Below are 56811 nucleotides of genomic sequence, written 5' to 3'. Positions count from 1 at the left end.
CTCTTCGTGGGTCACCAGAATAATGGTTTGCCCTGCGGCATGCAGCTCGGTAAACAGCGCCATGATCTCAAGCGAAGTCTTGCTGTCCAGCGCCCCTGTGGGCTCATCGGCCAACAAAATGGCCGGGCGATTGACCAGGGAGCGAGCTATCGCCACCCGCTGACGCTGACCGCCCGAGAGTTGGTTGGGTCTGTGATCCAGTCGCTCTCCGAGCCCGACACGCCTCAGTAATTCTATCGCGTGGGTTTCATCACCCTGCCCTTCTGGACTGTATCTCAGCGGCAGCATCACATTTTGCAGCGCCGTGAGTCTCGGCAATAGGTGAAAACTCTGGAACACGAAACCTATCTGGCGGTTACGCACCGCAGACAAGGCATCATCATCCAGTTGTCCCACCTCTTCGCCATTGAGCAGGTAACTGCCGCTGCTGGGTTTATCCAGGCAGCCTATGATATTCATCAGCGTCGACTTGCCTGAACCCGATGGCCCCATGATGGCCACAAATTCATTGGCTTGAATGTCGAAACTGACTTCATCAAGCGCACGCACACAGGCGTCGCCCATCTGATAGGTTTTACAAAGTTGTTGAAGCTTTATCATTGCTCTTGGTGGGTATTGCGACCGGCGCTCAACCACTCCTTGTTATTGTCTGCAGCTTTGAACCTTGGATAAAGGCGCAAGTTCCCTATTTAATGCAAAATTCCAACGCCGGGCCGCAAGCTAATTGTAAGCTGACATTTCAGCGCCCGAGAACCAATGCTGTGATGCCTCAAACAGCTTGAGGCCGATGCAACGCCTCTTGGTGTAATTCGGGCCGGGCTCATGAATTCTTGCCTTGGAATCGGGCTTAGGGCCTGACTTATGGCCTGACTTATGGCATAGCCCCTATCCAGGCAAACAGGGCCGCGAGGCCGTAAAGCAGCGGCGGCAAGAAGCTCTTGCCCCTTTTTTGCCCGCCAAGCAGTCTGTCATAGAGATGCCAGACCATCAAGAGCAGTAGGTTGAGAACAATAAAGAGTATTAAACCAAACACATAAGTTGCCGGCATCAGTTCAAATGCGCAGGCTATCAAGGTCAGAGCAGCCGTAAGCAAGAAGGGCGCAAAACTGAGATCCGCAAAGCAGTCTTGCTGTTCACGTCCGCTGGCGCGGCTATGGTTTTCCTGTACCCAAGCTGCCCCTTGCCGGTGTTCACGGGCTTTAGAGCGGATCCTGGGCCAGGACTCAATCGCAAGCGCGAGCAAGATGATAAAAGCGGCCAATAACAGACTCAAAAGCATAGTGCCTCCCCCTTGGACAAAGAGACAGGCTGCGGCCGCATTTTATTGCATCACATATTGGCCATTATCCAGTAGTCGAGGCGCTTTTGCGGCTCGGCCAAGATGGTTTTGCAGCTGTCTTTGTATTGGCTCATCAAACCAGCCAAACTCTTGCTGTTACCCATGGTTTCCAGCATTTCAGCACGGGCCGCAGCCACGCCTTTCTCGGCATCCTGCGCCGAACTGTACTGGGCAGCCAAAGCCTCAGCGTCCTTGGCGGATTGTTTCAGCCTGTCTCCAACGGCGGCCATCTGCGGTGCATTCATTGCCCCTATGGCTTCAGAACTTATTTGATAATAGGCGGCGCATTGCTGCAACTCGGCGCTAAAGGCCTCTTCGGCGGGGCCGGCGAACACATTGGCACTGGAAAACAAGCCGATAGCGACAAAGACAGACAAAGCAGTTTTATGGGACATCTTGGTGATCCTCTTGATATCAATGAAGGCAAGCTACTTTAGTGCCTGATGAATTTCAAGGTTTTAGGGTCAGACTGTAGTGGAAAAATTCATTGTCCCGGACAAAACCAATGGACTCATAGAGCGCCTGCGCCCTAACGTTATTACGCTGGGTTTCGAGGATCAATTCATCAATGCCCTGTGCTTTGGCGTAATTCAGCGCGGCATCGAGCAGCGCACGACCTATGCCGACACACCTGGCATGTTGAGTGACATAGATATCATTGAGGATCAGCAGCGGCGCCGCCTGCAGCGAAGAAAAGCCGGGATAGAGCTGCACAAAACCCAAGGCCTGGTTTTGCTCATCCGGCAGATAAAAGATCACGGATTCATCCCGCTTAAGCCTTTGGCTGATAAAGCTTAACGCCAGTTCGGGCTGGCTGGGATATCCATAAAACCGGCGATACTCATCAAACAGCGGTGAGATAATCTCGGCGTCCTGTGACTGTGCCCGAATAACTTGCTTTAGCATGAATGATTTCCCTTCGATTCAATAATGTCCTAAATGGTGCTCACTCACTGTGCGAGTTCGGCATGGTACTGATCACTGTAAAATGCCAGCCTGTCCTTGAGGCCTTGTTTCACTTCAGGCCATTCGCTGTCAATGATGGAGTAAACCACTGTATCCCTGACACTGCCGTCCTTGAGCAGCCTGTGATTTCGCAAGATACCATCTTGCTTGGCTCCCAGACGGGTGATGGCTTCCCGTGAAGCCTGGTTGTGAAAATGGGTTCTGAACTCCACCGCCATCACATCCAGGGTCTCGAAGGCGTACTCCAGCAGCAGCAGTTTGGTTTCGGTATTGATGGCGCTGCGCTGCACACTCTTGGCATACCAGGTATATCCAATCTCCAGCCGGCGGTTGGCCTGATCCCAGTTGCAAATGCGGGTACAACCGACAATTGCACCGCTATCGCGGCTACGTACTGCAAAGGCCAAGGCCTCACCGCGCTGCTCACTTTCCAAAGCCTGCTGGATATACTCTTTCATCTCATCCGGATGCGGCACGCTGGTGTACCACAAGCGCCACAACTCACCATCGGCGACTGCCAACGACAGCGCCGGCAGATGATCCTGACTCAAAGGTTCGAGGATCACATGTTCTCCGGTCAAGCATGCTTCCAGTCCCATGATTTGCCTCCCTAATAATGCAAGATGATGATTTAACGCTTGTTTAAATACCAGACTAACATGAATAAATCATTAAACCAGAGAAATGTTAACAAACAGTTTCTTTCAAAACGATTGTAAAAAAACAAAGCCAGTGATAACAGCAGGTCAGTTCAAAGGGGACAGCAATAAATTGAAATGCGAAGGGGGAAATAGCTAACAGCGGAGAAAGCGCATGACCCAAATGAAGCGCGAAATTAGCATAGTGATGCCCAAGCCTCCCTTGACTATGTCACACACGGAGAGACTTGGGCATAAACGGGCAACCTTGTTAACGCAGGATCATCTGCGCCCGCTCCGGGCCGACAGAGATCATTTTCACCGGCACGCCCATCAACTCTTCAACCCGCTGTACGTACTTTTGTGCTGCCAGTGGCAGGCTCTCAAAGGTGCGGCAAGCCGTGATGTCTTCACTCCAACCTTCCATCTGCTCGTAAACCGGCGCCAAGGCAGAAGTTTGTGGCCAAATCGGGTTTTCGCTGTGTTCGCCCTGATAATCGATGCAGATTTTCAGATCCTGCATCCCACTCAAACAATCCAGTTTAGTGAGCGCCACTTCTGTGGCCGCCTGCAGCTCGACACCATTACGGGTGGCCACGGCATCAAAATAGCCCATATCACGAGGGCGCCCGGTTACCGCGCCATACTCATTGGCGGCTTCGCGGAAGTTATCCTGCTCTTCCATGGCGGTTATCAAGGTGCCGGTTCCCACTGATGAGCTGAAGGACTTGGCTACGGCAATCACTCGCTCGGGGCGTAGTGCCGGTAAACCACTGCCAAGACCAGCATAAGCGGCGGTCACATTGGAAGATGTGGTCCAAGGGTATTCACCGTAAACCAGGTCACGACCCGCGCCCAACTGGGCTTCAAACAGCAGGTTTTCATCTTTTGCCTGCAGCGCTTTCAGTGGCTCGCTCACGTTGCAGATGGCATCACGCCAAGGAGCGGACACTTCCAACAACCAGGCAGTCATCTCTTCTGCGGTTTGCGAAAATTCAAAGGAGGGATACAGCGCCTTGAGCTGCGGCAGTTTCCAGTCCAGCATAAACTGGATACGTTCACGCAGTACTTCAGGCTGCTTCAACCAACCCACCAGAATGCCTTTTTTCATTACCCGGTCACCGTAAGCCGGGGCAATGCCCTGGCGGGTAGAACCGTAAGCGCCGTCACCAAGACGCTCCTCTTCCAGAGTATCTTCAATGGCGTGGATTGGCAGGCACAGAGTCGCCCGATCGGAAATGCACAGATTGACATTGACGCCGGCGGCTTTCACCTCGGCAATCTCTTCGGAAAGTGGCGCCGGGCTTATCACCATGCCGGGGCCCAATACTGCCAAGCAACTTGGATTGAATACGCCGCTAGGCAGTTGATGCAGTTTGAATGTCCCAAAGTCATTCACAACTGTGTGGCCGGCATTGTTGCCGCCCTGAAAACGTATGCTCGCCGCCGCGCTATCTGCCAGATAGTCCACGATACGGCCTTTACCTTCATCACCCCAGTTTGCACCAACTACAACGATAGACGACATTTCCAGTTCTCCTAAACAAAAACCTGTCTATCCTATGACCACGGCGCAAATAAGAAAAATTAATAATCATTATTGGCTTGATAAGAAATCCATATCGGGATATTTTGCATCGGAATCGAAGATAGCGGGCAATTGTCGTGACCAAGGCCATGACTAAGACCAAGGCCAAGCCGCCAAGCATAAAGCGCCTGCCCTAACGCTTAAAAAGTACCGCTTAAAAAACTCGGCAAAGAGGCTGTTATGCTCGAACTCCACTGGCTTAAAACCTTTGTCACCCTGGCCCGCCTGGAACACTTCGGCAAGGCAGCCAATGAGCTGCATATGACTCAACCCAATGTCAGCTTGCATATCAAGCAGTTGGAGCAAACCACCCGGGTAAAGCTGATTGAGCGTAATCCATTTCGGCTGACCCAAGCCGGTGAGCGCTTGTTAAGGAGTGCACACAACACCCTGATGGAGCTGCAAAGCTGCCAGGCCGATCTCAACGCCATCAATGATCTGTGCCAGGGCACCATGACCATAGCCGCCAGCGATATCATTTCCAGATGGCTGCTGATAGGCCCTTTTCAGTCGTTCAAAACCGAATTCCCCGGCATTGACCTGACACTGCTGAACACCACCTCCTCGCAAGCGGCAGACCTGGTAAAAAGCGCCAAGGCCGATCTTGGCTTTGTGATGGCACAAAAAGAGAGTCAACCGCTGCATTTTACCGAGCTAAAACAAGTGAAATGGTACGCCTTGGGCAATGATCTCAAGGCCTGGCAAAGAGGAAAAGTCTCCAGCCCGCAGGAAGCACCGACCTTAATACTACTGGGACACGACACCCGCACCCGGGATCTGATTGACCCGGCACTACCTGAGCTCAAACTGTCGGAATACCGCATCATGGAAGTGGGCAGCGTGGATGCCCAAATAGATTGGGCCGAAGCCGGTTTCGGTATCGCTATAGTGCCGGACTTCGCCCTGCATCCCAAACTCAACCTGCAGTCCTGCATGACGCCACTACCCAGCTTCCCTTCCGCCAGCCTGGGTTACATAGTGCGCCAGAACCAGGTGCTATCCAAAGCCATCAAGAAACTGCTCCATTGGGTAGATGAAGAGATTCTGCGCTCACCGAGTGTTAGCTGAAGCTACTGCATAAGCCTGCTGCCCCTGAACTAAGCTTGTGCTCAAAAATACCGCCCAGAGGCAACATGCCAGTAGTGTTATTTATGGCAGTTCATAACTACCGGCAACCCGGAACCAACCGGCTATGCTGGCACGATCTTTATGGGTTGGCAGTACTTCATGGGGGAAACGCTCGCTCAGGAAGATCACCAGAGTGCCCATTCTCGGCGGGATCTGCTCAAGCAGAACATCGTTTTCTTCATAGAGCATCAGCTCGCCACCATCACCCTGTTGCCAGTCGGGATTCAGGAAGAAGACCGTGGTCAAGATCCGGTTGCGACTACCCCGCAGCGCGTCCAGGTGTTTACGGTAAAAAGTACCAGGGCGGTAAAAGGCGTAATGGCTTTCATAATCGAATAGCCCCATAAACAGGCGCCGGTTAAGCCCATGACGCAAGCAGGCCATGTATTCCAAATAGTCGGCATCCGGCTGTTGTTGTTCATTCAACCAGCGGATCCTGTCTGAACGTATCTCCTGTTCGCGCACGCGCTCATTACCACGGCCGATTTCAGCCCAGCGAAAGCTCTCTACCGGCGAGTGGTTAACCTTATCCAGCAATGCGTTACTCAATGTCTCCGGCAGCACATCCTCAAGCACTATGTATCCCTTGTCCGTAAGTGCATCGGCAATCCTGTCCAATAGTTCATCGTTTAACAGCGAAACCAAATGGGTATCCTCTCTGAAATGCAGCGGCTGTTGTTGCCTATTTATTGACAAAGCCACAACCTAAAAAGCCCCCACTTGAATAAAGCAGGGGCCGATTCTGATAGCAGCGGATACTAGAGCATTCGATTTGGGCTGACAATCAAAATAAAACTTTCAATTCATATAGTTACAACACTAAACATCTATTCTCAAAGAGGCTATTCAAGCTAAACAGAGTGCAAATTCAAGCGCTTGAGTTGTAGCTTGACTCCATTGATGGGAAAAATCAGCTCGCGCCTGTTGGCAAGTTAATTATCTTCTATACTCTCAAACAGGATTATGACTGTAAAACAGTGAATTATGGGATCAGAACGTCAACCAACGCGTCAGTTCTATGTTCGTGCCGCCATCATTGCCGCCGAACTGGAAAAGACTCAGGGCCACTGCAAAGAGATTAATATCATCGCCAGCAATGCCCAGGCGGCATCGATTCGTGCCGGCAGCATGGCGCTGGGCTTTAAGGCGCTGACCCACTCTATCGACGAACTGGCGCATTTCACCACCCACTCAGCCGCAAGAATCAATCATCTGGCACAGACCATCAGCCGCCTGACCAGCGAGCAGACCCGAGTCCGCAAGGCGATGCTGCAATTTGCCTGCGCCAGGGAGAAAGCCCGCAAAGCCCGTTATGGCGACAGTATCACGCCGGCGCTGGAGAAGAACAGCCAACACTTTACGGCCCTTGAGCAGCAGTGCAAACGCCTGAGCCTGGATATTGAATTGCAACTGGAAGAGCTCTGCCAGCAGCTGAAAACCGCTAAAGTGCTGGCCTCGCTGTGCCGCATCGAAGCCTGCCGGATAAAGCCCGCCGACCAGGCCACTTTCAACCATGTTGCCAACCGGGTCGATGCTGCTGCCGGGGCGATCCGCACTCAGGTAGATAAGGCGATTCAATTACTTGAACAATAAGGGAGTACAGGGATGAAGAGCCAACTCTTGTTGGAAACCCATAGCCACAAATGGATCTATTTTGGCCGGGATCCGGACAAACCCGACGGCATCATAGACACCAATCAATATATGTTGGTCACTGCCGAGCAGGCTCTGCTGATGGACCCGGGGGGCATAGAGCTATTTGCCCCCATGCTGGCCAATGTGGTTTGTCACATCCCCATAGAGCAGCTCACCCATCTATTCGCCTCCCATCAGGATCCCGATATCATCTCCTCCCTGGGGTTGTGGGATCAGACTCTGGAGCGGGCCCAGCTGCACGCGCCCTGGATTTGGGAAGGTTTCATCCGCCATTTCGGAATGGAGCATATTCAATACCAGGCCATTAAAGATCAAGGCGACAAGCTGACGCTCGATGGCGTAGAGGTGCAGTTTATCCCGGCGCATTATCTGCACGCTTCTGGCAATTTTCATGTCTACGACCCTATCGGCAAAGTGCTGATGTCGGGCGATATAGGTGCGGCACTGGAAGACGCGGATGCCGGGCTGTTTGTCGATGACTTTGGCCGTCACACCGAGAAGATGCGCTTTTTCCATCAAAGATGGATGCCCTCCAACCGCGCCAAGCAGGACTGGATAGCCAGAATAAGAGAGCTGGAGCTGGACTATTTATGTCCGCAGCACGGGCGGATATTCAGGGGCGAACAGATACCTGAGTTTCTCGACTGGTTCGAGCGCCTGGAGGTGGGGGTTGCGGTAGGCAACTGAGTACAATAGCTTGATGCCATGAGCTTAGCCCATGGCAAGCTTTCCGCCATTGAGTGTCCGGCAGCTATCAGAGATAGCGGGCAAAGGCGCTGCCCTCTTTGGTGGCTTTGAGCGGCGCTTCAACCACAGGGGTGCCCAGATAGAGAAAGCCCACTATCTGATCGTTACCATCGAGCCCCAGTGCCGTGTTGACCGTAGAGTCAAAGGCAAAGGCGCCAGTGCGCCATATTCCGCCAAGCCCCAGGGCAAATGCGGCCTGCTGCATCGCCATCACGGCGCAGCCGGCTGCCAATTGCTGCTCCAGCTCAGGCACCTTGGGATGATCTTTGGTCTTGGCAACCACAGTGATTACCATAGGCGCTCTGAGCGGCAAACCGGCAGCCTTGTTGATAAAGCCCTCGTCGGCACCATCTGCTGTGGCGGCTGCAACAAAAATATCTGCCAGGCGATTGAGCCCTTCACCGGTAGCAATAATAAACTCCCAGGGCGCCAGGCCACCGTGATCCGGTACTCTGGCCGCGGCATCCAGGATAATTTTCAGTTGCGCTTCATTCGGCGCCGGAGCCTGCAGTCGTGGACATGATTGTCGGGTAAGAAGAAGAGTAAGTGCGTCCAATGCGCGATCCTCAGCTGAGATATCAATGACTTCACAGGATACCAAATCCGCCCCGGATCGCCAGAGGCAATAAGCCGGGACGAGTTGTTTTAAGCAACAATCAGCCGAGATTAACGGTTTTGGGCAGCCATTTACGGCCAATAAAATAGTCCACACTGGTGTAACGACCGCCGCCCATAAACAGCAATACCAACAGCATAATGAAATAGGTGATCGCAAACTCAATGCCGTTGTTGAGGATCACCAGGTTACCCGAACTGGTAAGCCAGTCGTAATTGCCGTGCTCCTGCAGTATCCCCTTGGCCCGCTCAAGCTTCTCAACCGAAGCCATCACCCTGTCGTTTGCGAGCCAGGATGAGGGATCGGCAATCGCCAGCCAGCCATTGGACCAGTGCACACTGAAGGCCGCCACCAACATGGTAATACTCATGGGGATAGCCACCAGCCGTGTGGCCAACCCGAGCAGAAGCAACAAGCCACCAAAAAATTCGGTCCCGGCCGCCAGCGCCACCATCACTTCAGGCATGGGCAAGCCCAGCCCCCAATCCGGATTACCGAACCAAGCCGCTGTGTCGCTGAAGTGGCTGAGTTTATTGTAACCGGCCTGCACCAGCACCGGCGCCAGATAGAGCCGCAATGCCAACGGTGCCAGGCCATCGAAGTGTCGCAGTGATTTGAAAAATGCCGCATAGGTTTGAATGATGGCTTGCATGAAAACCTCCTTATTCGGGGGAGTATTCCTGTCATGCTGCAGTTGACCCGGCAATAAGCGATTTTATTTCAGTCTTTACTTTAGAAAGGTGCCAACAAGCCCCATGCCTGCTCTGCGTCCGCTTAAGGGCCTGGATGCAAGGCATGTTTTTCCGGGCAAATGGCCCAATGCCCCTTCTACAGACCAAAGACCCGCTTTACGACCCCATAAGCTCAGGGCTATGCCTGACTCAGTTCATCCAGATCGTCAATCAAGTTGCCCAGCTTACGCTTGAAGTGTTTTTGCTGGCGCTCACTCAGGCTCTGGTGCAGTTGCAACAACAGCATGCCGAAGTTTTCCGTGTTCTGCGCCAATTTCTGCTTGTGCACATCTGACTTGAGCTCATCGGGCGATGTCATCAGCAGCCGCAAGCGCTGCGCCAACAAGTCAGAATCACTGCGTTGCAGCAAGGCTTGTTTGAACTGCCGGAGCCACTCGTGACGATACTCGAGCCACATATCCAGGGTCGCCAGTCGGCGGCTATTGTGTTCATGGATCAGGGCCTTTTGCTGCTCACTCAAACGCCCCAGCCAATCGGCAAACAGCTCCTCCAGCCGTTCATCCGCATCTTCAATCAGTTGTTCCTGGTTTTTGTCCTTGTATTCATCCACCAGCTCCTGCTCATCGGCCTCCAGTTTGGCTATCACCTGGGCGACCTGCTTGTCACTCAAAGAAGCGATAAGGGGCAAAAGATCGTCAAACACCTGGGCAAACAGCCGAAACCAGTGATCTCTTGCCATATCCACATGATGGCGCCAACTCTGTGGCGTTAAAGTGCCATCGGCAAGCTCGGTTTGCAGCGTTTTTAACTGGGCACTGTATCTGGGTAACTCCTGGCTGCGATGCCAGGCGAGAAAAGGGTCGAGAATGGCGTCAAACGCCTGCTCCTGTTGCCGGTCGAGAGTGACATAATCTTCCAGCTGCCACTCTATGGCCCAATCGAGGAAATAATAGCTGACCTTGGTGGAGCAGGCACTGAGCGCAATAAGCAGCGCCAGGGCAATAACAATGCGTTTCATCCATTAAATACTTTAAGTTGGCTAAGGCCAGGCGACAGCTTCCCTGCCTGACTCATTGATGCTTTACAAGATGCCAGAAGTCATCAAACCAGTCGAGATAAGACTGCTGCTGATTGTCCCAGGCCATCTGCAAGGCCCAGCAGCAGGCAAACAGCCAGTAGACATCGACGGCTGCAGCCACGGCCAGGTGAGCATCGCCGGTTAAATGCGGATGCTGCTCAAGATAGTGATAGATGAGCCACTGTTGCCCCTCGGCGCTCAGTTGATGGGATGACAGCACCCCGGCCAACTCAAACAGCGGGTGGGAAGCGCAGGCATATTCAAAATCGACGCACTTGAGTCCATCCTCGGCCAGCAACAGGTTATGAGGATTGAGATCCCTGTGACAATACTGAGGCCTCAGCAGACAGGCCTCCAGCCGAGTGCTGCACTGCTCGAATAACCCTTGGGCCGAGTGAAGTTGCATGAGCCGCTGTTGCCAGCTTGAAGGCTGCCCCCGGCTCAGAGCCATATCATCGAGCCGCTCCAGATAGATGCGCCACTGCTCGGCAACACTGATTTCGAGCTTGGGGGCCGGCAAGCCCCTCAGCCCCAGCAGCAACTCCAGCAGTAAGGCCTGAGGTGATTTGCCTTGCTTGGCTCCCAATACAGCGCCTGAGCCACCTTCATGTTTAGACTCGTGTCTAGGCTCATGTTTAGAATCATGTCTAGGCTCATGTTTGTGCTCAGGCAGGCCAGAGAGGTTCTTTGAGTTTGCATAGGCTTTTTGAGCCGCGCTTGCGATCTCGGCCGCGCCTTTGGATGCGAGTAACTGCTGCCAGTTGGCTTGCGGCGCTTGTTCAATAAAGCGGCTCAGATATAACCCCTTGTCAGCGCTGACCCAAATCAGCCCTGGTGCCAGGTTCGCCTTCTCGGCAACCCGCCAACATGCCAGTTCGTTGTTTCTGTCGCAGATACGGTCTGAGCCCGGGGAGTTGACTCTCAGCACCATTGACTCGCTACCGGCCTGCAAGAGCCAGTTTTGGTTGCTTAGCCCAAGAGTGAGCGGCTTGGCCCCTTCAAGCGGCCACAACTGTAGCCGTTCAAGAGCGGCATTGAGCTCACAGCTCAAACCTTCACCCAGACTGGCTTCAAGTGCTGTCAGCGGTTTGCCTTTCATGCCGCGCCGCTTTCAAGCTGTGAGGAGTCGCGACCGCGGGACTCCTTAGCTCTGGCGCGCCAGATAAAGTATCCGGCTACCGCCATCCCCACGTAGAGCACAAACAAGAGTGAGGTCAACATCAAGCCCTTGCTTAAATAGAGATAGATGGACACCAGATCGATAACCACCCAATAGAGCCAGTTTTCCAGCACTTTGCGCGCCACCAGAAAAGTCGTCATCACAGCAAAACAGCTGGTTGCCGCATCCAGGTAGGGAAAGGCTGCCTGAGTGAAAGTCGCCATCATATGACCGACAAACAGAGACACCAACCCAGTCAACAAAATCAGCACCAGGTGCCGCTGCCAGGGCCAGGAGGTCACAGCCACTCCTTGATGGTTTTCCCCACCCCGGCGCCAGAGCCAGTATCCGTACAGCGCCATCGCCATGTAATAGACGTTGAGCACTGACTCCATCAGCAGCGCGACTTTCCAGAACAGCACAGTGTAGATGGCAGTGCTGGCAAAGGCTGCCGCCCAACACCAGATATTGGCTTTCATGGCCAGCAGCAGATAGGCCAAGGCCAATACCACGGCTACCGCTTCCCAAGCGCCCATTCCCTGGGCCTGAGAGCCGGCCTCTGCGAGCCAGTGCCAGAATTCACTCATGGGTTATTCCCTGTGGCCCAAGTTCAGCTCACCGCCGATAAATTTACAGACAAACACCGCCTTGCCAAATTTCTCGTGTGCCGCCTGCATCTCGGCGGCCAGCATGGCCATCACCTCGGCATAATCACCGCACACCTGTGTCGCCATGGCATTGGTGGTTCTCTCTATGTTGGCATAAGTGTCCAGGCGCTTGATAAACCATTGAATAGGCTCCAGATACTCATCGTGGAGCGGATACATGCTGATTTCGGCAGTTAACTTCATTTTACATCTCCTGTAATGAACCGGGGCACTGCTACACGCCCCGGCCGACAACGGCTTATGCCATCAGATAAATTTGACGTTGAAGGTCACACCAATCTGGCGTGGGTCCCCGTAGCGGATATATTGCTTCTCGGCCCAGTCCTGATCCGGCTCATTGCCGAAGTAGAAACCGCGCACGCCGTATTTTTCATCGAACAGGTTGCGGCCCCAGAGGTAAACCGACCACTTTTCGGTCTCATATCCCAGCTTGGCGTTGACCACCTGATAGTCTTCAGATCGGGAATCATTGCTGTCTGAGTAGTAGAACGCACTCTTGCCACTGCTGTTGAGGTTGGCAAACCAGCCCATGTCATTGCGCCAGGTCATGCCGAGACTATAGGTCCATCTCGGCGAGTGGGCCAGTTCCCGGCCACTGAGATCCACAGGGTTGCCATATTTATCCTGATACAGGTAATCACCGTATTCTGTCTGCAGATACCCAAGGCTGGTGTAGAACTGCAGTGAATCTGTGGGATACCAGTTGGCTTCCAGCTCGGCGCCATAGTTATTGGAGCTGCCGGCGTTTTCGGTGAACAGAATAAAGCGCTGGGGATCGACAGGATCCTGCAGCGAGGCCGCTACCTGCTGATCTTCCCTGTCCATAAAGAACAGTGCCAGACGAGTATCCAACAAGCCATCGGCCCAGCTGGATTTCAGCCCCAGTTCATAGTTGTAGAGGATTTCGGTATCGAACTCTTTCTTGTCGGCCAGCTCCTGGGGCAGCGTCATATTGAAACCACCAGCCTTGTAGCCCCTGGCTATCCGAACATAGGCTTCATGGTGTTCAGCCAGCGCCTTGGACAGGGCGATATGGCCACCCCACATGTTTTCCGATGGGCTAAAGGCATCACCATTGCTGTCGCTGTAGTCACTCTCACGTCGCTCAATACGAGCACCGATAGACAGGCTGTAGCCCGCCCCCAGATCTGAGTCCAACTGGGCAAACACCGCATAGTTACTGGCGCTGTAGCGGGAAGTCAGCACTTCATCCGGCCAGCTGTTGTATTCAGAGTAGAGATCATTGTCCTCATCGAGATCCATAAAATAGAGCCCGGCCAGCCAGTCTGTGCTGCCGCCGAAAATCCGCCCGGCCTCGTTAGAGCTGAATCTGAACTCCTGTGACAGAGTACGGCGCTCGCCGCGTTTATCCCAGGTGTAATCGTACTCACAGGGTGCGCCGCCGCACTCTTTCCCGGCCCAGTAATCCGGGTTGGCCCAGTCACCGTCGTAACCGTGGTGATGATCTGTTGCGGCATAGCTTGACAGGGACACCAGCTCAAAAGCCTCAAAGCCGGTATAGCTCAGCTTGAGACTGGATCCCGTGGTGCGCTGCTTGTCGACGCCCGGCGCATCGGTAATGGTATCGAAGCCGTTATTGTCCAAAGTCCAGGCATCATAACCATTGTCAAAATCGGCATGCAGTAGAGTGAAATCCGCCTGCAATTTGTCGGTGGCGTACCAGCGCAGCTTGATACGGCCGCTGAATTCATCACGCTCATTGGTATCGTCACGGCCCAGATACAGGTTGTCGCGATAACCGTTCTGCTTGTGTTGCTGCAGCGCCACACGATAGAGCAGCTTGCCGGAATCAGTCACTGGGCCGGAGCTGAAGCCGCTAAAGGTTTGCAGATTATCATTACCGAGCGAGACTTCGGCGCCGTGCTCGAACACGTCTGTGGGGTCATTGCTCTTGAGATAGATAAGACCGGCCAGGGCATTGGCGCCATAGCGGGTGCCCTGGGGGCCGCGCAGCACTTCAAACTGCTGCAGGTCGTACAGGCTGGAAACGCTGCCCAGCCCGGAGAGATCGATATCGTCGATAATAAAGCCCACAGAGGAGTTGGGCGCTCCCTGGTATTGCTCCTGCTCACCTACACCGCGGATCTGGAAGTATCTTGGCCGGGAGCTGGCACCTGACCAGTTGAAGTTGGCTACGTTACCCAACATGTCTTCGAAATGCTCGGCGCCTTGATCTTCAATGCGCTGCTCGTCGATAACAGTCACGCTGGAGGGCATCTTTTCCAGCGTCAGACCACGAAAGTCGCCGCTGACGACTATCACTTCCATGGCTTGTTGCTCATCTTGATTTTCAACGCCGGGATTATCGGCGGCATGAACGGGTGCCCACAGCAACATCTGAATGGTGCTGGCAAGCAGAGTAGGTACGGTAAACTTGGACATAGGACCTCAAATATTCACTGTTTGAGATCCGGCAATAAGAAAGCGAGTTGAAAGTGCACGAATTGTGGCCCATTCCTACGCCGGTACTAGCCGGATCAGGTTCTAAGGGTTCGTCATACGACATCTCAGTCAACCGCAATGCGGTAAACACCCCTTGGCGCGGGCCAGTATACACGAGTTACCAACAAAAGTGAGCCAGGTTGCCAAATTGTACCTGAGGGCATAAAAAAACCGCCCACTCCAATACTCCCATTCGTTGAGCATTCAACGGGAATAATGACTCGGGCGGCAGTGGTGCCGAGGTTGCAACTTTTAGTTTGAAAAGGCCTCGCGCACATAGATCTCAAAACGGCTGGCGGTCGGATTCGGCGCCACGGCGCTCACCTGCAACTGCTGTTTACCATGCAGCTTGACCGACTTCCAGGACACACCTTCATCATCCAGGGTATAGCCGCTGGCATCATACCAGGTGAATTTGTATTGAATGCGCATATCGGTAGCGACTTTGCTGCTGATTGTGGCTGTGCCTCTGAGCAAGCCGCCCTCGCCTCTGGCCATAAGATCACCGACACTTACAGAGCGGGCAAAGCTGCTATTGTCGATACGGCTTTCACCAGTCGAGCTGGCATACACCCCGGCCGTATGGTTGGCGCAGCCTGCCAGAGCCAGCAGGGTTGCTGCTATTACCAAGACTTTTTTCATCTGCCAATCCCTTAATTCTCAATCAATCAAAAAGTGTGCCCGGGCGGTTGCAATCAACTGCTTGCGGTTGGTTTGCCAGCAGTCGATATTGACATTGGCCACTCGCCGTCCCTGACGGGTAATTCGGCACTCGGCGAAGCTGTCCTTATGATAACCGGCACGTAAATAGTCGATGGAAAAATCAACTACCTTGGGCACCTTACTGGTTTGCATAAACACCATAAGCTGGATGATGGCCGACATCTCCATAAACCCGGCTATCACCCCGCCGTGAATGGCCGGCAGAACCGGGTTACCTATGTTGTCATCTTTGGCCGGCAGACGAAACACCAGTTCATCGCCAAACCTTTCAACCAACATGCCAATAAAGCGGGCGTAGGGCACATGCTCAAGCAAGTGACTGAAATCATTGGTTTCTGTCACTTTTGCAACTATGCTTTTTACATCCAGGGATGCCTTGGGATCTGTCATTTCGTCTCCTCACCCATCAGTGCCTTGCGGAAAGTGTCCCCTATCATTTCAGGGCTTATCCGCATAAAGGAACCAACCGCATGGGCGATGGGGTCGTCTATACTGTCCTGATAGGCAATGGCCCGGGTGAACGCTACGCTGGATGACAACTTATAACACTCGGCAAAACCATACACCGGCTTGTGGGGCTCGGCGGGCTTCATATAGTCCACCCGCAGATCCAAAGTCGGCGAGATCTCCAGCGAACCATATTTGTCCTTGATGGCACAAACCACGGCGCAGCCACTGGCAGTATCCATCAAAGTAGTGATAACCCCACCATGAATAACCCCGGTTTCAGGGTAACCCACCAGCTCGGTGCTGTAAGGCAATTCTATCAGTACATGGTGCTCACTGGCCTCATGCACCTTGAGCCCGAGGCGGCGGCACTGGGCCAACTGGTTGACGAAACGGGTAGCCAGAGTCGTCAGCGGGAAAAACTCCGGATTGACTTTCATGACGCTGAACTCACCATAGGCCCCAAGGCTTTACCGCCAAGCAGATGCATGTGGATGTGGAACACTTCCTGGCCGCCATGTTCATTACAGTTGATGATTAAACGATAACCGTCCTCGGCGATCCCGGCCTCGGTGGCCAGCTTGGCGGCCACAGTCACCATACGGCCTATGGCCTGCTCGTCAGAGGCCTTGGCGTCATTGACCGTGGGGATCAGATGATTGGGCACTATCAGCACGTGGGTGGGCGCCTTGGGATTGATGTCCCGAAAGGCGGTTACCAGTTCGTCCTGATACAGTATGTCCGTGGGAATTTCACGGCGGATAATTTTGCTGAATATGGTTTCTTCGGCCATTTTGCCACTCCGGTGTGTCGGTTCAGGCTCGGCCCAAGGGCCAAACCTCTGTGTTCTTGGCAGTATAATACCATTCGGCCCGGAGATGTAATCGGCCACGGCGATTTGAACCCCAAGCCATTTAAAACTCGGCAAGTAATTGCCGCAGCCTGGCTTTTTTGGCAGCATTGTCGCCATGCTCAGCCGGATAGCACCCAATTTGGCTCCCGGCACTCGCCAACGATTCACACGGATATCAGATGATCAGTTATCAGATTTGCCCCATAGATCCCCACGCTCACCTGTTCGAGGTCAAAATCACCATTCAGGCACCAGCCCCAAGACAAGAACTTTGGTTGCCATCCTGGATCCCGGGCAGCTACATGGTTCGCGATTTTTGTCGCAATATCATAGATCTTAAAGCCTTTGATGAGCAGGAGCGTCCGCTCAGCATTACTCAGCTCGACAAACAGCGCTGGCAGATAGATTCCAATGCCGAGTCGCTGCATCTGCGCTACTCGGTTTATGCCTGGGATATGTCGGTGCGCAGCGCCCACCTGGATCAGACCCACGGCTTTTTCAACGGCAGCAGCGTCTTTTTGGCGGTGGCCGGCAAAGAGCTTGAGCCGCTGGAGCTGGAAATTCAGCCTCCCAAAGAGGAAGCCAACTGGCAGCTGGCAACAACCCTGAGTCGAACCGAAGGTGAAGAATGGCAGTTCGGCCGTTTCAGCGCCGCCAACTATGATGAGCTTATCGACCATCCAGTGGAGATGGGCACCTTTACCCACGGCAGCTTTGAAGCCTGTGGCGTGCGCCATGATGTGATACTGACCGGACGTCACCGCTGCCACATGCCCAGGCTGCTTGACGATCTCAAGGCTATTTGCGAAAGCCAGATCCGCCTCTTCGGTGAAGCGCCGTTTGAGCGCTACCTGTTTATGACCCAGGTATTGGGCAATGGCTTTGGAGGACTGGAACACAGAGCCTCCACCGCCCTGCACTGCTCCCGCAAGGATCTGCCGCTGAGTATGGAGATGCCGGTCAACAAGGATTACCGCACTTATCTGTCGCTCTGCAGTCACGAATACTTCCACAGCTGGAACGTCAAACGCATTAAGCCTGCCAGCTTTATTCCCTATGCGCTGGAGGCTGAGAGCTACACACGTCAGCTGTGGGCTTATGAAGGTATCACTTCCTACTATGATGACCTGATGACACTCAGAGCCAACAGGATTTCCAATGAGCAATATCTGGAGATGTTATCCCAGACCATGACCCGGGTGTATCGCATGCCGGGCAGGCAGTTGCAGAGCCTGACAGATTCGAGCTTCAATGCCTGGACCAAGTTCTACAAACAGGATGAAAACGCCGCCAACGCCATCGTCAGCTATTACACCAAGGGAGCTTTGTTTGCCCTGTATCTGGACTTGACTCTGAGACTGGAAACCCAGGGAAAATACACACTGGATAACCTGATGCAAAAGCTGTGGCAGGCCTTTGGCAGCCAGGGGATAGGCACTGAAGATGACTCTCATCGCCGCCTTTATGAGGAGCTGCTTGGCCGGGATGCCAGCGCAGAATTTGCCTTTCTGGATAATACCCAAGAGTTGCCACTGGCGCCCCTGCTGGCGCAATTCGGAATCGAGATGCAGCTTCGCAGTGCCCAAGGCGCTCAGGATCAGGGCGGTGGGGATGTTGAAGGGCAAAAAATCGGCTTTGGAGCCCGCTACAAGGCTGAAGCCCTGGGGTTAAGGATTGTGAGTGTGACCAACGGCAGCGCGGCTCACAGCGCCGGGCTCGCGCCTCAAGACCTGTTGATTGCCGCCAATGGTTTGCAGGTCGGCGCTCTGTTTGAAAATGAACTGCAGCAATATGAGCCCGGCGATAGTCTGGAGCTGCACTTCTTCCGCCGTGATGAACTGATGACAGGCCAACTGCCTATCAACCCGGCGGCAATAGATACTGTGTCACTCAAACTCACCGATCCAGCCAAAGCCAAGGCCTGGCTGGGTTAAGAGCCTTGACTCTCGGCCACATCGGCCATCAAGTGACGCTGGGCCCAGGCCGTCACCTGGGCTCGATTGTTTACATTCAGTTTGCCAAACATCCGATAAAGATGGGTCTTAACCGTACTCTCACTGACATACAGGGAAGTGGCAATCTGTTGATTACTGAGCCCGGCCAGTAGCGCCTGCAGCATCTCCCGCTCCCTGAAAGTCAGCACATCGCCACTGAGCTCGCCCTTGGCCAGCCGAGATTGCAACTCAAAAGGAATATCGCAGCCACCCTTCTGCACAATATCCAGGCCACGGCCTAGCTGTGCCAAGCTCGCCTCGGGATAGAAAACCGCCTTGACCACAGACGGCAACAACAGGCATTCATACTCCACCCTTTTGGGATAATGCAGTAACACCACTTTGCAACTGCGGCTCTTGGCGGCCTGTTTAAGGATTTTATAGCCCAAGGCCGACTCCACTGTAGCCAAATCCAGCAGCATGTCGACATCGGCTCTCAAGGCATCAGCGTGCCATCGCTCGGGGGAGAAACAGGACAAGCGCACCAGAAACTCCTGCGGCCAACGGCTATCCATCAGCTCGGTCAACAGAGCAGATCTGGCCCCCCCTGCCAATGCATCACATTGAACCTAGGCTGCCCTCAGCTAAAAACTCGAAACCTACATAGCCGGAACATGCGTATCAAAATAGACAACTGCTTGAAATGGAAGCACAGATCTCTACCAAAAACTCAAAATGAATAAGAGTTAACTGAACAAGCGCCGCTACAGACGTTAACATAAAGGGGTAAAACAGATCTGGGGGATCAAATATGCAAACAAATACTGCGGGCGAAGTGCGCCTGTCTCGCTATAAGGCCTGGGATCTTCCTACTCGCCTTTTTCATTGGATAAACCTGCTTTTGGTGCTGCTGATGATGACCATCGGCGGGGTAATGATGTTCAAATCTGACTTCGGGATCAGTGGTCTCGACGCCAAAATCGGCCTGAAGACACTGCACGTCTGGATAGGTTATGCCTTTGCCATCAACCTGGCATTCAGATTACTGTGGGGATTATTCGGCCCTATCAAAGCCCGTCTTGGTAAACTACTCCCCAAAAAAGGGGAATTGGCAGGCTATCGTGCAGCACTCAAGAAAGGCGAAAACCCACAATATCTCGGCCATAATCCGGCGGGCAAACTGGCGGTCATCGCTCTGTTTGGTCTGCTGACCCTGATTATGGTGACAGGTTTGGTGCGAGCCGGTACTGACATCTTCTATCCACCGCTGGGCGGCATGGTTCAGGAATATATCGCCGCCGATGGTGTTGAGCCTGCCAGCCTCAAACCCTATGATGACACAGGCGTTAATCCAGACAAGGCTGCAGCGATTAAGGGCGCCAAGGGCTTGGCAGGGAAAGTACATGTCTACAGCGTATATCTGTTGCTTCTCTTGATATTGCTGCACATAGTTGCAGTGATCCACGCCGAGCGTAAGCGTCAGCCCGGTATTATTTCTGCTATGTTTTCAGGCAATAAATATCTGCCAACAACGCCGGTAGATAAAGACTGACAGAGATCTTGGCTCACCATACAGGGCTCGAGATAAGCGCAAGCCAGAAACAATAACGCCGGCATCAAGCCGGCGTTGTCATTCGTGCGATATGCGCTTACTTCAGAGTGCTTTCCGAAGTACGGCCATCATCGTGGCAGCTATCGCAGGTAGGCTTCTGACCTACATTCATGTCGTGGGGAGCATGGCAGTCAGCACACATCAAAGCACCATCGTGTGGCTTGTGTACCGCGTCCATTTCTGCCAGCGAACCGTGACAGCTCTGACACTGTTCAAATTCATAGGCGCCGTCAGCTGAAGGTGAACCATCGGCATGACAGCTTTCACAGCCACCCATATCCGCGTGGAAATCTGACAGCTTCTGATCTTCTGCAAAAGCAGATGGTGACATGGCCAGTGCGGCCAAACCGGCACCGAACAACACACTCAAGAGTTTCTTGCTCACAATAATATCCTCCGATGATGACAGTCGAGCAAAGGTTCTTATGTCAGGTATGACCTTTGTCTCACTATCAGTAAATAGCACGACTTGGATTAACTTAGCCAAGCTTTTGCCAATTGGCAAACTAATTCTGAGTCGCCGCCACTTTAACAACTTGCGCAAAAGCAAAATGTGCGCTGAATCATGTAACCATCGGTTAATTACGGAATTTTACATTTCATTTACCTATAAACATCTGTATCAATAAGCGTTTCAAGCGCATAAAAAAGGAGACCAACAGGTCTCCTTTAGAGAAAGTATTGCTAAATTATCCGCGGTTTCTCAGCGCTTCGATACGCTTTTCAAGCGGTGGGTGACTCATAAAAAGTTCAGTCATTGAACGCTTACCGTTGATACCGAAGGCCGACATATTGGCTGGCATGGCGCCGGTTTCCGGCCCGGTGCGCAGACGTTCAAGGGCTGCAATCATCTTGTTCTTACCGGCAAGGCGAGCGGCACCTTCGTCGGCGCGGAACTCACGAATGCGCGAGAAGTATGCCACCACAATGGATGCCAGAATACCAAACAGCATATCCAGCACAAATACCACAGCCATGTAAGCGATAGTGCCCAGGCCTTCACCCTCTTCATCGTTGCTGGCAACAAAGTTATTGACGATACCGGCAACCACGCGGGCGGCGAAGATAACAAAGGTGTTCACCACGCCCTGGATCAGGGTCAGTGTCACCATGTCACCGTTAGCCACGTGGCTGACTTCGTGCGCCAGTACGGCTTCCACTTCATCGGCGCTCATACCGTAAAGCAAACCTGTACTCACGGCGACCAGAGAGTTGTTTTTACTTGGGCCTGTAGCAAAGGCGTTCAGTTCAGGCGATTGGTAGATGGCCACTTCCGGCATCTTAATCCCGGCCTGCTGCGCCTGACGGGCTACGGTCTCGAGCAACCAACGCTCTGTGTTGTCACGGGGCTGAGTGATCACCTCACAGCCCATGGTTTTCTTGGCCATCCATTTGGAAATCGCCAAGCTGATAAAGGCGCCACCGAAACCGAAGATCGCCGCAAATACCAGCAAGCCACCCATGGTTTGAGTATTGACACCCAAAATAGACATGACAATCGATGCCACCAACAGAATGGCAAGGTTAGTCAAAATCAATAGAAATACACGCTTCATATCAGCTCCTGTAAGGTACCCTTGTACCGGAATTGCGTCATTGCAGACATAATATGTCCACTTGGCGGGAATTCAAGAGGAAAAAGGTAAATTATTGTTTAGCTTTCTGCCTAAACGCCCCGGCTACGCAGAGGAAGCAGTCTAGGTAGACTTGATTAAATCAAACTTAATCAATTGCCGAGTGCGGCTTTTTAACGCGACCAAAAACAGCTGTGGCGATTGTTGAGTGTAAAGGCTTTTTGTTACCATCAAGCAACGCAAATCAATCTGAAGGACAGCGACAATTATGACAATAAATACCCTGCTGCTCAGCAGCTCCCGCGCTGGCGATACCCCCTACCTGGAACATGCCCTGCCCTATATTGAGCCCATGGCAGAAAAAGCCCGCAAGTGGATATTTATCCCTTACGCCGGTGTCAGCATGAGCTACGACAACTATCTGGAAGCCGTGGTTAATGGCCTGGCTCCATTGAGGCTGGATATCTCCTCTATTCATCAACATGGCGACCCCAAGCAAGCCATTCGCGATGCTGACGGCATTCTGGTTGGCGGTGGCAACACCTTCCACCTATTGCATGAATTGTACCGCTACGATCTGCTGCATCTGATCAAAGAGGAAGTCGCCGCCGGCAAACCTTATATCGGCTGGAGTGCAGGCTCAAATATTGCAGGCCTCAGCATACGTACCACCAATGATATGCCTATCATAGAGCCGCCGTCATTCAGTGCCCTTGGCCTGCTGCCACTGCAGATCAATCCGCATTACAGCAACTACAAGGCACCGGGTCACAATGGTGAAACCCGAGCCCAGCGTTTACTTGAGTTTACTTGTGTCGATCCCAAGACGCCGGTACTGGCCATCCAGGAAGGAAGCGCCCTGTTACTGCAGAACAATAAACTGAGTCTTTTGGGAGATAAGGAAGCTTATCTGTTCAGCGGTGTAGAGCAGGAGATCCCCGTGCCTGTAGGCAGTGATCTTTCCAATCTTTTGAGCTAAAAAACACTTGGCCCTACGGGGCCTTGCTGCTTGTTAACTCCAGAGCTCAACCATGTGGTTTAGCCAGCAGAGGGCTCAAATCCAGGTGCTGAGACATGGCCTCGGCACTGGGATGAGCCAGATGCGGCACCACTCCCAATAGCGGCGCCTGCATCAAGTCTTTAAGGCTGGCCAGGTTTTCATCGAAGCGACTCATATCGGCTTCGGCGCGGTTGGCGACCCAACCGGCGATTTCAAGCCCATCGGCGCGGATCACTTCCTGGGTCAACACGGCATGATTAAGGCAGCCAAGCTTCATTCCCACCACCAGAATCACAGGTAGAGCCAGCCCCTGCACCGCTTCCGATAAGAAACGCCCCTCCCCCAAAGGCAAACGCCAACCACCGGCACCTTCTATCAGGCAGAAATCGGCCATGGCATATTGGGTAAAATCCAGTGCCGCCAGTACCGCCTCTGGGCTGATATCCAGGCCGAGATCGGCGGCAGCAATATGAGGGGCAATCGCCGGCTCAAAACTGAAAGGATTTACCTTGTCGTACTGCAGTTTCAGAGTGGATTCATCCATCAAGGCCAGGGCGTCCGGGTTTCTCAGCCCGTAAGGAGTGTTATGGCAACCCGAGGCCAAGGGTTTTACCCCCAAGGTTTTCAAGCCATGCTCGACTCGTGCCTTATGCAGCAGCGCGGCCCCGACCTGAGTCTTGCCACTGTCGGTATCTGTACCTGTTACAAAAAAAATCATCGCTGAACTACCCCTACAGCCAAAACATCAATGGTTATTTTCGGGCCTGAACCATTACTATCCTGTATGTCAGCGGCATTCCCTTGTCCGTTCTAAGGACTTCGGCCTGCCCGTTAAGTGTATGCCAAAAACCCTTTCCCTTGAGCCCGGCACCTGAGTTTTTGTCGGCGCCGACTGAAGCGCCGACCCCCTTGATGGAGTAAAGCAATTCCCTGAGATTGGCAAAATGGCACTGAAAGGTGCGGCTTTGCGTGTGCAAGCTCTGCCAGGGATGCTGGCCCAGCGCTTGCACCAACATATCCTCGGCTGCAAACGCCTTGACTCGCAGCCCCAGCGTCTGTAATTCGGGCAAACTGCCCCGGGCCACTATGGCAAGGCGCGCCGAGCCGCCCGGGCGCATGACCCGAAAAATCTCCGCCAAGGCGGCCGGAATATCGCCGCACCACTGCAGCGCCAGGTTGGAATAAACCGCATCAAAGCTGTTGTCGCCAAAGGGAAGCTGCTCGGCATTGCCACAAACAGCCTGATAATCCGGGAAATTTCCCTTCAGCTGCTTGAGCATTCCGCTGGCGATATCCAGGGCGGTCACGCTTTGGGGGCCGAGCGTGGCAAAAGCCGTGCCCGGACCTGCACCTATATCCAGCAGTTTTCCTGAGTGTGGGCAATCGTCCCAGTCAAGCAAGGCTTCGGCCGTCAGACGCTGCACCCTATTGTGGCGCTCATAAGCGCTTGCCGCCTTGGAAAAACGCCCGGCGACATCCCCAAGCGGCACGGATTGCACCAGGCCTGTATGATTGGCCAGAGGCTCATGACTCATGTTGCTCATGCCATCAGCTCCGCCAGTGCCGAGGCCAAGGCCAGTATATCCTGCTCCCTGTGCTCGGCGCTCAGGGTAATACGCAGTCTGGCACTGCCTTGGGGGACTGTGGGGGGCCGAATCGCCCCCACCAGGAAGCCGCGTTCCAAAAGCCTTGCCGCAAGCGCCATACACTTGTCACTCTCACCCACCAACAGAGGTTGAATTGGCGACTCAGATGGCATCAAGGAGATCCCCGCCGCTTGGCAGCTGCGGCGAAACAAAGCGATATTGGCGTTGAGGCGCTCGAGCAAAGGCTCTTGCTGGATCAGCTCCAGAGCCTCGAGCACGCCTATACAGCAGGCCGGTGACAGCGCGGTGGAATAGATGTATTCACGGGCATTGGCCACCAGATAGTCTATCAATTCCTGCGAGCCCACAATCGCCGCGCCCTGACCACCGAGCGCCTTGCCAAAGGTCACCAAGCGGGCAAATACCGGCAAGGGTGAAGACTCAAATAGGCCGAAGCCGTGGGCATCATCGAGAATAAGCGGGCTGCCGTGCTCTTGGCACAAGTGGCTCAATTTACCGAGCGGCGCCCTGTCGCCATCCATGCTGAACACGGTTTCAGTGAGCACTGCGCTGCCGGGATGCCGGGCCAAAAGCGCTGTGGCAGCCGCCATATCGTTATGGGCAAAACGCCGTATTTTGGCCTTTGAGTCGCGCAGGCCATCTATCATGGAGGCGTGCACCAATTTGTCGGCAATCACTGTATCTTCGGCGCTAAACAGGGTTTTCATCAGCGCAGTGTTGGCGGCAAAACCACAGCTGAACAGTAACGCCGCTTCTGCACCGCGCGCCCGGCACAGACCTTGTTCCAGCTTGAGATGCGCCTCGCTGTAACCCGAAACCAGAGGTGAAGCGCCGCTGCCGCAGCCATAGATCTCTGCGCCTTTGGCAAGCGCAGAGATGACCTTGGGATGACGGGCCAGGCCCAGATAATCATTGGCGGCAAAATCCAGCAATGGTTTGCCTGTGGCTTGGGCTTGGGCAACAGGATGCAATAGTCGCTCACGGCCGGGCGCTGCAGCGAAGCAGCGCCTTTGCCTGAGCAAACCGCCGCGCGCAAGCTCCTCACGGCGGCGGGCCATTTTGTCCAGCAATGAGGTCAAGTTACAGGGCTCCGGCGTCGTAAAACTGTCCCTGAGCCTTGTTATTGATAGCCTCTGCCTTGGCCGCGGCGCGGGCTATTTCGGCGCCCTCTTCCTCGACCGTGGCGGCCTTGCCTTGCTCCGGGGTCAATCCCAGACGGCGGAACAGGCTCATATCGTCATTTTCTTCCGGGTTGGCGGTGGTCAACAGCTTGCACCCATAGAAAATCGAGTTGGCCCCGGCAAAGAAACACATGGCCTGCAGCTCATCTGTCATATTTTCACGCCCGGCCGACAAGCGAACCCGCGACAAAGGCATCATGATTCTGGCCACGGCTATGGTGCGCACAAACTCCAGTGGATCCAGGTCGTCCAGGCTGTCCAGCGGCGTACCGGCCACCTTGACCAACATATTGATAGGCACAGAGTCGGGATGTTGCTCCATATTAGCCAACTGCTGCAGCAAGCCCGCCCTGTCGGTGGCCTGCTCGCCCATACCGACAATCCCGCCGGAGCATACCTTCATACCGGCGGCGCGCACATTGGCCAAGGTGTCCAATCGCTGCTGATAGGTGCGGGTGGTGATGATATCACCATAGTATTCCGGCGAGGTATCCAGGTTATGGTTGTAGTAATCCAGCCCGGCTTCGGCCAGCTCGTTGGCCTGGTTTTCGCTGAGCATACCCAGGGTCATACAGGTTTCCATCCCCAGGGATTTAACCTCCTGCACCATCTGCTTGAGATAAGGCATATCGCGCTCATGCGGGTTACGCCAGGCGGCTCCCATGCAGAAGCGGGTCGCACCGGCGGCCTTGGCACTTCTGGCCTCTGTCAGTACCTTTTCCATCTCCAGCAGACGCTCTTTTTCCAATCCTGTGTCGTAGCGGGCGCTCTGGGGGCAATATTTGCAATCTTCCGGACAGGCCCCCGTCTTGATTGACAACAGACGACTGACCTGAACTTCATTGGGATTGAAATGGGTTCTGTGCACGCTGTGGGCACGAAACAACAAATCATTCATAGGCAGGGCAAAGAGGGCTTCAACCTCTTCGCGGCGCCAGTCATGGCGCAGCTCTGTATTGGACATATTCTGTGTTACCTGAGTCTGATCTATTTGTTGCTGAAGCCGATTTTGCCGATTAATCCTTCGGGGTTCCGGGTTCAGTTGGCTGCTTGAAGGCCTGAATTATTTTCGTTAGCATACCCGCGACACCCTCACTGTCAACGCCAACCAGTTGCACAGGTTTACCTTTGGTTAATATATGAGCATAGATTATTGTTTTGACCGTCAGCACATCTGGCATCCCTACACTTCCATGAGCCACACCCTACCCGTTTATGGGGTCAAAGCCGCCGAGGGCGTACGCCTGACGCTGGAGGATGGTCGTGAGCTTATCGACGGCACCAGCTCCTGGTGGGCCTGCGTTCATGGTTACAGCCACCCGGCAATTCTCGGCGCCATGGAAGAGCAACTCAAACGCCTGAGTCATGTGATGTTCGGAGGGATCACCCATGAGAGCGCCATCGAACTGTGTCGCCAACTCATCACTATTACCCCGGAGCCATTGACCAAGGTGTTTCTGGCTGACTCAGGCTCCATTGCAGTGGAGGTGGCGCTGAAGATGGCACTGCAATACTGGCAAGGACAAAACAAGACAGAAAAAAACCGCATCATGACGGTCAAGCAGGGCTACCATGGCGACACGTTCGCCGCCATGAGCGTCTGCGACCCGGAGGGCGGCATGCACACCATGTTTGGTGACAATGTGGCCCAGCAACTGTTTGCCCCGGCGCCGAGCACACCCTTTGGTGAAGCCGCTAAAGCAGATGACATCGCCGGACTCGAGGCCATGCTGGCCGAGCACGGCACGCAAACCGCCGCGCTGATCCTCGAGCCCATAATGCAAGGTGCCGGTGGCATGTGGTTTTACAGCGCCGACTATCTCAAGGCGGCAAGAGCCCTGTGCGACAAGTACGATGTACTGTTGATCCTGGATGAAATCGCCACAGGTTTTGGGCGCACAGGTAAGCTGTTTGCCTGCGAACATGCCGACATAGCACCGGACATCATGTGTGTCGGCAAGGCGCTCACCGGCGGCTATATCAGTCTAGCGGCGACGCTGTGCAGCGATAAAGTGGCGGCGGGCATAGACAGCTCCCCTGCCGGCGTATTTATGCATGGGCCAACCTTTATGGCCAATCCTCTGGCCTGTAGCGCCGGCCGCGCCAGCCTGGCCCTGCTGGCAAGCGGTGAGTGGCAAGCTCAGGTCAAGGCCATTGAAACTCAGCTTAAACAGGAACTGGCACCGGCAGCGGCACTGCCGGAAGTCAAAGCGGTACGGGTGCTTGGCGCCGTTGGCGTACTGGAGATGCACAGACAGGTCAATACCGCGGCGCTGCAGGCCGAATTTGTTGCCCGTGGCGTGTGGATCCGCCCCTTTGGTAAACTCATCTATATCATGCCGCCCTATGGTATCAGCGCAGAAGAGCTGAGCTGCCTGAGCCGGGCCATGCTGGAAGTGGCCGCACTGACGAGCGAGCATGCAGCAGATGACAGCGCCTTCGTCAGCCACGGCTGAGCCTAGAACACCTCAACTCTACTCAGGACAGCAAAAAAAGCGGCTCAAATGAGCCGCTTTGTCTTGAGGTAAACCAAGCCTTGCAGGGAATGTTTACTCAATAAAACGCTAATTAGAACTTATGGTACTTATCGATACCAAAGGTTCTGCCTGTGTCATGACAAGTCGCACAGGATTCGGCACTTGGCTGCTTGAACCACTCAACAGCCGGGATATCCACACTGATATCACCGCCATTTTGACTCATATGCGCCTTGGCTGAATCACTGGTGTGGCAGGCATAACAGTTTGCGGTGACCGGGCTGGTCATCTTGCTGCCGGGCTCCAGAATATACTGGTTGGGCACAGCGGCCAGCGACAGGCCATCCTGGTGACAGGCCACACAACTGCTGGCCGGAGCTATGGCTGCGGCGCCGTTGGCTTTTCCTGTCTGACTCCAGTTGCCATCGGCATCCTGAGCCACTTCACCGACAGTTGCCCCCTTGCCCCAGTGCCAGCTGTGGATCATGGGACCGAAGCCGGCACCATAATCGGCGCTGGTACGGGCCATTCCGTTGCCGTGACAAGCGATACAACCCTTACCACCGTTGTCGAACTCACCGTTCTTGTGGAAGGCTGTCACATCGTTATGGCAAGTAATACAGCTGTTGTCAGCCACCACCTGACGCCGATCAAAGCCGGAGATCTTGCTGCCATCGGTTGGATTGACGACATCAGAATAAGCTGTGAAGGAGACGCCCATGGAGCCGTCGTAACCATCGGCACGAATGCGATCGCGAGTTTGACCACGCACCTTGCCATCATAATACTGCCAACCTTCGCTGGAGAAAGTCACCCGCGCCGAGAACATATAGCCGGCATTCTCATACCCTGCCGCTATGTTGGCCGCGGCATAACACACAGTGCGGGTACCATCGGCATTGTCAGTCTTGGTTTCTGAGTTACGGGTGCCCGGGCGGCCCACCAGGCCATGATTGTCATAGGCATGCAGATATGCACCGGCATAGACTATCGGCTTGGCGGCAACATAACCGGCATTGGCAGGGTCGGCATTATAGTTGTTGCCGATATTGACCAGATTACCTTCTTTATCCTTGACACTAATGGTAGAACACCAACCACCGGCACCATCGGATTCAGGAGTAGAAAGTTCAACTGTGTAAGCCGCACGTAGCGCTTGCAACTTGGTGATCCCGGCTTTCTGCTCATGCAGCTCACGGAAATCCAGACCATTTGAAGGCACTATATCGCCTATCGGGGTTCCTTCTTTACCATGGCAATTGATACAACCAGGGCCGGTAAAGTTGCTGTTAATAGGCGCATCTGTATGACAACTGCTGCAGTTGAGCACGCTGAAGTCTTTGCTGAACTCCCTGTGATTGATATGACCTATCTTGGATAAGGTATTGCTGGCATAACCACCGATAGAGAATCCCTCATCGTTGGTCACTGTCTTGCTGACTGAGCCATGACAAACCAAACAGCCGGCAATAAAATCTACTTCACCGTCCATGCCTTCAGCCACATATCCGGCGTGACGACGTGGGCTCTGGGAGTAATCCACGTGACAGGCATAACAGGCTTCAGTGGTAGTGCTGAATTGACCCTCCGGCTTATTGACAACCAATGCCTTGGAACGGGCAATGGCATCATTACCGCCAACACGCAGCCAAACAATACCCTCAGTAGCCGCATTAACGCCCGCCATCGGCGCTTCAAATATATAATGTCCATCATCAACTTGAGTTAACTTGGCACCTTCTGTCGCCTGAGTGACTGCGCCACCGATATGAACATTGTCCTCTACATTATTAATAGGGTTTTCGTCCCGGTTAAGAATAAAACCTTTGGCAGTCAAAGCAGCCACTTTTGCCTGAACATCGGTAAGGTCATTAATTAAATTACCATTTTCATCTGTCACTTCGAACTCGTAGGTAATTGTCCCCTCGCCCAAAGTGTAATTAATCACTTTAACTTGGGTTTCAACCGATTGGGTTACAGGAGGATTTGTCCCGGGTTTTCCCGGTTCCCCCGGTTTCCCTGGCTCGCCCGGCGCACCGTCTCGACCGTCATCACCATCACTGCAGCCTGCAAGCAGTATCGCCATCACCATCAAAGCAACTCTTTTCTTTTTCAATATGGTCATCTTTCTCTCCTGCCCAAGCACAGGCATACTGTTTGCTCGGCCGTTATTTTATGGCGAACAATCTCGACTCCCGAAACTTAAGCGAAAGTTATAATAATGATTAAGGGGGTCTATCCTGACCCGCGGAAATAATATGACCAAAAATAAAACAAAAGAGTGACCAAAGACACAAGATATAACAAGGAAACAAATTAATACGAATATAATTATTAAAACAACCTTAAAAACAAAACAATATTAACCGCTGCCTTTATTTTAAATAAGAGTCAACTCGGCTATTTCTTTAGTAGAACCATTTTATACCGATATATTGCAATTTCTGAAATCGGGCATTTTAATTTCCATCAAGAAGTTATTCTTCAATTGTTTGAAATTGGCTGGCCATTCTTTGAATGGATTTAAGACTAACACCATGTTTATTTCGCTTGGCACATTCATGCAGATGTGTTTTGCTGCGAACATCGCCAATTTGCTGAATATGCACCCGATAACCCAAGGCCTTCGCAGCCGCTTGATAGGCAGCGAACTCCCACAGCGCCATGTTGGTATTATCACAGATAACCACAGGCACACCCGTTGCCAACGCCTCTATGAAGCGACTCAGATTAAGCTGATGAAATTCCGCTAAACGCGCAGCATCGAAAAAATAACGATCATTTCGATAAAAGAAACTGTCGGTTGAGCAAAGGCCCTTTTCAGTAATACTCTGTACAAGCTCTACAGATAGCTCCTGGATAAACTGCCGAACCCAGTAGGATTTGCCGCTACCGGGCAGACCGCGCATGATGATCGCCAAGCGACTGTTACCATCGATAGTACGGGGCTCAGGCATCAGTTATGGCCGGTTTGGTTACAAATAGACTGACCCGCAAGGATACGCTCCACCAATGGCGGTACCATCTCACTGGCCTTTCCTTGCAAATGGATCTGAAACTGGCTGTGTCTGTCTGCCGGCATCAGATTGACCTCAACGGTGAGCGCACCATGATGATTGGCGCTGTCGACAAAACCGGCAGCGGGATAGACAGTGCCAGAAGTGCCAATGGCAATAAAAAGATCGCAGTGATCCAGCGCATCGTGAATTCTATCCATTCCCAGAGGCATTTCACCGAACCAAACCACATGAGGCCGCAATCGCTGCGCCGGTATACAGCAGGTGCAGGTATTCTCCGGCCCGAAGGGGTCGTGCAATGTAAAAGTTTGCCTCGAGCGCGGACAACGCCCCTTGGAAAGCTCACCGTGCATATGCAGCAAGCGCCTGGATCCAGCTCTCTCGTGGAGATCGTCTATGTTTTGGGTGACAATAAGCAGCTCACCTTCAAATTCCTGCTCGAGGCGAGAGAGCGCCGTGTGGGCGGCGTTGGGTTCTATATTGCCCGAGTGCAGTTGTTGCCAACGACCATTGTAAAAATGTTCAACCAGTTCAGGGTCACGTTCATAACCTTCAGGAGTGGCCACATCCTCGATATGATGTTCTTCCCACAGACCATCTTGATCCCTGAAGGTACGTAAACCGGACTCAGCAGAGATCCCGGCGCCGGTTAAAATCACGATTCGACGATGCATCTGGTATCCTTTTGTTTTTCTGCCATCCTGCCAATAGCGACTCAACAGCGCAATTATGCCTTGGTATAACCATACAAAATGTATGCTTAAATTGCTTGTTTTTATTCAAAATTATGCCGATTATAGCTAAGTTGCCCCACAGAAGTACCAAAAGCCGGATCAGAGGTTTAAGTTTTAGAACAGTACACATATAATGGGGTCTATTATCCACGGACGAACCTATGTGTAATACCAAGGGTTCTGCAATCAAGAGATTAGCCATGACAGATGGAAATCAAGCGCTGAAAAAAGCGGGTTTGAAAATCACCCTGCCACGAGTCAAAATCCTGGAGCTGATGCAAGAACCGGAAAACCAGCATATCAGTGCCGAAGACTTATATAAGAAATTGCTGGATATCGGCGAAGAGATAGGTTTAGCTACCGTTTATCGGGTATTAAATCAGTTTGACGATGCCGGTATTGTCAGCCGTCACCACTTCGAAAGTGGTAAAGCCGTATTTGAACTCTCCACCCAACATCATCACGATCACCTGGTATGCCTGAGCTGTGGCAAAGTGATCGAGTTTTCCGATGACCTTATAGAACGTCGTCAGCATGAAATTGCCATGCGTCACAATATCAAGCTCACCAATCACAGCCTCTACCTCTATGGTGTCTGCACCAACGACAAGTGCGATCACGGCCAAGAGTGATAATTAAAAAAACCAGCGCCAAGCGCTGGTTTTTTATTGTCGGTAATCTTGGAATTACCAATTCAAAGCCAAAGGCTCACCCTTCTTCCTTGGGCAGGCATGATTGAAAAGCATCGGGTCCGCATAACAAAGGAAACGATTATTGGCGAAAAGCCGAAATAACCAGTCTCCCTCTTCTGCAAACTGCGCCGGAGGCGTCAGATTACTCACATGCTTGGGTTCCAGACCGGCAAACTGCATCAGCTTGTCGGCATCATGTTCACTGATCAACTGTGGATCCGCCGGTAATTTACCGCTGCCGGCAGAAAAACCATTGTGGACAAAGTACTGCTTCATCTTTATCTCCTTTCCCTGTCGTTGGTGCATTTCGAATGACCTAAAGATCTGTCACTCTCGTGTCCGTCCAAAGCCTTACCGGCTCCGGCGCCTAACGGTGAAAATCACCTGAACGTTCCGGTTGATAGATGATCTCTTCAATCCGCACTTTCACCATGCCGCCACCCGGACCCGGCCATTCGATTTCATCCCCCTGAGCCAAGCCCAACAGGGCACCGCCAACAGGTGCCAAAATCGAAATTTTACCGGCACTACCATCGGCATCTTTTGGATAAACCAGGCGCAAGGTGAACTCTTCATTGGAGGAAGACATACGAAAACGAACTTCAGAGTTCATGGTTACCACATTATCCGGCATCTCCTTGGATGGCCTGATTTCTGCCCGCTCCAGTTCAGCCTCGAGTGCTTGATGGCCGGGAAAGGCATTCGCCGGCAATGACTCCAGCAAACGCTCCAGGCGATCCATATCCACTTCAGAAATTACGATATTAGGTTGTGTACTCACAGCAATCCTCTACTTTTCAGAAAAGCCGCCTGAGCGGCCCCACATCGGGTCATCCCTTCCCCCATTGAGGGTTGACGCCAATACCCAATCGCTGAAAATCGCCTGACAGGCGTTTCAGACAAATTCAGCTTGATCTTCGGACGCTTTCGCCCCCGAATTGCACTTCAGCGCCGCATTGGGCTAACCAATACGGCGCTGAAATGGTGTTAACACGACATCAAACCCTCTGAGTTGACTCGGATACCCGCGTCAGTGGCTGTCTTGGCGCAGCCCACTACTCGGCTCCAGATAACAACAAACCGACAACCCCAAGAGGGATGATTGATAACAATTTGAATTTTTTATATTTTTAGCGCATTAATGCACCAAGACTCCCCGAAGGAATAACCAGACCCCAATCTAACCTTTTCCCAATCAAATATCCAGCCGGGGGCATCAGAGCTTCATCACAGCAGCCAATAAAAAAGGCGCCTCTCGGCGCCTTTTGTGAGCTTAACGACTGTGCTTACCAGCCGGTCTTCTCACGCAGCGCGCTGCCGATTTCGGCCAGCGAGCGTACGGTAGTCACGCCTGCGGCTTCCAGAGCAGCGAACTTGTCGGCGGCAGTACCCTTACCACCGGCAATAATGGCGCCTGCATGGCCCATACGCTTACCTGCTGGTGCTGTCACACCGGCAATGTAAGAAACCACTGGTTTGGTGACGTTGGCCTTGATGTAAGCCGCCGCTTCTTCTTCGGCAGTACCACCGATTTCACCTATCATCACTATGGCCTCAGTCTGAGGATCGTTCTGGAACATTTCCAGTACGTCGATGAAGTTGGTACCAGGGATTGGGTCACCACCAATGCCGACACAGGTAGACTGGCCGAAACCTTCGTCAGTAGTCTGCTTAACGGCTTCGTAAGTCAGAGTACCGCTGCGGGAAACGATACCCACTTTACCCGGCTTGTGGATGTGACCTGGCATGATGCCTATTTTACATTCGCCTGGAGTGATAACGCCTGGGCAGTTAGGGCCAATCATGCGCACGCCGGTTTCTTCCAGCTTCACTTTCACCTGCAGCATATCCAGAGTTGGGATACCTTCGGTGATACATACGATCAGCTCGATGCCGCCATCAATGGCTTCCAGGATAGCGTCTTTACAGAAAGGCGCAGGTACATAGATAACAGATGCAGTGGCGCCGGTGGCGGCAACAGCATCTTTCACAGTGTTAAATACTGGCAAGCCCAAGTGAGTGGTGCCGCCTTTACCTGGAGACACACCGCCGACCATTTGAGTACCATAGGCAATCGCCTGCTCAGAATGGAAAGTACCCTGACCGCCGGTGAAACCCTGGCAGATAACCTTGGTATCTTTGTTGATTAAAACAGACATTATTTGCCCTCCGCAGCTTTAACTACTTGCTGAGCAGCGTCGGTCAGACTTGTCGCAGCAATGATATCCAAACCTGATTCGGCCAGTACTTTAGAGCCCAGCTCGGCATTGGTACCTTCCAGACGCACAACCACAGGCACTTTCACACCGACTTCTTTCACTGCACCGATAATACCTTCGGCGATCATGTCACAACGCACAATACCACCGAAGATGTTCACCAGAACGGCCTTCACATTGCTGTCAGACAGAATGATCTTGAAGGCTTCGGCAACACGTTCTTTGGTCGCGCCGCCACCTACGTCGAGGAAGTTGGCTGGCTTGCCACCGTGTAGGTTAACGATATCCATGGTACCCATGGCCAGACCGGCACCGTTTACCATGCAACCTACGTTACCGTCCAGAGCCACATAGTTCAGTTCAAACTTGGCTGCGTGGGCTTCACGTGGGTCATCTTGAGAAGGATCATGCATGTCTTTGATCTTTGGCTGACGGAACAGAGCGTTACCATCTACGCCAATCTTGCCGTCCAGACAGTGCAGGTTGCCTTCGGTGGTGATCACCAGAGGGTTGATCTCCAGCAGGGCAAAGTCATGCTCCAGGAACATGGTCGCCAGACCCATAAAGATCTTGGTGAACTGCTTGATTTGAGTTGGGTTCAGACCCAGCTTGAAGCCAAGGTCACGCGCCTGGTAAGGCTGAGGACCTGTGATAGGGTCGATAATGGCTTTGTGGATCAGCTCAGGGGTCTCTTCAGCCACCTTTTCGATTTCCACACCACCTTCGGTAGAAGCCATAAACACGACGCGGCGAGTGCCACGGTCGACAACGGCACCCAGATAGAGTTCGTTGGCGATATCAGTGCAGCTTTCAACCAAAATCTTGGCAACCGGCTGACCTTTTTCATCAGTCTGATAAGTGACCAGATTCTTGCCCAGCCAATGTTCGGCAAAGGCTCTGATCTCTTCTTTGTCGCCAGTGACTTTAACGCCACCTGCCTTACCGCGGCCGCCAGCGTGCACCTGGCACTTGACTACCCACATGTTTCCGCCAATGCGACCGGCTGCTTCAACAGCTTCCTGAGCTGTGTCACAAGCATAGCCTTCTGACACTGGTAAACCATATTCGGCAAATAGGGCTTTTGCCTGATACTCATGCAAATTCATGATGATCTATCCGTATACTACGTTTTAAATCCAACCGGCCCCGAAGGGCCAGTCACGAGGTTATTGTCTGGCGGCGCTTACAAGTCCAGCAGCAGACGAGTTGGGTCTTCCAGCAGATCCTTAATGGTCACCAGGAAGCCAACTGACTCACGACCATCAATAATGCGATGGTCATATGAGAGAGCAAGGTACATCATGGGCAGGATTTCCACCTGGCCATTGACTGCCATTGGGCGATCCTTGATGGCATGCATGCCGAGGATTGCGCTTTGTGGCAGGTTAAGAATAGGCGTCGACATCAAGGAGCCAAACACACCACCGTTGGTCACAGTGAAGTTACCACCTGTCATATCTTCCACTGTCAACTTGCCGTCACGGCCCTTGATAGCCAGTTCGCGAACCGCTTTCTCGATATCGGCCAGGCTCATGGTATCTGTGTCGCGCAGCACAGGCGTTACCAGGCCACGAGGCGTGGAAACGGCGATGCTGACATCGAAGTAGTTGTGGTACAGGATGTCGCTGCCATCGATAGAAGCGTTAACTTCAGGATAACGCTTCAGCGCTTCGGTTACGGCTTTCACATAGAAAGACATAAAGCCAAGACGGATGCCGTGTTTCTTCTCAAAGACTTCCTGATACTTCTTACGGATGTCCATGATAGGCTTCATGTTGACCTCGTTGAAGGTGGTCAGCATGGCGGTGGAGTTCTTGGCTTCCAGCAGACGAGTGGCGATAGTCTTGCGAAGACGCGTCATAGGTACACGCTTCTCACTGCGATCGCCCGCCAGAGTCACAGGTGCTGTGGCAGCAGCAGCGGCAGGCTTGGCAGAGCCTGACTTAACAAAGGCTTCCACATCTTCTTTGGTGATACGACCACCCACACCTGTGCCCTTGATTTGAGCCGCGTCCAGGTTGTGTTCGGCGATCAGGCGACGTACTGATGGGCTCAGGGCATCGTTGCCTTCTGCCACGGCTTCTTCAGCCTTAGGCACAGCGGCTTCGGCCTGCTCTTTGCTCACTTCCTGACCGGCAACCGCGCCGGCAACGAAGTTGGCGATAACCTGCTCGGCCAGGACGGTATCCCCTTCCTGGAACAGCAGTTCGCTGATCTGGCCATCTTCGGGTGCTACAACTTCCAACACCACTTTATCTGTTTCAATATCAACCAGGTTCTGATCACGGGAAACCGGCTCACCAGGCTTAACGTGCCAAGTGGCGATAGTCGCGTCGGCAACAGATTCGGGCAGTACAGGTACCTTGATTTCGATACTCATGGAAAGCTTTCCTTTTTGTATAAATTTCTATTACTTCAGTTTTAATGCGCTAGTGATCAGTGATTCCTGCTGATGCGTATGCAACTCAGGATAGCCACAAGCCGGCGCTGCAGAGGCGTCACGGCCAGCGTAGCTGAGCTGGGCACCTTTTGGAATGGCTGCCCAGAAGTGATGCTGGCTGCAATACCAGGCACCTTGGTTCTGAGGCTCTTCCTGACACCAAACAAAGTCGGTCACATGCTGATAATCTTTCAGGGCAACTGCCATCTCTTCGTGTGGGAAGGGATACAACTGCTCTACCCGCACCAGAGCGACATTATCGATATTCTCTTTGCGGCGACGTTCCAGCAGCTCGTAGTAAACCTTACCGCTACAGAACACCACGCGATCGACCTTGGCGGCATCCAGAGTATCGATTTCACCGATAACGTTCTGGAATTGACCGTTGGCCAGCTCGTCCAGGGAAGACACTGCCAGCGGGTGACGCAGCAGCGACTTGGGAGACATAACCACCAGCGGACGACGCATTGGACGCACTACCTGACGACGCAGCATGTGGTAGACCTGAGCCGGTGTCGAAGGCACACACACTTGCATATTGTGATTGGCGCACAGTTGCAAGAAACGCTCCAGACGAGCACTTGAGTGCTCAGGCCCCTGACCTTCATAGCCGTGTGGCAGCAACATGGTCAAACCGCACAGACGGCCCCACTTCTGCTCACCGGATGACAGGAACTGGTCAATCACCACCTGGGCACAGTTGGCAAAGTCACCGAACTGGGCTTCCCAGATAGTCAGGCCGCCTGGCTCAGCTGTGGCGTAACCGTATTCGAACGCAAGCACTGAGGCTTCAGACAACACTGAGTCGGTGATGTCGATAGGGCCCTGCTCTTCGGCCACATGGCGCAGCGGCAGATAAGTCGTGCCATCGTTCTGGTTGTGCAGCACGGCGTGGCGATGGAAGAAGGTGCCACGACCCGAGTCCTGACCCGTGATCCTGACTCTTTGCTTGTCTTCGAGGATGCTGGCATAGGCCAGAGTCTCGGCAAAGCCCCAGTCCATTAGCTTCTCGCCTTTGGCCATGGCGACGCGGTCGTTGTATATTTTGGCAACCCGTGAGTGCAGCTTATGGCTCTCCGGCACATAACTTATCTTGTCGGCCAGATTCTGCAGACGTTCGCGGGTCATGCCGGATTCAAAAGACTCATCCCACTCGCGGTTCAAATAAGGAGTCCAGTCCACAGTGTGCAGCGTCATTGGACGCCACTCTTTGACCACACAATCCCCTTGATCCAGCGCATCACGATAGTTATTAATCATGGCGGTGACATCGTCGGCCGCAATGCTGTTCTCGGCAATCAACTTGTCGGCGTAGATCTTACGTGGCGTTGGGTGCTTCTTGATCTTGGCGTACATCAGTGGCTGAGTCGCACTGGGCTCATCGGCCTCGTTGTGGCCGTGACGGCGATAACATACCAATTCGATAACCACATCGCGCTTGAAGGTATTGCGGTAATCCACAGCCAACTGAGAGACAAAAGCCACGGCCTCAGGATCGTCGGCATTAACATGGAAAATCGGCGCCTGCACCATCTTGGCGATATCGGTACAGTATTCGGTAGAACGCACATCCTGGTGGTTGGAGGTAGTAAAGCCCACCTGGTTATTGACCACGATGCGGATAGAGCCGCCAACTTTAAAGCCGCGGGTCTGAGACATGTTGAATGTCTCTTGCACAATACCCTGTCCGGCAATGGCCGAGTCACCATGAATGGTAATTGGCATGACCTGCAGGCCATCTTCGCTACCGCGGCGATCCAGTCTGGCGCGCACCGAGCCCATCACTACCGGGTTAACGATTTCCAGGTGTGAAGGGTTAAACGCCAATGCCAGGTGAACATTGCCACCGGGCGTTTCAAAATCGGAAGAGAAGCCCTGATGGTACTTAACGTCCCCTGAACCCAGCGTCTCATGATGCTTGCCGGCAAACTCATCAAAGAGTTCGGCAGGACGCTTGCCCAGAATGTTAACCAAAACGTTAAGACGGCCTCGGTGAGCCATGCCCACGACTATCTCTTTAGTACCCGCTTCACCGGCACGATAGATAATTTCGCGCATCATGGGCACCAGCGAGTCGCCCCCTTCGAGGGAGAAGCGCTTGGCACCGGGGAATTTGGCACCCAAATACTTTTCCATGCCTTCGGCGGCATTCAATCCTTCAAGGATCCGGGTCTTGACTGCCTTATCATAGCTGCCCTTACCCAGTGAAGGTTCGAGACGTTGCTGGATCCAACGTTTCTCTTCGGTATCGGTAATATGCATATATTCGGCGCCGATAGAGCCGCAATAGGTCGCCTTGAGCGCCTTCACCAGCTCACCCAGTTTCAGGGTATCACCGCCATAAGCAAAAGAACCTGTGTTGAACTCCCGCTCCATGTCCTCGCTGGTCAAGCCGTGGAACGCCGGATCCAATTCAGCAACTGTGTCGCGCTTCCACAGTTCCAACGGGTCCAGATTGGCACTCTGGTGACCACGGAAACGGTAGGCGTTGATCAATTGCAGAACTTTTACCTGCTTGGCGTCGACATCAGGATCGGACACGCGGCTGGTACCTTTGCTACGGCCTTCCTGTGCGAGGGAGCGAAAATAGTCACGGATCTTGGAGTGAGAAGCTTCGGGTACATCAGCAGAGGCACCGTTCACGGGAGGGAGTTGCTCAAACACCGCACGCCAGTCGTCAGATACCGAGGTGGGGTCTTCTTGGTAGGCTTCATACATCTCTTCAACGTAGGTCGAGTTCGCCCCACTCAAGTGAGATGATTCGAGCCAGGCTTTCATGCTGCCTTGGTGCATTTCTTATCCTTTCAAACTTGATACACGTGCTTAGCCATATTTTCCCTGCCTAGGCAGGGTCTCAGCCGCCCCTGGGACATCCGGATGTTACGGCCTTTTGTAGTCCTTTACACACAAAGAGCCACTTTCTGCCCAGAGAAAGTGACTCCCCACGAGCCTATGTAATTATTGGATTAAGCTCGTCGTCTTGCATTTATACAGCCCGCTTCAGCAACATGGACTTGATGTGTCCGATGGCCTTGGTTGGGTTCAGGCCTTTCGGACAAACATCCACACAGTTCATAATGCCGTGGCAACGGAAGACGCTGTATGCATCATCCAGCTCGCTCAGACGCTCCTCGGTCGCAGTATCACGGCTGTCTATCAGGAAGCGATAGGCATGCAGCAGACCACTGGGGCCAACAAATTTGTCCGGGTTCCACCAGAATGATGGGCAAGCCGTAGAACAACAAGCACACATGATACATTCATACAGACCATCCAGGTGAGCACGCTCCTCCGGTGACTGCAGATGTTCACGGGCCGGCTTCTTCTCATCATTGATGAGGTACGGCTTGATCTTCTCGTATTGCTTGTAAAACTGACTCAGGTCAACCACCAAATCACGCACCACAGGCATACCGGGCAGAGGACGGATTTCAATCTTCTTGCCCTTGAATGCAGATACAGGCGTGATACAGGCCAGACCGTTTTTACCGTTCATATTCATGCCGTCTGAGCCACAAACCCCTTCGCGACAAGAGCGACGGAAAGACAGGCTTGGGTCCTGCTCTTTAAGCTTGAGCAGGGCATCCAATACCATCATATCGGTGCCTTCGGCCACTTCCAGGCTGTAATCCTGCATGTAGGGTTTAGTGTCTACATCAGGATTGTAGCGATAAACTGCAATATCCAATTTCATCTTCGCAACTCCTTAGTAGGTACGCTTCTTCGGCGGGAAGGCTTCACGTGTCTTGGGCGCCATGTTCACTTCACGGGTGGACATGGTTTCGTTGACTGGGTCAAACAGGCTGTGACACAGCCAGTTGGCGTCATCACGCTCAGGGAAGTCTTCACGGCTGTGAGCACCACGGCTCTCGGTACGGAAGTTGGCTGCGTAAGCAGATGCGATAGCTGTTGCCATCAGGTTATCCAGTTCCAAACACTCGATACGCTGAGTGTTGAACTCTCTGGAGTTGTCAGATAGCTTGGCATTGGCCAGACGCTCACGAATTTTCTGCAGTTCTTTCAGGCCTTCGGCCATGGCATCACCGCTACGGAATACCGAAAAGTTCAGTTGCATGCACATCTGCAGATCTTTACGGATAACCGCTGGATCTTCACCGTCTTTATTGCTTTCCCAACGATTCAGACGCTCGAGAGACTTCTGAATATCGGCTTCAGTCGCAGCTTTGGGATCTGCGGTTTCATCCAGCGCTTTACCCAGATGTTGACCGGCTGCACGACCGAACACTACCAAGTCGAGTAGTGAGTTACCACCCAGACGGTTGGCACCGTGAACCGATACACAAGCAATTTCGCCCACGGCGAACAGACCCTTGATATCTTCTTCAGTACCATCGGCGTTCTTGTGGATCACCTGACCGGATACCTTGGTTGGCAGACCACCCATCATATAGTGACAGGTCGGGATAACCGGAATTGGGCCATCGGCGGGGTCTATGTGAGCAAAGGTACGGGACAGTTCACATACACCAGGCAGACGCGCTTCCAGGGTTTCTTTGCCCAGATGGTCCAGCTTCAGCTTCAGGTGTGGGCCCATAGGACCTTCACAACCGCGGCCTTCACGAATCTCTGTCATCATGGAGCGGGCAACCACGTCACGGGATGCCAGGTCTTTGGCGTTGGGTGCATAGCGCTCCATGAAGCGTTCGCCGTCTTTATTGAGCAGGTAACCGCCCTCACCACGACAACCTTCAGTCACCAGAACACCGGCACCGGCAATCCCGGTTGGGTGGAACTGCCACATTTCCATGTCCTGCAGCTGAACCCCGGCACGGGCAGCCATACCAACACCATCACCTGTGTTGATGTGAGCATTGGTAGTAGAAGCAAAGATACGACCGGCGCCGCCAGTAGCCAACACTGTGGCCTTGGCTTTGAAGTAAACAATTTCACCGGTTTCAATTTCGATTGCAGTACAACCTACGATGGCACCGTCTTCGTTTTTAACCAGATCCAAGGCATACCACTCGGAAAATACCTGAGTCTTGTTCTTGACGTTCTGCTGGTACAAGCAGTGCAGCAGAGCGTGGCCGGTACGGTCAGCAGCAGCCGCGGTACGGGCCGCCTGCTCACCACCGAAATTCTTGGATTGACCGCCGAAAGGACGCTGATAAATAGTGCCGTTTTCAAAGCGGGAGAATGGCAGACCCATCTGCTCCAGCTCGATAACCGCTTCGGGGCCAGTCTGACACATGTACTCGATGGCATCCTGGTCACCGATGAAGTCGGAACCTTTTACCGTGTCGTACATATGGTGTTCCCAGTTGTCCTCGTGGGCATTACCCAGAGCAACAGTGATCCCGCCCTGAGCCGAAACCGTGTGAGAACGTGTAGGAAAAACCTTGGACAGGAGCGCACAGCTCTTGCCCTCTTGAGAAATCTGCAGTGCTGCGCGCATGCCGGCACCACCGGCACCAATCACGACAGCGTCAAACTCGCGTACTGGAATAGCCACTTAAACACCCCACACTATTACTATGCCCGACGCCAGATAAGCAAAGGCGGTCACGACAAAGACAAACTGTAAAACCCCACGCAGTGCTACGTTTTTGACGTAGTCAGTCAGTACCTGCCAGATACCGATCCAGGCATGGATCAGCAACGCAATCAGCGCCAGCAGAGTAAAGACTTTCATCGGCAGTGAAGCAAACAGCCCATGCCAGACGTCGTAGGTGAGAGGTGAACTGCAAGCTGCGAATCCGACCAGGAATATAGTGTAAACGGCCAGAATGACAGCACTTGCGCGTAATAGGATGAAGTCATGAACACCACTGCGTCCAAAACTCGCTGCATTGGTTACCATACCCAGATCCCCGCTAATACAGAAAACACTGCGGTCAGGACAAATACTGCCTTGGCCGATGCCTTACCCGAAGGTAACTCTTCCCAACGACCGGTATCCATTACCAGGTGACGCAAGCCGCCCAGCAAATGATAAGCCAGTGCGGTCAGAATGCCCCACAGGATAAACTTCACCACGAAGTTGTCTAACAGAGATTGTACGCCTTGGAAACTCTCGGCCGACGCCAGCGAGGCATTCAGCAACCAGAGAAGTATACCAACAGCGAACAGCATGATGACACCGGATACCCGGTGTAGAATGGACACAATTGCAGTCGCCGGGAAGCGAATGGTCTGCAGATCTAAATGGACAGGTCTTTGCTTTTTCACGTTCTGCTCACTCAGCTCCATTGAGCATTTTTTTTGTTATGTGAACCGATTTTGCTCTTACACAGTTCTGTGACTGAAGTCACAGAGAAGGGTTTCACAATAGAAGGTTGAAACAAAAAGCTAACTTGTTGACAACACACAAAATTAGTTAATTAGTGATATGCTAACCAAGCCCGCCGTTTGTAGCTCTTGCGAGCCGCAGCAAGTATACTCGTCGTAAATGTCAAATACAAACATCACATTATCCAAATTTTGTTTTTTTGCCCTTTTTACAGGATAAGTGCTGGTGTTATCAGGGAAATTGGTCTTACCTATACCATGGTCTAACGAATTTAAACGCTTATTTAAATTGAAATGTGATCTGGATTGGCTGTAAAGTAATGGCCGTTTGACATGCCGCACTCACATAAGAATGAAGTAAGGAGAACGGGGTATGGCTGATTTAAAAGCCAAATTGGAATTACCAGGGAACGACTCGATTGAACTGCCAGTGAAACAAGGAACTGCTGGTTTCGACGTAATCGATATCAGTAAACTCGGCAGTAAAGGCTACTTTACCTTTGATCCAGGATTTCTCGCGACGGCCTCCTGTGAATCTGCAATTACCTATATCGATGGTGCGCAGGGTGTATTGTTACACCGTGGCTATCCGATAGATCAACTGGCGACAGAATCCGACTACCTGGATCTCTGTTACCTGCTGTTGTACGGCGAGCTGCCAAGTAAGGCAGAGTATGAAAAATTCGCCTACACAGTTAAAACTCATACCATGGTGCATGAGCAGTTGGCCTTCTTTTTCAGAGGCTTCCGTCGTGACGCTCACCCAATGGCCATGCTTTGTGGCGTGACAGGCGCTTTGTCTTCTTTCTATCAGGACTCTTTGGATGTCAACGATGCCCGTCATCGTGAAATTGCAGCCTTCCGCCTGGTTTCCAAGATGCCAACCATTGCCGCCATGTGCTACAAGTACTCCATAGGACAGCCGTTCGTGTACCCACGCAACGACCTGAGCTATGCCGGTAACTTCCTGTCGATGATGTTCGCTGTACCTTGTGAAGAATACAAGGTGAACCCGATTGTGGAACGTGCCATGGATCGCATCTTTATCCTGCACGCCGATCACGAGCAGAACGCTTCAACCTCAACCGTGCGTCTGGCGGGCTCTTCAGGTGCTAACCCATTTGCCTGTATCGCTGCCGGTATCGCTTCGCTGTGGGGACCTGCCCATGGTGGTGCCAACGAAGCTTGTCTGCGTATGCTGGAAGAAATCGGTACTGTGGATCGCATCCCTGAGTTTATCGAACGCGCCAAAGACAAGGATGATCCTTTCCGTCTGATGGGCTTCGGTCACAGGGTTTACAAAAACTTCGATCCACGCGCCAAAGTGATGCGTGAAACCTGTCACGAAGTGCTGGCCGAACTCAAGGTTAACGACCCTCTGCTGGATGTTGCCATGGAACTTGAGCGTATCGCCCTGGAAGATGAATACTTCATCTCCAAGAAGCTCTATCCAAACGTCGACTTCTACTCAGGTATCATCATGAAGGCGATTGGTATTCCAACCTCCATGTTTACCGTTATCTTTGCCCTGGCCCGCACCGTTGGCTGGATTGCCCACTGGAAAGAGATGCTGGATCAGCCTGGTCACAAGATCAGCCGTCCACGTCAGCTCTACACAGGCGCGACTTCCCGCGACTTCGTGGAACTGGACAAGCGTTAAATCTAAGTGTTTAAAGTCCAAATCCGATGACCTCTGGTCATCGGATTTTTTGTACCTCTTTAATATCTATCAGCCCTTTATCCGCAGCAAACTGCAACCACTTCAATTTCCTGTTGTGCGCTTGAAACAGTCACTCCTATAAGGCTTGAGATAATGATGATTGGGTATAGAACCTGGCTTATAAAGCTAAACTCACCATAAGCCGAATAAAAACTGCCCAAAACCTAGATCAAACATCCAAGCAAGAAACGTAAGACAAGCTCTCATTTATCCGACCACGCTTAAAAAGATGCGAATAATTCCCCGTGGTGTTCTCTGTTGTAGAGCTTAGCTTGCCGGTTAGTAAGCCGCCCCAGACCACACATGGGACTTGTTCGCTCCTTCCATTATAGCCCCTTGTCTTTATCAGCTCGCATCAAGGACTCCAGCTCTGCCCTGCCCTTATTTGACAAGCGAATAAGCTCCTTAAGATCGTCCTTGTGCTTGGCTCCGGCTTCAACCTGTGCCTTGTCGTGCTCGGCAAATATCTTCACCCGCTCATTGGCTTGTACCTGACTGAGTCCCAGTGTTTGCAACACACTTTCACTGGCACTGAGGGCCGAGCCGAAGGTTTCCCGAAATACCGACGTCACTCCAAGACTCATCAAACGATAGGCATGGTTACGGTCACGGGCCCTGGCGACCACGGCTACATGGGGAAAGTGCGTCTTCACCTGAGTCACTATCTGCAATGAATCTTCCACATTGTTGACCGCTACCAGGATCACCCGCGCCTTGGGCAAACCGGCCGAAAACAGCATATCGAGCCGCTTGGCATCACCAAAATACACTTCCCCCCCAAACTGGCGCACCACATCCACATGGCGGGCATCTTTATCCAGCGCCACAAACGGGATCCCCGAGGATGCCAAAATACGACCGGTTATCTGTCCCATGCGGCCAAAACCGGCGATGACCACCTCGCTTTCTGACGCTTCTATCACATCAGGTAAACGGCTCGCTTCTGCCGGTTTGCCTAGCAGCCTGAACAATTTCAACAAATAAGGCGTTATCGCCATCGACAAACCTATAGCCAATACCAACATCTGGCTGATTTTTTCGGATAAAAGCCCTGACAACTGCGCTTGGGAAAGCAGTACAAAAGCAAATTCACCGCCTTCGGCCAGGATCAACCCCAACACCATGGCACTGCGCCAGGTATGGTGTCTAAACTTCCCAAGCAACATAAGTACCAAAGTCTTCACCGCCAGCATGCCAAAGAGGATCCCCAACAACGCCAAAGGCTCCTTCAGCAGTAAGCCAAGATCCATGGTCATGCCTACGGCCATGAAAAACAGCCCCAACAGCAAACCCTTGAAAGGTTCAATATCGGTTTCAAGCTGATGGCGATAACCCGAGTTGGCCAGCATGATACCGGCCAAAAACGCCCCCATACCGGCCGACAGCCCGAGCCAGGCCATTAACGCCGCACTGCCCATCACAAGCAATAGCGAAAACGCCGTCAGCACTTCGCGCACCCCACTGGCCGCCACCAACTGCAATACTTTGGGAAGCAGATATTTACCCACCAGCAAAAATCCCAATAAAGCTACACAGGTCCAATACCTGGGTACGGCATGATGAGCCGGGTCGGCGCCGCTTGGCGACAGATAAGCAATCAGCAGCATCATGGGGATCACCGCCAGATCCTGCATCAGCAATACCCCAAAGGCATCACGCCCCACTGGTGTAGTGAGCAGTCGCTGCTCATTCATTAATTGCACCGCAAATGCTGTAGAAGACAGGGACAGAGCTGCACCGACAATGATAGCGGCTTCAATGGAAAGCCCGACACCGAATGCCAAAGCGCTGACCGCTGCCCAGGACAGCAGTAACTGACCACTGCCTAGGCCAAATATGGCACTGCGAAGTTCCCAGAGTTTGCCTGGGGTCAACTCCAGCCCCATGACAAACAGCATGAGGATCACCCCAAGCTCGGCAAAATGAAGCACAGCAGCCGGCTCGGAAACCACAGCAACACCGCCCGGTCCAAGCAATACTCCGGCGGCGAGGTAAGAAAGTATGGGGCCTATACCAAAGCGCTTGCCAAGTGGAACCAACACCACGGCAGCGAGCAAAAACATGAGCACAGAGGTAAAAATGCCGGCCTGTTCCATCGAGACTCCTTAACAAATAGCAATAGAAGGCTGTTGTTTGCCACACTTATATACAGGGATAAAAGGCATGGATGATCTAAATGGCCCAAAGCAAGTTTGACTCGGGCCTATCACGGGAGTTTCAGTATAGCCAGCTTTATAGGCCTTGATAACCGAAATTTTGAACCTATTTAAAAATAAGTCTTTTAAATACAAATGGTTTTCAATGATGCAGCAGGCTTATTGCAAGCCGGCAAAACGATTTCAAATTTCTTGGCAGTCTAACTGGAACCCATTTAACTGAAACGACTAAAATCAGCCGCCGCCCCCGCTAACTTATTCTATTTGCCGGGAGTTAATTTGAACCAAGACAACAATTTGGCAACAGAGAGACGAACCAAGTCACTTTTATGTTGTCGAAGCCTCAAGCGCCAAGTCAATAGCCCTTGTCAGCACGGGCTGGGCTTGGGTATTATGGCCGACAGTTTTTCATGAAGTAGCACATTCAATGTCAATTAAAAAGCAAAGTCTTACCCTGCTGAGCGTCAGTGCGCTCACCCTCTCACTCAGTGCCTGCAGTGTCTTTGACTGGCTGGTGTACAAGCCTGATATTCCACAGGGCAACTATATGGAGCCTCAGCAAGTGGAAAAGCTGCGCATCGACATGACCAAGGAACAGGTGGAATTTGTGCTTGGGCGTCCTGTACTGCGGGACAGCTTCAAGGATGATACCTGGTACTATGTATACCATTACAAGAGTGGTCGTGATGCCAGCATTACCCACAAAGAACTGATCCTGCACTTTAGCGGCGATCAATTGACCAAGGTCACTGGGGATTACGAACTAAGCAATGAATTCAATACCCCGCTGGAACAAAGTAGCCTGCCAATGGCCAACAGCCCTGAGCTAACGCCGCAGATCCCTCAGCAGCGCGGCGATGAAAAACCTTTGGTTGAAGAGCAGGATCCAACCAAGATGAACAAGCACGAACAGGACCGTAAGTAACGGCTTAGGCCTAAGCTTGAACCCAAGATCTTAAAAAAGCGCCAACAGGCGCTTTTTTAAGATCTTGGGTTCAGCAAAGTAACTCAGCTTATTTTGGCGCCGGTTACTTTATTTATCCGCCCTTCTTCCGCAGCCTTCTCGGCACGCTTACGGCGAACCTCTTTGGGGTCGGCAATCAAAGGACGATAGATTTCAATTCTCTGCCCGGGTTCAACTTCGTCATCATGTTTGACCTGACGACTGAAGGTTCCGAGTTTCACCGTTTCCAAGTCAATCTCAGGGAAAAAAGCCTGGATGTTACTCTGACGTACAGCCTCGATAAAACTGGTACCCGGCGTCACGGAAACACTGATCACCTTCTGTTGTGTCGGTAAGGCATAAATGACATCGACACTGAATTTTTCCTGTTCACTTGCCACTGTATACTTCCTTCGCCCTTTGAGTAAAAGCCGTAACCATAGAGGTAACCAGCTCTTTGAATACCTTGCCGAATGCCATACCCACCAAAGCGCTGGAGAACTCAAAATTCAACTCAAACTCCACCTTACATGCATCTTCGGCCAATTCGGTAAAATACCAATGACCGGTCAAATGCTTGAAAGGACCATTCTCCAGTTGCAGCTCAATACTCCTCCCCTCCACCACCTGATTACGTGTGGTAAAGGTCTTGCTGATCCCAGCCTTACTGATATCTACCGACGCCAGCATGGTTTTACCATCAAACTCCAACACCTTGCCGCCAACGCAACCAGGGAGAAACTCTTTATAAGACTCAACATCATTGACTAGCTGGTACATCTGCTTCGCACTGTAACGCACCAGAACACTGCGGGAAATCTGTGGCATCCGTTGGTTGATACTCTTGGCTGACTCAAAAACAGACCCGGATTTTAGCATGCCGGTCAAAAAACGCATCCTTTGTTCCATCGCAATGAGTCCTGCCTCTGTAAGCGCTCAAAAAGCCAGCAACAAAACCCTAAGCTACTGCCCACAACTCAAAATATTCTTCCAGGCCAATTCCAAATTGGCTGCTGCTGCGTATAATAGCCAGCCTATGGCTAAGAAGAATGCAAAAAAATCCGCAAACGCTCCGGCAACCATTGCCCGGAACAAGCGTGCGACCTTTGAATATCGCTTTGATGAAAAATTCGAAGCGGGTCTGTCCCTAATGGGATGGGAGGTCAAATCCATCCGCGCCGGCAAGGTGAATCTGTCGGAAAGCTTTGTCATGCTGAAAAATGGCGAAGCCTTCCTGCACAACTGTAATATCACCCCACTCAGCGCGGCATCCACTCATGTGGTCTGCGACCCAACCCGCATGCGTAAACTGCTGCTCAATCGCCGTGAGCTGGACCGTCTGGCCGGCTTGGTTGAAAGGCAGGGTTACGCCATAGTGCCCATCTCCATGTACTGGCGCAAAGGTGCCTGGGTCAAGGTTGAGATAGGCTTGGGTAAGGGCAAGAAAGCCCACGATAAGCGCGACGATATTAAACAACGTGACTGGGCTATCGAAAAAGCCCGGGTCATGAAGAGCAAGTAACTGATATTTTTTGTTATTTCGCACACCAATTGTACGGATAACCAGCAAGTGATTGTCCTTTGCTAATTAAAGCCTTGGTAAGCAGGTGGCAAAGAGGTTACAATCAACACATCACGGGGGCGATTCTGGATTCGACGGGATTCGCGAAACTCCGGGAGCATGCCGAGGGGCGGTTGGCCTCGTAAAAAGCCGCACAGTTATAGTTGCAAACGACGATAACTACGCTCTAGCAGCTTAAGGCCGCTAGCCATCTACCACAGGTCTCGCACATGGGCAGTGGATTTGATGGTCACCTTACATAGTGCTAGCGAGGGAACCTTGTCTGGGGGTGAACCGCGAAACAGTACCAGGCTCACCGTTTGGAATCCTGTCTTTCGGAGTTCAACCGGTTAAATAAAAGAGAGACTAAGCATGTAGCGCCTTGAGCGTAGGTTTTTCGGACGCGGGTTCAAGTCCCGCCGCCTCCACCAAATCTATAAAGGACTGATTCTGTTAAGGTTTCAGTCCTTTTTTCTTATCTAAGCCTGACACCACTGTGCTACAGGAGTGTGTTACATGGCATCAAAAGAGCCCACCTATCTTTATCAACGAGGCCGCATCTGGTGGTATAGACAAAGACTACCAAAATCTAGTACAAATGCAGTGCTCAGGCTATCACTCAAAACCGACGATAAGCGTTCAGCTATTGTCCTTGTGATACTCCTTAGCAAGTATCTATGGACGAAGCCCTCGCCTTCTAGGGGGAATCAAATGGCCAACCATTCCATGACGATACTCACCAACTGGCCGTTTTTGCGTGTACATCACGACGACGGCTTCCTATTGCCTGAAAAAGCTCAGGCAGGAACAGAAAGTGAGATATTTGAAATGGAATCTACTATCATTCGTTCAATCAAAGTTACTGCACAAAAAATAATCCACCACTACCACCAGCTGGAACTCGACCGCTGGCAATCCCGCCGAAGAACAGAAGGCGAATACATCGAGTGGCTTGAGCAGCTGCACGAGTTCAAGTCACTGACCCAAGAGGCATCAAAGCTTAATGATCTGAGACAATCCCAGCGATTGGTTAAGGATTACTTTGAAGATACTGCGACTCCTCGGCCATCCCCTGCCATCTACGACAAACTGGTACGGAAGGTCTGCGACTTGGTGCCTTCTGTCTATGATGCATTGTTGAAGAACCAACCGCCCAAAAACATTGAAGAGCTGCCGCAAGCCCTTGGTTCAACTCCCGAACAGGGAACTGAACCGGCGTCCGAAAAAATGCTCTCTGAAGTGATAGATGCGTACCTGTCGGAGAACCTCCAGAAAGGCTGGAAAGCCAGAACCATCAAACAGTATGAACATACCCTGTTCATTGCTCTACATCACTTGGGAAGCGTCCCTGTTCGCGACCTGAATCGCACTCAGGGACGACATCTTAGAGCCATTTTGGTACGATTAATCAAAGGTAAACAAAAATCAGATATCGCCACTGACGGCCTGAACGCTTGCCTCACAGACGATGATGCACTGCGGATCTCCGTGACCACGGCCAACAATCACATGAATCGCCTCAGGGAGTTCTTCCGTTGGTGTGGTTCCATGGGCTTCATCGAGCGTAATCCACTCCCCGACGACAACTTGCCAGCCCCCAAAACAGCCAAAATTGCCAAGCGTGATCCGATAACGAACGCAGAAGCCCAGCGGATATTTGCACACCCCCTGTTTGTTGAGCATAAGGGCATCAAGACCAAACAAATTCAACATGCCAGCCACTTCTGGCTACCGCTCATCGCAGCCTATAGCGGCATGCGTTTGGGAGAGATATCGCAGCTGCATGTCAGCAATATCCGGAAAATAGGAGAGATTAATTGCTTTGTTGTCGAAGCCAGCACCGCTCACCATTACCTTAAGACCGCGAATGCAGAACGAGCTATTCCTATCCACAACGAGCTGTTACGGCTAGGCTTTCTCCAGTTTGTCGACGACATTCGCAGCAAGGGCGGAGAACGCCTGTTCAACAACATCAGCCTCATACAAGGGAACTACAGTAACAAACCCAGTGAATGGTTCATCAAGAACTTCAGAGATGCTCTGGGACTTCCAAAACATGTTACCCCGCATGCCTTCAGGCATTCAGTGAAAGACAAGCTCAATCGCGTTGAAACCAACCCAGAAAACATTGCAAGACTGATTGGTCATGCTGGTAGCCAGTACGGTGGTCTCATACCAGAAGACGTATCCGAATTGGCACGCATCATCAACACGATTAACTATGATGAAGCCACAGCAGCAATCTCACCAGTCCAGCCCAACGCCTTTCACTGCAATCCAACTGAATCCGAAGGGGAAGCAGCATGAGTAACCTTTCCACATACACACCGAAGACCTTCTACAACCTCGAAGCTTATGAGGAGTTCTGGACAAAGATCCGTTGGGTAAGATTACGTGTTTTGTACAGGCATCTTCATGGTGCGGACGGCAAATGCACGAGGTTTACGCAATGGATGCGAAGAGCCATTAAAAAACTCGAAAAGGCCGGGGAATTGGACTCGCTGACACTGAACTCAGCGAGGCCGGAATACACCTATGTAGCCCCGCCAACTACCGCGATGTACCTGCTGTTATACGGCCCCAACGCTGCCTATAACAGACATTGGGTGGACGGGATTGCGAAGGTCTGCGGTCTTCCCATCCCCCGTCCTCCTGGTAAGAGTCGTTATGAAGAGCAGTTTGCAATGGAGTTGGCTGACACGCTGAAAGATATCTCAGCTAACGCCCGCAACGGCCTTGAGTTCAGTTTGCAACAGCAGGTGAACACCGGAAAATACAACGTAGACTTCTTGCTGAAAATCGAGAACGAAGTAGAACCTGCTATGAGCGAGACCCTAGTTATTGAGTTTGATGAGGACTACCACAAATCGGCTCACCAACAGCGAATCGACAATCAAAGAGACAGATACCATCTCAAGAAAGGCATGAGAACCATCAGAGTCAAAGTCGAAGATATGCATACTTGGATCGGTCGCACCGAACAGTGGAAGTATCCGTACGATAGCAAGTCATATCAGATTTGGATGGCAAAAGAGGCCATTCGTCGGCACCAAGTGACGGGTAAGTTCTATGTATCCACTCAATCGGCTCAGGGTGCTCTGGACGAAGATGATCACATTGGAGTATTCCCTGAGACCAAGCAGCCCTTAAACTTCATCGCCACGCTATTGAAAGAATTAGGCGTCGAACATTCAACCCGCAAAATGAAGCTCAAAGGTAAACATACACGGGTTCTGCTGATTGATAATGGCTGGGAAGAAACTCTAAAGCAAATCGAATCAACACGTTACAGCAACTACGGAAATATTGTGCAAGTAGATGGTTCAAACGGCACCCTTTCTGTCACCGATGACAACCCAGTGTCACAGACAATCTACCAAATAAACAATAAGTTACCAACACACAACCAGCGTGCTGACACGTGTGACAGTTTGACTTCTGCAAACACACCCTATAGGGGGGTACGCACTGCACCGAGTTTTCAATCTTCTATAGGAAATCCCCCCAAGCGCCCTGCCCTCATGGGTTTGACAGCAGAATTCCTGAAACGCTGTCAACTCGAATAAATCCCCCCTCTCTCCAAAAGGGGGGACACTTTCCACCTGACTTATACCCAAAAGGGCTCTCAAGCTCGGTATAAGAAAGGTGGGGAGCTCATCCCCTTCTCCATGAGCTTCACTACATATCATCGTGCAGTGGGGCTTCACTTGCCTAACTCCCAAAACCGATACAGAGGAGAACGCCATCAACGAACTGTTTAAGCAAGTCGCCAAAGCGGCACTGATAACCGTCGTACCCATTCTGATTCAGGCATTCATTGACCGGTTTCTCGACGACGAGGAACTGTGGATGGAATATCCGGAGGATGACGAATAAGGACAGGTACTGACTGTTTGCAATGTCATTAAACCAAGCCCTAGTGACACGACACGAACCGCAGTGAAAACCGTGTCACTAGGATCCATTTCCGACTTTTGACACGTTTGGTCAGTAAACCCTGACCCTATTGACCGACTATGGAGACCCATTATGGCTACCATTGGATATGCCCGAGTATCAACCACAGGCCAGAGCCTCGACGCCCAACTCACCGCCCTCAGTGGCTGCGATAAGGTATTTAAGGAGAAAGTCAGCGGTGCCAAAGACGACCGCCCACAGCTCAATCTGATGCTGGAATTTGTACGGGAGGGGGACTCGGTCGTTGTGACCAAGTTGGACAGACTGGCAAGGAACACCCGCCACCTGCTGGAGATAGCAGAGTACCTCTCCGGTAAGCAAGTCACCTTGAAAATCCAGAACCTTGGGATTGATACAGGGACGCCCACGGGAAAGCTCATGTTAACCATGGTCGGAGCGATAGCCACCTTCGAGCGGGAACTAATGCTGGAGCGACAGGCAGAAGGAATTGCAATAGCAAAGCAAAAAGGGAGATACAAAGGTAGAGCTCCAACAGCAATGGCTAAATCTGTTGAAGTACTGGCATTACTAGACCAACACATGTCAAAGGCAGAAATAGCCCGGACTACAGGCATATCATTGTCAAGTGTTCGAAGAATCGTATCAAAGCAACTCTAATGTTGCTTTTGATCTTCTTCACAATATGTGATCAGATTTGGTTTACAACTGATGTACAAGAATACGACAATTGACAGTAAAGCGAAATAAGCAACACCATCAAAAAGCCATAACAATATGATACATATATAAAAACTAAACGGAGAATAACATGAATAGAGAGAATGAGTTTGTAGTTGAGAATTTCAACGAAGAAAGCTTTTGGGATAAAGTCATCAAATTTTGTAAAGACATAGGAAAGGATGGCATCGAGCAAGTGTTTAGGCTTTATTACGCACTCGATAGCGAAAAGTGCGGAACGAAAGAGAAGACCATTATCTATGGTGCATTAGCCTATTTAGTTTCACCAATAGATCTAATACCCGATTTAACGCCTGTATTGGGCTATACAGATGACTTAGCTTTGATAGCCTCAGCATTGATTGCAGTTGCTAACTGTATTGATGATAAGGTGAAAGCCAAAGCAGCAGCAAAAGTAAAGGATTTATTTGATTAAATAAAGACTTAGGAAGACCAGCAGAAATGGACATCACAGTGTTTTTAGGCTTAATCATTAAGTTCTTACCACTTCTGCTAATTGTTGGAGGTGTGGTAGTGATTTACCAGTGTGGTCGAGGAGAAGATAATTAAACAATTCACTCTGATTCAGTCTGAACTTGTGCTACATTGTGTGCTACATCATAAACCGTTGGGTTTAGATACGAATCAGTGGGTTAAGGAAAGTGGGTTCAGGTTGAGCCGCCTCCACCAAATAAAACAAAGGGTTAGCAGAAATGCTAACCCTTTTTCTTTTGGTTTTGTCCACCGATTGCCCACACAGAAAAATTTTTTGCCCACCAGTGCCCACAATCCCCTGAATTTCAGTTCTACTTTCCAGCAAACCCGCTTCAGATCTTACTTTTCCGATTACCTTGCAAAAGGCCTTCACTTAAAAACCCCCACAAAAACCAACCTATTTTATTAAAAAACATCACGTTATGAATCCAACAACCCATTAAGACCAGCCTGTATAACTGTAAAACAGTGAAATTAACCGCGATCTTTTCAGATCTTCGATCCTTTTCCCGGCCCAGAGCCTGCGCTTGGTGGTGCCATATACTGAACAAATTCAAAACTGAAAATAAATTGAGGTGCAAACTGCGCAGGAGGGTGAGGAAGAGTGCGAATTTCGTGACGTAGAATTGCGTAGGTGGTGATTTACGTAAGGACAATGCCAGTCATCAAGGTTTGTTTAGGTATATTGATAGCGGCGCAACTGTACCACTTATCTAATTAGATAAGTGGTACAGTTGCGCATTTAGATGAAGGGGCCGTTACTTGGTTATCGGGTCCAGTCTATCTTTTTGACCGTCGGCCAGCGATGCCTTGCTGTTAAAGTCACTGGATTGATCCGGTGTTGCACCATTGGCATGAGTATGACTGGCACAGATGGTTGCCAGCTCGGCTACCGTTCCCATGAGTTCAGATAGCAGCTTGAGCACGTTTTCATCTTCACTGCCCAGCTACGTTTTCGGGCTGCGGTAATCCTGTGTCGCGCTGGCGATCACCTCACGTGTTTGGCATTGCAGTTTGGCCAGTTTGCCGATTGTGTCGGTAAGGTTCTGGTCTGTTTGGTGGTCAAAATTGCCCACATCATCAATGTGACGATAGACCCCATCACGCACTTGGGTGCGGACTTCGCCAGGCTTGATTGCCGGCAGGTCCCACCCAAATGGCAGCACTGTGCGGATAAATGGTTTGTCTGGCCTGCCATAGGCAAATCCCAGTTCAACCAAAGCGCCAATGGCCGGCGGTTCCAAACGGCCGGCTTTGCTGCCTATTCCCGATACTGGCAATGGCACCGCCTGCAACAGTTTGGATTTTGTCGGGCTGCCGTTCTCATCCAGCAGCTGCACATCGGCCGCATAGCGCGGATAGAAAGGGTCACTGTGGCGTTCCCCCTCAAGCGAAGGTAATTCAGGCAGTGCGACCATTTTCCCCCAGCGCGGTAGGTGTAGTCCCGCTGACAGCTCAGGGAACAAGCGCAACACTATTTTGAGGATTGTCTGTTTCACCCTACCACCTCAATGTTTGTTTGGTGATATACTGATATACAGGACATTCTCGTCTGATATACAGGACATCCTAAACACTTTCTGAGCTGCAAAGAAGCTCGTTGCAGGGGGCAGTCTCTGATAAATAACGACGGATTTTTGGAAGTAGACTCTCTGAGACGAGAAATCTGCGAGGTTCATACAAAAGCTGCGGTTGCTAGGCAGGCCAACGGCAGGCTTAAGCCTGTTTCTGCAACATCACCAACGGATTAAGGTTAATGGGGATGTATTGCTTGGCTTTGTTGCTTACCCCGGCACCACTTACC

The 56811-nt window shown here is 52.1% G+C and carries 58 protein-coding genes, 1 other RNA gene and 1 riboswitch (1 of these 60 only partly in view); of the genes, 16 read left to right on the top strand and 43 right to left on the bottom strand.

Annotation, left to right across the window (positions count from 1 at the left end; translation table 11 throughout):
- The 6 genes from ACMHXE_RS01185 to ACMHXE_RS01160 form a co-directional block, all read right to left on the bottom strand.
- Nucleotides 1–600, bottom strand: partial view of an ABC transporter ATP-binding protein gene (locus ACMHXE_RS01185; RefSeq protein WP_025011211.1) — the 5' portion only. 81 nt of this gene lie to the left of the window's left edge; 600 of the gene's 681 nt are visible here — the first part of the coding sequence; its start codon is at nucleotides 598–600; its stop codon lies off the left edge, out of view.
- Nucleotides 601–871: 271 nt separating this feature from the next.
- Nucleotides 872–1279, bottom strand: a complete 408-nt coding sequence (locus ACMHXE_RS01180) for a hypothetical protein (RefSeq protein ID WP_413731152.1) — start codon at nucleotides 1277–1279, stop codon at nucleotides 872–874.
- 50 nt (nucleotides 1280–1329) lie between these two features.
- Nucleotides 1330–1734: a hypothetical protein gene (locus ACMHXE_RS01175; protein ID WP_165564891.1), complete on the bottom strand. Its 405-nt coding sequence runs from the start codon at nucleotides 1732–1734 to the stop codon at nucleotides 1330–1332.
- Between the two features lie 55 nt (nucleotides 1735–1789).
- Nucleotides 1790–2245, bottom strand: a complete 456-nt coding sequence (locus ACMHXE_RS01170) for a GNAT family N-acetyltransferase (protein ID WP_101052983.1) — start codon at nucleotides 2243–2245, stop codon at nucleotides 1790–1792.
- A gap of 44 nt (nucleotides 2246–2289) precedes the next feature.
- Entirely contained in the window at nucleotides 2290–2904 is a 615-nt protein-coding gene (locus tag ACMHXE_RS01165) for a GNAT family N-acetyltransferase (RefSeq protein ID WP_101052981.1), read from the bottom strand.
- A gap of 310 nt (nucleotides 2905–3214) precedes the next feature.
- Nucleotides 3215–4471 carry an adenylosuccinate synthetase gene (locus ACMHXE_RS01160; RefSeq protein WP_101052978.1) on the bottom strand — a complete coding sequence of 419 codons (1257 nt, stop codon included), beginning with the start codon at nucleotides 4469–4471 and terminating at the stop codon, nucleotides 3215–3217.
- A 240-nt stretch (nucleotides 4472–4711) separates the two neighbouring features.
- Between ACMHXE_RS01160 and ACMHXE_RS01155 the strand changes: the two genes are divergently transcribed.
- A complete protein-coding gene (locus tag ACMHXE_RS01155) occupies nucleotides 4712–5599 on the top strand; it encodes a LysR family transcriptional regulator (RefSeq protein ID WP_413731149.1) in 888 nt (295 codons plus the stop codon).
- An 81-nt stretch (nucleotides 5600–5680) separates the two neighbouring features.
- On the opposite strand, the gene ACMHXE_RS01150 is transcribed toward ACMHXE_RS01155, so the two are convergent.
- On the bottom strand, nucleotides 5681–6304 hold the full coding sequence (locus ACMHXE_RS01150; protein ID WP_101052974.1) for a 2OG-Fe(II) oxygenase: 624 nt from the start codon (nucleotides 6302–6304) through the stop codon (nucleotides 5681–5683).
- A 339-nt stretch (nucleotides 6305–6643) separates the two neighbouring features.
- Between ACMHXE_RS01150 and ACMHXE_RS01145 the strand changes: the two genes are divergently transcribed.
- Complete coding sequence (locus tag ACMHXE_RS01145) at nucleotides 6644–7252, top strand: chemotaxis protein (RefSeq protein ID WP_413731147.1); 609 nt, start codon at nucleotides 6644–6646, stop codon at nucleotides 7250–7252.
- A gap of 12 nt (nucleotides 7253–7264) precedes the next feature.
- On the top strand, nucleotides 7265–8002 hold the full coding sequence (locus ACMHXE_RS01140; RefSeq protein ID WP_101052970.1) for an MBL fold metallo-hydrolase: 738 nt from the start codon (nucleotides 7265–7267) through the stop codon (nucleotides 8000–8002).
- 67 nt (nucleotides 8003–8069) lie between these two features.
- Here the strand turns inward: ACMHXE_RS01140 and ACMHXE_RS01135 are convergent, their stop codons facing one another.
- The 11 genes from ACMHXE_RS01135 to hinT form a co-directional block, all read right to left on the bottom strand.
- Complete coding sequence (locus tag ACMHXE_RS01135) at nucleotides 8070–8618, bottom strand: NAD(P)H nitroreductase (RefSeq protein ID WP_412502521.1); 549 nt, start codon at nucleotides 8616–8618, stop codon at nucleotides 8070–8072.
- A 100-nt stretch (nucleotides 8619–8718) separates the two neighbouring features.
- Complete coding sequence (locus tag ACMHXE_RS01130; RefSeq protein ID WP_413731145.1) at nucleotides 8719–9330, bottom strand: DoxX family protein; 612 nt, start codon at nucleotides 9328–9330, stop codon at nucleotides 8719–8721.
- 218 nt (nucleotides 9331–9548) lie between these two features.
- The gene (locus tag ACMHXE_RS01125) at nucleotides 9549–10388 is read right to left on the bottom strand and encodes a DUF6279 family lipoprotein (protein WP_208161150.1); all 840 of its coding nucleotides are present in this window, start codon (nucleotides 10386–10388) and stop codon (nucleotides 9549–9551) included.
- Nucleotides 10389–10440: 52 nt separating this feature from the next.
- Complete coding sequence (locus ACMHXE_RS01120; RefSeq protein WP_234555472.1) at nucleotides 10441–11547, bottom strand: phosphotransferase; 1107 nt, start codon at nucleotides 11545–11547, stop codon at nucleotides 10441–10443.
- Entirely contained in the window at nucleotides 11544–12194 is a 651-nt protein-coding gene (gene pnuC / locus ACMHXE_RS01115) for a nicotinamide riboside transporter PnuC (protein ID WP_208169831.1), read from the bottom strand. The genes ACMHXE_RS01120 and pnuC overlap by 4 nt, the downstream gene beginning before the upstream one ends.
- 3 nt (nucleotides 12195–12197) lie before the next feature.
- On the bottom strand, nucleotides 12198–12458 hold the full coding sequence (locus ACMHXE_RS01110; RefSeq protein ID WP_208135903.1) for a YkoF family thiamine/hydroxymethylpyrimidine-binding protein: 261 nt from the start codon (nucleotides 12456–12458) through the stop codon (nucleotides 12198–12200).
- 63 nt (nucleotides 12459–12521) lie between these two features.
- Nucleotides 12522–14678, bottom strand: coding sequence for a TonB-dependent receptor (locus tag ACMHXE_RS01105; protein WP_286995431.1), 2157 nt, complete (start codon nucleotides 14676–14678; stop codon nucleotides 12522–12524).
- Between the two features lie 55 nt (nucleotides 14679–14733).
- Nucleotides 14734–14843: riboswitch (TPP riboswitch) on the bottom strand.
- A 147-nt stretch (nucleotides 14844–14990) separates the two neighbouring features.
- Nucleotides 14991–15380, bottom strand: coding sequence for a YcfL family protein (locus ACMHXE_RS01100; RefSeq protein WP_093983145.1), 390 nt, complete (start codon nucleotides 15378–15380; stop codon nucleotides 14991–14993).
- Nucleotides 15381–15398: 18 nt separating this feature from the next.
- Nucleotides 15399–15851, bottom strand: coding sequence for a PaaI family thioesterase (locus tag ACMHXE_RS01095; RefSeq protein WP_039032743.1), 453 nt, complete (start codon nucleotides 15849–15851; stop codon nucleotides 15399–15401).
- Complete coding sequence (locus tag ACMHXE_RS01090; RefSeq protein WP_028780462.1) at nucleotides 15848–16348, bottom strand: PaaI family thioesterase; 501 nt, start codon at nucleotides 16346–16348, stop codon at nucleotides 15848–15850. Before ACMHXE_RS01090 ends, ACMHXE_RS01095 begins: the two co-directional genes overlap by 4 nt.
- Nucleotides 16345–16701 carry a purine nucleoside phosphoramidase gene (hinT, locus tag ACMHXE_RS01085; protein ID WP_101052958.1) on the bottom strand — a complete coding sequence of 119 codons (357 nt, stop codon included), beginning with the start codon at nucleotides 16699–16701 and terminating at the stop codon, nucleotides 16345–16347. The genes ACMHXE_RS01090 and hinT overlap by 4 nt, the downstream gene beginning before the upstream one ends.
- A gap of 239 nt (nucleotides 16702–16940) precedes the next feature.
- Here hinT and ACMHXE_RS01080 point away from each other — a divergent pair, with 239 nt between their 5' ends.
- Nucleotides 16941–18695: a M61 family metallopeptidase gene (locus ACMHXE_RS01080; protein WP_146509263.1), complete on the top strand. Its 1755-nt coding sequence runs from the start codon at nucleotides 16941–16943 to the stop codon at nucleotides 18693–18695.
- Here the strand turns inward: ACMHXE_RS01080 and ACMHXE_RS01075 are convergent.
- A complete protein-coding gene (locus ACMHXE_RS01075; RefSeq protein ID WP_413731140.1) occupies nucleotides 18692–19282 on the bottom strand; it encodes a response regulator transcription factor in 591 nt (196 codons plus the stop codon). The two genes, ACMHXE_RS01080 and ACMHXE_RS01075, sit on opposite strands and share 4 nt — an antisense overlap.
- A 224-nt stretch (nucleotides 19283–19506) precedes the next feature.
- On the opposite strand from ACMHXE_RS01075, the gene ACMHXE_RS01070 reads away from it, so the two are divergent.
- Nucleotides 19507–20247 (top strand): cytochrome b/b6 domain-containing protein, encoded by a 741-nt coding sequence (locus tag ACMHXE_RS01070; protein ID WP_101052954.1) that lies wholly within the window; start codon nucleotides 19507–19509, stop codon nucleotides 20245–20247.
- A gap of 97 nt (nucleotides 20248–20344) precedes the next feature.
- Here ACMHXE_RS01070 and cctA read toward each other — a convergent pair whose 3' ends face one another.
- Together cctA and htpX are read right to left on the bottom strand one after the other, a co-directional pair.
- Nucleotides 20345–20692, bottom strand: coding sequence for a tetraheme c-type cytochrome CctA (gene cctA, locus ACMHXE_RS01065; protein WP_039032738.1), 348 nt, complete (start codon nucleotides 20690–20692; stop codon nucleotides 20345–20347).
- Between the two features lie 304 nt (nucleotides 20693–20996).
- Nucleotides 20997–21863 carry a protease HtpX gene (htpX, locus tag ACMHXE_RS01060; protein WP_039032737.1) on the bottom strand — a complete coding sequence of 289 codons (867 nt, stop codon included), beginning with the start codon at nucleotides 21861–21863 and terminating at the stop codon, nucleotides 20997–20999.
- Nucleotides 21864–22149: 286 nt separating this feature from the next.
- Between htpX and pepE the strand changes: the two genes are divergently transcribed.
- Nucleotides 22150–22860 (top strand): dipeptidase PepE, encoded by a 711-nt coding sequence (pepE, locus tag ACMHXE_RS01055; protein ID WP_101052952.1) that lies wholly within the window; start codon nucleotides 22150–22152, stop codon nucleotides 22858–22860.
- Between the two features lie 46 nt (nucleotides 22861–22906).
- On the opposite strand, the gene bioD is transcribed toward pepE, so the two are convergent.
- From bioD to bioB, 4 genes are read right to left on the bottom strand one after another with little or no spacing between them, the layout of a single operon-like run.
- Nucleotides 22907–23596, bottom strand: coding sequence for a dethiobiotin synthase (gene bioD, locus ACMHXE_RS01050; RefSeq protein WP_221056216.1), 690 nt, complete (start codon nucleotides 23594–23596; stop codon nucleotides 22907–22909).
- A gap of 37 nt (nucleotides 23597–23633) precedes the next feature.
- Nucleotides 23634–24425: a methyltransferase domain-containing protein gene (locus tag ACMHXE_RS01045; protein ID WP_413731138.1), complete on the bottom strand. Its 792-nt coding sequence runs from the start codon at nucleotides 24423–24425 to the stop codon at nucleotides 23634–23636.
- Nucleotides 24422–25567, bottom strand: coding sequence for an aminotransferase class I/II-fold pyridoxal phosphate-dependent enzyme (locus ACMHXE_RS01040; RefSeq protein WP_413731136.1), 1146 nt, complete (start codon nucleotides 25565–25567; stop codon nucleotides 24422–24424). Before ACMHXE_RS01040 ends, ACMHXE_RS01045 begins: the two co-directional genes overlap by 4 nt.
- Before the next feature lies 1 nt (nucleotide 25568).
- Nucleotides 25569–26633: a biotin synthase BioB gene (gene bioB, locus ACMHXE_RS01035; protein WP_107110643.1), complete on the bottom strand. Its 1065-nt coding sequence runs from the start codon at nucleotides 26631–26633 to the stop codon at nucleotides 25569–25571.
- 175 nt (nucleotides 26634–26808) lie between these two features.
- On the opposite strand from bioB, the gene bioA reads away from it, so the two are divergent.
- Nucleotides 26809–28125 carry an adenosylmethionine--8-amino-7-oxononanoate transaminase gene (bioA, locus tag ACMHXE_RS01030; protein WP_413731134.1) on the top strand — a complete coding sequence of 439 codons (1317 nt, stop codon included), beginning with the start codon at nucleotides 26809–26811 and terminating at the stop codon, nucleotides 28123–28125.
- A 112-nt stretch (nucleotides 28126–28237) separates the two neighbouring features.
- Here the strand turns inward: bioA and ACMHXE_RS01025 are convergent, their stop codons facing one another.
- The 3 genes from ACMHXE_RS01025 to cobB form a co-directional block, all read right to left on the bottom strand.
- Nucleotides 28238–30271, bottom strand: a complete 2034-nt coding sequence (locus tag ACMHXE_RS01025; protein WP_413731132.1) for a multiheme c-type cytochrome — start codon at nucleotides 30269–30271, stop codon at nucleotides 28238–28240.
- A gap of 352 nt (nucleotides 30272–30623) precedes the next feature.
- Nucleotides 30624–31103 (bottom strand): AAA family ATPase, encoded by a 480-nt coding sequence (locus ACMHXE_RS01020; protein WP_101052942.1) that lies wholly within the window; start codon nucleotides 31101–31103, stop codon nucleotides 30624–30626.
- A complete protein-coding gene (cobB, locus tag ACMHXE_RS01015) occupies nucleotides 31103–31837 on the bottom strand; it encodes a Sir2 family NAD+-dependent deacetylase (protein ID WP_101052940.1) in 735 nt (244 codons plus the stop codon). The genes ACMHXE_RS01020 and cobB overlap by 1 nt, the downstream gene beginning before the upstream one ends.
- 260 nt (nucleotides 31838–32097) lie before the next feature.
- Between cobB and fur the strand changes: the two genes are divergently transcribed.
- Entirely contained in the window at nucleotides 32098–32529 is a 432-nt protein-coding gene (fur, locus tag ACMHXE_RS01010) for a ferric iron uptake transcriptional regulator (RefSeq protein WP_025011008.1), read from the top strand.
- 54 nt (nucleotides 32530–32583) lie between these two features.
- Here the strand turns inward: fur and ACMHXE_RS01005 are convergent, their stop codons facing one another.
- From ACMHXE_RS01005 to sdhC, 10 genes are all read right to left on the bottom strand, one after another.
- Nucleotides 32584–32865, bottom strand: a complete 282-nt coding sequence (locus tag ACMHXE_RS01005) for a hypothetical protein (protein ID WP_101052938.1) — start codon at nucleotides 32863–32865, stop codon at nucleotides 32584–32586.
- Between the two features lie 91 nt (nucleotides 32866–32956).
- Nucleotides 32957–33370: a nucleoside diphosphate kinase regulator gene (gene rnk, locus ACMHXE_RS01000; RefSeq protein WP_039032728.1), complete on the bottom strand. Its 414-nt coding sequence runs from the start codon at nucleotides 33368–33370 to the stop codon at nucleotides 32957–32959.
- A 505-nt stretch (nucleotides 33371–33875) separates the two neighbouring features.
- The gene (sucD, locus tag ACMHXE_RS00995; protein WP_025011011.1) at nucleotides 33876–34748 is read right to left on the bottom strand and encodes a succinate--CoA ligase subunit alpha; all 873 of its coding nucleotides are present in this window, start codon (nucleotides 34746–34748) and stop codon (nucleotides 33876–33878) included.
- Nucleotides 34748–35914 carry an ADP-forming succinate--CoA ligase subunit beta gene (gene sucC / locus ACMHXE_RS00990; protein WP_025888715.1) on the bottom strand — a complete coding sequence of 389 codons (1167 nt, stop codon included), beginning with the start codon at nucleotides 35912–35914 and terminating at the stop codon, nucleotides 34748–34750. The genes sucD and sucC overlap by 1 nt, the downstream gene beginning before the upstream one ends.
- Before the next feature lie 77 nt (nucleotides 35915–35991).
- A complete protein-coding gene (gene odhB / locus ACMHXE_RS00985; RefSeq protein WP_413731129.1) occupies nucleotides 35992–37188 on the bottom strand; it encodes a 2-oxoglutarate dehydrogenase complex dihydrolipoyllysine-residue succinyltransferase in 1197 nt (398 codons plus the stop codon).
- Between the two features lie 30 nt (nucleotides 37189–37218).
- On the bottom strand, nucleotides 37219–40041 hold the full coding sequence (gene sucA / locus ACMHXE_RS00980; protein ID WP_101052934.1) for a 2-oxoglutarate dehydrogenase E1 component: 2823 nt from the start codon (nucleotides 40039–40041) through the stop codon (nucleotides 37219–37221).
- 193 nt (nucleotides 40042–40234) lie between these two features.
- Nucleotides 40235–40942 (bottom strand): succinate dehydrogenase iron-sulfur subunit, encoded by a 708-nt coding sequence (locus tag ACMHXE_RS00975; protein WP_039032724.1) that lies wholly within the window; start codon nucleotides 40940–40942, stop codon nucleotides 40235–40237.
- A gap of 12 nt (nucleotides 40943–40954) precedes the next feature.
- Nucleotides 40955–42721: a succinate dehydrogenase flavoprotein subunit gene (gene sdhA, locus ACMHXE_RS00970; RefSeq protein ID WP_071477404.1), complete on the bottom strand. Its 1767-nt coding sequence runs from the start codon at nucleotides 42719–42721 to the stop codon at nucleotides 40955–40957.
- Nucleotides 42722–43069, bottom strand: a complete 348-nt coding sequence (gene sdhD, locus ACMHXE_RS00965) for a succinate dehydrogenase, hydrophobic membrane anchor protein (protein WP_025011016.1) — start codon at nucleotides 43067–43069, stop codon at nucleotides 42722–42724.
- Nucleotides 43063–43458 carry a succinate dehydrogenase cytochrome b556 subunit gene (gene sdhC / locus ACMHXE_RS00960; protein ID WP_025011017.1) on the bottom strand — a complete coding sequence of 132 codons (396 nt, stop codon included), beginning with the start codon at nucleotides 43456–43458 and terminating at the stop codon, nucleotides 43063–43065. The genes sdhD and sdhC overlap by 7 nt, the downstream gene beginning before the upstream one ends.
- Before the next feature lie 412 nt (nucleotides 43459–43870).
- On the opposite strand from sdhC, the gene ACMHXE_RS00955 reads away from it, so the two are divergent.
- Nucleotides 43871–45157, top strand: coding sequence for a citrate synthase (locus ACMHXE_RS00955; protein WP_101052927.1), 1287 nt, complete (start codon nucleotides 43871–43873; stop codon nucleotides 45155–45157).
- Between the two features lie 386 nt (nucleotides 45158–45543).
- Here ACMHXE_RS00955 and ACMHXE_RS00950 read toward each other — a convergent pair whose 3' ends face one another.
- Nucleotides 45544–47313 (bottom strand): monovalent cation:proton antiporter-2 (CPA2) family protein, encoded by a 1770-nt coding sequence (locus ACMHXE_RS00950; RefSeq protein ID WP_413731126.1) that lies wholly within the window; start codon nucleotides 47311–47313, stop codon nucleotides 45544–45546.
- A gap of 487 nt (nucleotides 47314–47800) precedes the next feature.
- On the opposite strand from ACMHXE_RS00950, the gene ACMHXE_RS00945 reads away from it, so the two are divergent.
- Nucleotides 47801–48298, top strand: coding sequence for an outer membrane protein assembly factor BamE (locus ACMHXE_RS00945; protein WP_101052923.1), 498 nt, complete (start codon nucleotides 47801–47803; stop codon nucleotides 48296–48298).
- Nucleotides 48299–48381: 83 nt separating this feature from the next.
- On the opposite strand, the gene ACMHXE_RS00940 is transcribed toward ACMHXE_RS00945, so the two are convergent.
- The gene (locus tag ACMHXE_RS00940; protein WP_100145313.1) at nucleotides 48382–48717 is read right to left on the bottom strand and encodes an RnfH family protein; all 336 of its coding nucleotides are present in this window, start codon (nucleotides 48715–48717) and stop codon (nucleotides 48382–48384) included.
- Nucleotides 48707–49144 (bottom strand): SRPBCC family protein, encoded by a 438-nt coding sequence (locus ACMHXE_RS00935; RefSeq protein WP_165566009.1) that lies wholly within the window; start codon nucleotides 49142–49144, stop codon nucleotides 48707–48709. Before ACMHXE_RS00935 ends, ACMHXE_RS00940 begins: the two co-directional genes overlap by 11 nt.
- 208 nt (nucleotides 49145–49352) lie before the next feature.
- Here ACMHXE_RS00935 and smpB point away from each other — a divergent pair, with 208 nt between their 5' ends.
- The 6 genes from smpB to ACMHXE_RS00905 all read left to right on the top strand — a co-directional run bounded on the left by smpB (nucleotide 49353) and on the right by ACMHXE_RS00905 (nucleotide 54948).
- Nucleotides 49353–49838: an SsrA-binding protein SmpB gene (gene smpB / locus ACMHXE_RS00930; RefSeq protein ID WP_025009743.1), complete on the top strand. Its 486-nt coding sequence runs from the start codon at nucleotides 49353–49355 to the stop codon at nucleotides 49836–49838.
- A gap of 115 nt (nucleotides 49839–49953) precedes the next feature.
- Nucleotides 49954–50308: a transfer-messenger RNA gene (gene ssrA, locus ACMHXE_RS00925) on the top strand.
- A gap of 280 nt (nucleotides 50309–50588) precedes the next feature.
- Complete coding sequence (locus tag ACMHXE_RS00920; protein WP_413731124.1) at nucleotides 50589–52184, top strand: site-specific integrase; 1596 nt, start codon at nucleotides 50589–50591, stop codon at nucleotides 52182–52184.
- Nucleotides 52181–53443, top strand: a complete 1263-nt coding sequence (locus ACMHXE_RS00915; protein ID WP_413731122.1) for a hypothetical protein — start codon at nucleotides 52181–52183, stop codon at nucleotides 53441–53443. The genes ACMHXE_RS00920 and ACMHXE_RS00915 overlap by 4 nt, the downstream gene beginning before the upstream one ends.
- Nucleotides 53444–53906: 463 nt before the next feature.
- Complete coding sequence (locus tag ACMHXE_RS00910) at nucleotides 53907–54452, top strand: recombinase family protein (RefSeq protein ID WP_335916841.1); 546 nt, start codon at nucleotides 53907–53909, stop codon at nucleotides 54450–54452.
- A 151-nt stretch (nucleotides 54453–54603) separates the two neighbouring features.
- On the top strand, nucleotides 54604–54948 hold the full coding sequence (locus tag ACMHXE_RS00905) for a YkvA family protein (RefSeq protein ID WP_413731120.1): 345 nt from the start codon (nucleotides 54604–54606) through the stop codon (nucleotides 54946–54948).
- Between the two features lie 817 nt (nucleotides 54949–55765).
- On the opposite strand, the gene ACMHXE_RS00900 is transcribed toward ACMHXE_RS00905, so the two are convergent.
- Both ACMHXE_RS00900 and ACMHXE_RS00895 read right to left on the bottom strand, forming a co-directional pair.
- Complete coding sequence (locus ACMHXE_RS00900; protein ID WP_412522232.1) at nucleotides 55766–55933, bottom strand: hypothetical protein; 168 nt, start codon at nucleotides 55931–55933, stop codon at nucleotides 55766–55768.
- 21 nt (nucleotides 55934–55954) lie between these two features.
- Nucleotides 55955–56506 carry a hypothetical protein gene (locus ACMHXE_RS00895; protein ID WP_413731118.1) on the bottom strand — a complete coding sequence of 184 codons (552 nt, stop codon included), beginning with the start codon at nucleotides 56504–56506 and terminating at the stop codon, nucleotides 55955–55957.
- Nucleotides 56507–56811: the final 305 nt, after the last annotated feature.

The sequence above is a fragment of the Shewanella sp. BJSY2023SW007 genome (assembly GCF_047314525.1).
Lineage (GTDB): Bacteria > Pseudomonadota > Gammaproteobacteria > Enterobacterales > Shewanellaceae > Shewanella > Shewanella chilikensis.
This window is presented reverse-complemented; position numbering and strand designations above follow the sequence as displayed.

What these genes read in the sequence shown, in the direction of transcription:
- ACMHXE_RS01165 (WP_101052981.1), bottom strand. Translation starts at nt 2,904, where the DNA reads ATGGGACTGGAAGCATGCTTGACCGGAGAACATGTGATCCTCGAACCT.
- ACMHXE_RS01105 (WP_286995431.1), bottom strand. Translation starts at nt 14,678, where the DNA reads ATGTCCAAGTTTACCGTACCTACTCTGCTTGCCAGCACCATTCAGATG.
- ACMHXE_RS01025 (WP_413731132.1), bottom strand. Translation starts at nt 30,271, where the DNA reads ATGACCATATTGAAAAAGAAAAGAGTTGCTTTGATGGTGATGGCGATA.
- ACMHXE_RS01020 (WP_101052942.1), bottom strand. Translation starts at nt 31,103, where the DNA reads ATGCCTGAGCCCCGTACTATCGATGGTAACAGTCGCTTGGCGATCATC.
- pepE (WP_101052952.1), top strand. Translation starts at nt 22,150, where the DNA reads ATGACAATAAATACCCTGCTGCTCAGCAGCTCCCGCGCTGGCGATACC.
- ACMHXE_RS00905 (WP_413731120.1), top strand. Translation starts at nt 54,604, where the DNA reads ATGAATAGAGAGAATGAGTTTGTAGTTGAGAATTTCAACGAAGAAAGC.
- ACMHXE_RS01180 (WP_413731152.1), bottom strand. Translation starts at nt 1,279, where the DNA reads ATGCTTTTGAGTCTGTTATTGGCCGCTTTTATCATCTTGCTCGCGCTT.
- ACMHXE_RS01100 (WP_093983145.1), bottom strand. Translation starts at nt 15,380, where the DNA reads ATGAAAAAAGTCTTGGTAATAGCAGCAACCCTGCTGGCTCTGGCAGGC.
- ACMHXE_RS01175 (WP_165564891.1), bottom strand. Translation starts at nt 1,734, where the DNA reads ATGTCCCATAAAACTGCTTTGTCTGTCTTTGTCGCTATCGGCTTGTTT.
- odhB (WP_413731129.1), bottom strand. Translation starts at nt 37,188, where the DNA reads ATGAGTATCGAAATCAAGGTACCTGTACTGCCCGAATCTGTTGCCGAC.
- ACMHXE_RS01130 (WP_413731145.1), bottom strand. Translation starts at nt 9,330, where the DNA reads ATGCAAGCCATCATTCAAACCTATGCGGCATTTTTCAAATCACTGCGA.
- ACMHXE_RS01120 (WP_234555472.1), bottom strand. Translation starts at nt 11,547, where the DNA reads ATGAAAGGCAAACCGCTGACAGCACTTGAAGCCAGTCTGGGTGAAGGT.
- fur (WP_025011008.1), top strand. Translation starts at nt 32,098, where the DNA reads ATGACAGATGGAAATCAAGCGCTGAAAAAAGCGGGTTTGAAAATCACC.
- ACMHXE_RS00975 (WP_039032724.1), bottom strand. Translation starts at nt 40,942, where the DNA reads ATGAAATTGGATATTGCAGTTTATCGCTACAATCCTGATGTAGACACT.
- ACMHXE_RS00955 (WP_101052927.1), top strand. Translation starts at nt 43,871, where the DNA reads ATGGCTGATTTAAAAGCCAAATTGGAATTACCAGGGAACGACTCGATT.
- ACMHXE_RS01170 (WP_101052983.1), bottom strand. Translation starts at nt 2,245, where the DNA reads ATGCTAAAGCAAGTTATTCGGGCACAGTCACAGGACGCCGAGATTATC.
- pnuC (WP_208169831.1), bottom strand. Translation starts at nt 12,194, where the DNA reads ATGAGTGAATTCTGGCACTGGCTCGCAGAGGCCGGCTCTCAGGCCCAG.
- htpX (WP_039032737.1), bottom strand. Translation starts at nt 21,863, where the DNA reads ATGAAGCGTGTATTTCTATTGATTTTGACTAACCTTGCCATTCTGTTG.
- ACMHXE_RS01110 (WP_208135903.1), bottom strand. Translation starts at nt 12,458, where the DNA reads ATGAAGTTAACTGCCGAAATCAGCATGTATCCGCTCCACGATGAGTAT.
- sdhD (WP_025011016.1), bottom strand. Translation starts at nt 43,069, where the DNA reads ATGGTAACCAATGCAGCGAGTTTTGGACGCAGTGGTGTTCATGACTTC.
- ACMHXE_RS01070 (WP_101052954.1), top strand. Translation starts at nt 19,507, where the DNA reads ATGCAAACAAATACTGCGGGCGAAGTGCGCCTGTCTCGCTATAAGGCC.
- ACMHXE_RS01095 (WP_039032743.1), bottom strand. Translation starts at nt 15,851, where the DNA reads ATGACAGATCCCAAGGCATCCCTGGATGTAAAAAGCATAGTTGCAAAA.
- ACMHXE_RS01005 (WP_101052938.1), bottom strand. Translation starts at nt 32,865, where the DNA reads ATGAAGCAGTACTTTGTCCACAATGGTTTTTCTGCCGGCAGCGGTAAA.
- ACMHXE_RS00945 (WP_101052923.1), top strand. Translation starts at nt 47,801, where the DNA reads ATGTCAATTAAAAAGCAAAGTCTTACCCTGCTGAGCGTCAGTGCGCTC.
- smpB (WP_025009743.1), top strand. Translation starts at nt 49,353, where the DNA reads ATGGCTAAGAAGAATGCAAAAAAATCCGCAAACGCTCCGGCAACCATT.
- cobB (WP_101052940.1), bottom strand. Translation starts at nt 31,837, where the DNA reads ATGCATCGTCGAATCGTGATTTTAACCGGCGCCGGGATCTCTGCTGAG.
- ACMHXE_RS00920 (WP_413731124.1), top strand. Translation starts at nt 50,589, where the DNA reads ATGGCCAACCATTCCATGACGATACTCACCAACTGGCCGTTTTTGCGT.
- ACMHXE_RS00910 (WP_335916841.1), top strand. Translation starts at nt 53,907, where the DNA reads ATGGCTACCATTGGATATGCCCGAGTATCAACCACAGGCCAGAGCCTC.
- ACMHXE_RS00935 (WP_165566009.1), bottom strand. Translation starts at nt 49,144, where the DNA reads ATGCCACAGATTTCCCGCAGTGTTCTGGTGCGTTACAGTGCGAAGCAG.
- ACMHXE_RS01045 (WP_413731138.1), bottom strand. Translation starts at nt 24,425, where the DNA reads ATGAGCAACATGAGTCATGAGCCTCTGGCCAATCATACAGGCCTGGTG.
- sucD (WP_025011011.1), bottom strand. Translation starts at nt 34,748, where the DNA reads ATGTCTGTTTTAATCAACAAAGATACCAAGGTTATCTGCCAGGGTTTC.
- ACMHXE_RS01140 (WP_101052970.1), top strand. Translation starts at nt 7,265, where the DNA reads ATGAAGAGCCAACTCTTGTTGGAAACCCATAGCCACAAATGGATCTAT.
- ACMHXE_RS01145 (WP_413731147.1), top strand. Translation starts at nt 6,644, where the DNA reads ATGGGATCAGAACGTCAACCAACGCGTCAGTTCTATGTTCGTGCCGCC.
- ACMHXE_RS01080 (WP_146509263.1), top strand. Translation starts at nt 16,941, where the DNA reads ATGATCAGTTATCAGATTTGCCCCATAGATCCCCACGCTCACCTGTTC.
- ACMHXE_RS01090 (WP_028780462.1), bottom strand. Translation starts at nt 16,348, where the DNA reads ATGAAAGTCAATCCGGAGTTTTTCCCGCTGACGACTCTGGCTACCCGT.
- ACMHXE_RS00950 (WP_413731126.1), bottom strand. Translation starts at nt 47,313, where the DNA reads ATGGAACAGGCCGGCATTTTTACCTCTGTGCTCATGTTTTTGCTCGCT.
- ACMHXE_RS01155 (WP_413731149.1), top strand. Translation starts at nt 4,712, where the DNA reads ATGCTCGAACTCCACTGGCTTAAAACCTTTGTCACCCTGGCCCGCCTG.
- ACMHXE_RS01160 (WP_101052978.1), bottom strand. Translation starts at nt 4,471, where the DNA reads ATGTCGTCTATCGTTGTAGTTGGTGCAAACTGGGGTGATGAAGGTAAA.
- ACMHXE_RS01125 (WP_208161150.1), bottom strand. Translation starts at nt 10,388, where the DNA reads ATGAAACGCATTGTTATTGCCCTGGCGCTGCTTATTGCGCTCAGTGCC.
- hinT (WP_101052958.1), bottom strand. Translation starts at nt 16,701, where the DNA reads ATGGCCGAAGAAACCATATTCAGCAAAATTATCCGCCGTGAAATTCCC.
- bioA (WP_413731134.1), top strand. Translation starts at nt 26,809, where the DNA reads ATGAGCATAGATTATTGTTTTGACCGTCAGCACATCTGGCATCCCTAC.
- sdhC (WP_025011017.1), bottom strand. Translation starts at nt 43,458, where the DNA reads ATGGAGCTGAGTGAGCAGAACGTGAAAAAGCAAAGACCTGTCCATTTA.
- bioB (WP_107110643.1), bottom strand. Translation starts at nt 26,633, where the DNA reads ATGTCCAATACAGAGCTGCGCCATGACTGGCGCCGCGAAGAGGTTGAA.
- sucA (WP_101052934.1), bottom strand. Translation starts at nt 40,041, where the DNA reads ATGCACCAAGGCAGCATGAAAGCCTGGCTCGAATCATCTCACTTGAGT.
- ACMHXE_RS00915 (WP_413731122.1), top strand. Translation starts at nt 52,181, where the DNA reads ATGAGTAACCTTTCCACATACACACCGAAGACCTTCTACAACCTCGAA.
- sucC (WP_025888715.1), bottom strand. Translation starts at nt 35,914, where the DNA reads ATGAATTTGCATGAGTATCAGGCAAAAGCCCTATTTGCCGAATATGGT.